This window comes from Mangrovibacter plantisponsor (assembly GCF_003182475.1).
Lineage (GTDB): Bacteria > Pseudomonadota > Gammaproteobacteria > Enterobacterales > Enterobacteriaceae > Mangrovibacter > Mangrovibacter plantisponsor.
The window spans coordinates 306,415-364,085 of record NZ_QGTS01000005.1; the positions used below are offsets into that span (position 1 = coordinate 306,415).

At 50.2% G+C, this 57,671-nt stretch carries 48 protein-coding genes, 1 tRNA gene and 1 pseudogene (1 of these 50 running past the window's edge); 19 read left to right on the forward strand and 31 right to left on the reverse strand.

All coding sequences use genetic code 11. The features are described from left to right. The first annotated feature begins 46 nt into the window (after window positions 1-46). From ompC to mgtE, 6 genes and pseudogenes are all read left to right on the forward strand, one after another. Entirely contained in the window at window positions 47-1,171 is a 1,125-nt protein-coding gene (gene ompC / locus DES37_RS10150) for a porin OmpC (RefSeq protein WP_110025710.1), read from the forward strand. Between the two features lie 236 nt (window positions 1,172-1,407). Continuing rightward, complete coding sequence (apbE, locus tag DES37_RS10155) at window positions 1,408-2,451, forward strand: FAD:protein FMN transferase ApbE (protein ID WP_036111479.1); 1,044 nt, start codon at window positions 1,408-1,410, stop codon at window positions 2,449-2,451. 67 nt (window positions 2,452-2,518) lie between these two features. Next, a pseudogene (gene ada, locus DES37_RS10160) lies at window positions 2,519-3,633 on the forward strand (bifunctional DNA-binding transcriptional regulator/O6-methylguanine-DNA methyltransferase Ada). Beyond that, window positions 3,611-4,252 (forward strand): DNA oxidative demethylase AlkB, encoded by a 642-nt coding sequence (gene alkB, locus DES37_RS10165; RefSeq protein WP_036111482.1) that lies wholly within the window; start codon window positions 3,611-3,613, stop codon window positions 4,250-4,252. The pseudogene ada and the gene alkB overlap by 23 nt, the downstream one beginning before the upstream one ends. Before the next feature lie 85 nt (window positions 4,253-4,337). Beyond that, window positions 4,338-5,984, forward strand: a complete 1,647-nt coding sequence (locus DES37_RS10170) for a multidrug ABC transporter permease/ATP-binding protein (RefSeq protein WP_110025711.1) — start codon at window positions 4,338-4,340, stop codon at window positions 5,982-5,984. 200 nt (window positions 5,985-6,184) lie between these two features. Continuing rightward, window positions 6,185-7,621: a magnesium transporter gene (mgtE, locus tag DES37_RS10175; protein WP_036111487.1), complete on the forward strand. Its 1,437-nt coding sequence runs from the start codon at window positions 6,185-6,187 to the stop codon at window positions 7,619-7,621. A gap of 38 nt (window positions 7,622-7,659) precedes the next feature. Here the strand turns inward: mgtE and DES37_RS10180 are convergent, their stop codons facing one another. The 3 genes from DES37_RS10180 to adhP form a co-directional block, all read right to left on the reverse strand. Beyond that, window positions 7,660-9,147 (reverse strand): SulP family inorganic anion transporter, encoded by a 1,488-nt coding sequence (locus tag DES37_RS10180; RefSeq protein ID WP_110025712.1) that lies wholly within the window; start codon window positions 9,145-9,147, stop codon window positions 7,660-7,662. A 165-nt stretch (window positions 9,148-9,312) separates the two neighbouring features. Next, window positions 9,313-11,124: a methyl-accepting chemotaxis protein gene (locus DES37_RS10185; protein ID WP_245930038.1), complete on the reverse strand. Its 1,812-nt coding sequence runs from the start codon at window positions 11,122-11,124 to the stop codon at window positions 9,313-9,315. A 471-nt stretch (window positions 11,125-11,595) separates the two neighbouring features. Next, window positions 11,596-12,609 carry an alcohol dehydrogenase AdhP gene (adhP, locus tag DES37_RS10190; RefSeq protein WP_036111495.1) on the reverse strand — a complete coding sequence of 338 codons (1,014 nt, stop codon included), beginning with the start codon at window positions 12,607-12,609 and terminating at the stop codon, window positions 11,596-11,598. A gap of 592 nt (window positions 12,610-13,201) precedes the next feature. Here adhP and aguB point away from each other — a divergent pair. Both aguB and aguA read left to right on the forward strand, forming a co-directional pair. Next, window positions 13,202-14,086 (forward strand): N-carbamoylputrescine amidase, encoded by an 885-nt coding sequence (gene aguB / locus DES37_RS10195; RefSeq protein ID WP_110025714.1) that lies wholly within the window; start codon window positions 13,202-13,204, stop codon window positions 14,084-14,086. Window positions 14,087-14,089: 3 nt separating this feature from the next. Next, window positions 14,090-15,172, forward strand: coding sequence for an agmatine deiminase (gene aguA / locus DES37_RS10200; protein WP_110025715.1), 1,083 nt, complete (start codon window positions 14,090-14,092; stop codon window positions 15,170-15,172). A gap of 77 nt (window positions 15,173-15,249) precedes the next feature. Here aguA and DES37_RS10205 read toward each other — a convergent pair whose 3' ends face one another. From DES37_RS10205 to DES37_RS10220, 4 genes are all read right to left on the reverse strand, one after another. After that, window positions 15,250-16,677 carry an efflux transporter outer membrane subunit gene (locus tag DES37_RS10205; RefSeq protein WP_110025716.1) on the reverse strand — a complete coding sequence of 476 codons (1,428 nt, stop codon included), beginning with the start codon at window positions 16,675-16,677 and terminating at the stop codon, window positions 15,250-15,252. 350 nt (window positions 16,678-17,027) lie between these two features. After that, window positions 17,028-17,104: transfer RNA gene (locus DES37_RS10210), tRNA-Pro, on the reverse strand. Window positions 17,105-17,177: 73 nt separating this feature from the next. Then, complete coding sequence (gene yejM, locus DES37_RS10215; protein ID WP_110025717.1) at window positions 17,178-18,920, reverse strand: LPS biosynthesis-modulating metalloenzyme YejM; 1,743 nt, start codon at window positions 18,918-18,920, stop codon at window positions 17,178-17,180. Window positions 18,921-18,946: 26 nt separating this feature from the next. Further along, entirely contained in the window at window positions 18,947-19,174 is a 228-nt protein-coding gene (locus DES37_RS10220) for a YejL family protein (RefSeq protein WP_036111504.1), read from the reverse strand. A gap of 131 nt (window positions 19,175-19,305) precedes the next feature. On the opposite strand from DES37_RS10220, the gene yejK reads away from it, so the two are divergent. Further along, window positions 19,306-20,313, forward strand: coding sequence for a nucleoid-associated protein YejK (gene yejK, locus DES37_RS10225; RefSeq protein WP_110025718.1), 1,008 nt, complete (start codon window positions 19,306-19,308; stop codon window positions 20,311-20,313). An 88-nt stretch (window positions 20,314-20,401) separates the two neighbouring features. Here yejK and rplY read toward each other — a convergent pair whose 3' ends face one another. Both rplY and radD read right to left on the reverse strand, forming a co-directional pair. Then, window positions 20,402-20,683 carry a 50S ribosomal protein L25 gene (gene rplY, locus DES37_RS10230; protein ID WP_110025719.1) on the reverse strand — a complete coding sequence of 94 codons (282 nt, stop codon included), beginning with the start codon at window positions 20,681-20,683 and terminating at the stop codon, window positions 20,402-20,404. A gap of 200 nt (window positions 20,684-20,883) precedes the next feature. After that, window positions 20,884-22,644 carry a DNA repair helicase RadD gene (radD, locus tag DES37_RS10235; RefSeq protein ID WP_110025720.1) on the reverse strand — a complete coding sequence of 587 codons (1,761 nt, stop codon included), beginning with the start codon at window positions 22,642-22,644 and terminating at the stop codon, window positions 20,884-20,886. Between the two features lie 201 nt (window positions 22,645-22,845). Between radD and rsuA the strand changes: the two genes are divergently transcribed. The 3 genes from rsuA (at window position 22,846) to DES37_RS10250 (ending at window position 25,488) form a co-directional block, all read left to right on the forward strand. After that, a complete protein-coding gene (rsuA, locus tag DES37_RS10240; RefSeq protein ID WP_036111651.1) occupies window positions 22,846-23,553 on the forward strand; it encodes a 16S rRNA pseudouridine(516) synthase RsuA in 708 nt (235 codons plus the stop codon). Between the two features lie 16 nt (window positions 23,554-23,569). Beyond that, window positions 23,570-24,766, forward strand: coding sequence for a Bcr/CflA family multidrug efflux MFS transporter (locus tag DES37_RS10245; protein ID WP_110025721.1), 1,197 nt, complete (start codon window positions 23,570-23,572; stop codon window positions 24,764-24,766). A 380-nt stretch (window positions 24,767-25,146) separates the two neighbouring features. Continuing rightward, window positions 25,147-25,488: a YejG family protein gene (locus DES37_RS10250; RefSeq protein ID WP_110025722.1), complete on the forward strand. Its 342-nt coding sequence runs from the start codon at window positions 25,147-25,149 to the stop codon at window positions 25,486-25,488. Here DES37_RS10250 and yejF read toward each other — a convergent pair. From yejF to DES37_RS10295, 9 genes are all read right to left on the reverse strand, one after another. Further along, window positions 25,477-27,087 (reverse strand): microcin C ABC transporter ATP-binding protein YejF, encoded by a 1,611-nt coding sequence (gene yejF, locus DES37_RS10255; RefSeq protein ID WP_110025723.1) that lies wholly within the window; start codon window positions 27,085-27,087, stop codon window positions 25,477-25,479. The genes DES37_RS10250 and yejF overlap by 12 nt on opposite strands. A 1-nt stretch (window position 27,088) precedes the next feature. After that, window positions 27,089-28,111 (reverse strand): microcin C ABC transporter permease, encoded by a 1,023-nt coding sequence (locus DES37_RS10260; protein ID WP_425451703.1) that lies wholly within the window; start codon window positions 28,109-28,111, stop codon window positions 27,089-27,091. Further along, window positions 28,111-29,208 carry a microcin C ABC transporter permease YejB gene (locus DES37_RS10265; RefSeq protein WP_036111531.1) on the reverse strand — a complete coding sequence of 366 codons (1,098 nt, stop codon included), beginning with the start codon at window positions 29,206-29,208 and terminating at the stop codon, window positions 28,111-28,113. Before DES37_RS10265 ends, DES37_RS10260 begins: the two co-directional genes overlap by 1 nt. Window positions 29,209-29,219: 11 nt before the next feature. Continuing rightward, window positions 29,220-31,028, reverse strand: coding sequence for an extracellular solute-binding protein (locus DES37_RS10270; protein ID WP_110025725.1), 1,809 nt, complete (start codon window positions 31,026-31,028; stop codon window positions 29,220-29,222). 118 nt (window positions 31,029-31,146) lie between these two features. Continuing rightward, entirely contained in the window at window positions 31,147-32,724 is a 1,578-nt protein-coding gene (locus DES37_RS10275) for a cyclic di-GMP phosphodiesterase (RefSeq protein WP_235234524.1), read from the reverse strand. A 152-nt stretch (window positions 32,725-32,876) separates the two neighbouring features. After that, window positions 32,877-33,446 (reverse strand): bifunctional murein DD-endopeptidase/murein LD-carboxypeptidase, encoded by a 570-nt coding sequence (gene mepS / locus DES37_RS10280; protein WP_036111536.1) that lies wholly within the window; start codon window positions 33,444-33,446, stop codon window positions 32,877-32,879. A gap of 420 nt (window positions 33,447-33,866) precedes the next feature. Then, window positions 33,867-34,583 carry a phosphatase PAP2 family protein gene (locus DES37_RS10285; protein ID WP_110025726.1) on the reverse strand — a complete coding sequence of 239 codons (717 nt, stop codon included), beginning with the start codon at window positions 34,581-34,583 and terminating at the stop codon, window positions 33,867-33,869. Window positions 34,584-34,625: 42 nt separating this feature from the next. Further along, entirely contained in the window at window positions 34,626-35,612 is a 987-nt protein-coding gene (locus DES37_RS10290) for a CobW family GTP-binding protein (RefSeq protein ID WP_110025727.1), read from the reverse strand. A gap of 211 nt (window positions 35,613-35,823) precedes the next feature. Next, entirely contained in the window at window positions 35,824-37,293 is a 1,470-nt protein-coding gene (locus DES37_RS10295; protein ID WP_110025728.1) for a mannitol dehydrogenase family protein, read from the reverse strand. 200 nt (window positions 37,294-37,493) lie between these two features. Here DES37_RS10295 and uxuA point away from each other — a divergent pair, with 200 nt between their 5' ends. Continuing rightward, window positions 37,494-38,684, forward strand: coding sequence for a mannonate dehydratase (gene uxuA, locus DES37_RS10300; protein WP_110025729.1), 1,191 nt, complete (start codon window positions 37,494-37,496; stop codon window positions 38,682-38,684). 202 nt (window positions 38,685-38,886) lie between these two features. On the opposite strand, the gene yeiP is transcribed toward uxuA, so the two are convergent. After that, window positions 38,887-39,459 carry an elongation factor P-like protein YeiP gene (gene yeiP, locus DES37_RS10310; RefSeq protein ID WP_110025731.1) on the reverse strand — a complete coding sequence of 191 codons (573 nt, stop codon included), beginning with the start codon at window positions 39,457-39,459 and terminating at the stop codon, window positions 38,887-38,889. Between the two features lie 183 nt (window positions 39,460-39,642). On the opposite strand from yeiP, the gene DES37_RS10315 reads away from it, so the two are divergent. Next, window positions 39,643-39,897: a YkgJ family cysteine cluster protein gene (locus DES37_RS10315; protein WP_110025732.1), complete on the forward strand. Its 255-nt coding sequence runs from the start codon at window positions 39,643-39,645 to the stop codon at window positions 39,895-39,897. Window positions 39,898-39,925: 28 nt separating this feature from the next. On the opposite strand, the gene lptG is transcribed toward DES37_RS10315, so the two are convergent. The 7 genes from lptG to DES37_RS10350 all read right to left on the reverse strand — a co-directional run bounded on the left by lptG (window position 39,926) and on the right by DES37_RS10350 (window position 46,858). Beyond that, window positions 39,926-41,005 (reverse strand): LPS export ABC transporter permease LptG, encoded by a 1,080-nt coding sequence (gene lptG, locus DES37_RS10320; protein WP_110025733.1) that lies wholly within the window; start codon window positions 41,003-41,005, stop codon window positions 39,926-39,928. Further along, entirely contained in the window at window positions 41,002-42,072 is a 1,071-nt protein-coding gene (lptF, locus tag DES37_RS10325) for an LPS export ABC transporter permease LptF (protein ID WP_110025734.1), read from the reverse strand. The genes lptG and lptF overlap by 4 nt, the downstream gene beginning before the upstream one ends. Window positions 42,073-42,138: 66 nt before the next feature. Next, the gene (locus DES37_RS10330) at window positions 42,139-42,708 is read right to left on the reverse strand and encodes a YtfJ family protein (RefSeq protein ID WP_110025762.1); all 570 of its coding nucleotides are present in this window, start codon (window positions 42,706-42,708) and stop codon (window positions 42,139-42,141) included. 180 nt (window positions 42,709-42,888) lie between these two features. Beyond that, entirely contained in the window at window positions 42,889-43,722 is an 834-nt protein-coding gene (locus tag DES37_RS10335; RefSeq protein WP_110025735.1) for a hypothetical protein, read from the reverse strand. Then, complete coding sequence (locus tag DES37_RS10340; protein ID WP_036111568.1) at window positions 43,719-45,056, reverse strand: lipopolysaccharide biosynthesis protein; 1,338 nt, start codon at window positions 45,054-45,056, stop codon at window positions 43,719-43,721. Before DES37_RS10340 ends, DES37_RS10335 begins: the two co-directional genes overlap by 4 nt. A 332-nt stretch (window positions 45,057-45,388) precedes the next feature. Further along, a complete protein-coding gene (locus DES37_RS10345; protein WP_110025736.1) occupies window positions 45,389-46,141 on the reverse strand; it encodes a nucleoside/nucleotide kinase family protein in 753 nt (250 codons plus the stop codon). Between the two features lie 30 nt (window positions 46,142-46,171). Continuing rightward, window positions 46,172-46,858 (reverse strand): nucleoside/nucleotide kinase family protein, encoded by a 687-nt coding sequence (locus DES37_RS10350; protein WP_110025737.1) that lies wholly within the window; start codon window positions 46,856-46,858, stop codon window positions 46,172-46,174. 304 nt (window positions 46,859-47,162) lie between these two features. Here DES37_RS10350 and DES37_RS10355 point away from each other — a divergent pair, with 304 nt between their 5' ends. After that, a complete protein-coding gene (locus DES37_RS10355) occupies window positions 47,163-47,894 on the forward strand; it encodes a dTMP kinase (protein ID WP_036111576.1) in 732 nt (243 codons plus the stop codon). Between the two features lie 277 nt (window positions 47,895-48,171). Here DES37_RS10355 and spt read toward each other — a convergent pair whose 3' ends face one another. The 4 genes from spt to DES37_RS10375 are packed head-to-tail and all read right to left on the reverse strand — an operon-like array spanning window position 48,172 to window position 52,273. Continuing rightward, entirely contained in the window at window positions 48,172-49,344 is a 1,173-nt protein-coding gene (gene spt, locus DES37_RS10360; RefSeq protein ID WP_110025738.1) for a serine palmitoyltransferase, read from the reverse strand. After that, the gene (locus DES37_RS10365) at window positions 49,331-49,591 is read right to left on the reverse strand and encodes an acyl carrier protein (protein ID WP_110025739.1); all 261 of its coding nucleotides are present in this window, start codon (window positions 49,589-49,591) and stop codon (window positions 49,331-49,333) included. The genes spt and DES37_RS10365 overlap by 14 nt, the downstream gene beginning before the upstream one ends. A 31-nt stretch (window positions 49,592-49,622) precedes the next feature. Beyond that, on the reverse strand, window positions 49,623-50,540 hold the full coding sequence (locus tag DES37_RS10370; protein WP_110025740.1) for an NAD-dependent epimerase/dehydratase family protein: 918 nt from the start codon (window positions 50,538-50,540) through the stop codon (window positions 49,623-49,625). Then, the gene (locus DES37_RS10375; protein ID WP_211320551.1) at window positions 50,537-52,273 is read right to left on the reverse strand and encodes a fatty acyl-AMP ligase; all 1,737 of its coding nucleotides are present in this window, start codon (window positions 52,271-52,273) and stop codon (window positions 50,537-50,539) included. The genes DES37_RS10370 and DES37_RS10375 overlap by 4 nt, the downstream gene beginning before the upstream one ends. 927 nt (window positions 52,274-53,200) lie before the next feature. Here DES37_RS10375 and DES37_RS10380 point away from each other — a divergent pair. The 3 genes from DES37_RS10380 (at window position 53,201) to DES37_RS10390 (ending at window position 55,762) form a co-directional block, all read left to right on the forward strand. Continuing rightward, a complete protein-coding gene (locus tag DES37_RS10380; protein ID WP_110025742.1) occupies window positions 53,201-54,334 on the forward strand; it encodes an N-acetyltransferase in 1,134 nt (377 codons plus the stop codon). A gap of 189 nt (window positions 54,335-54,523) precedes the next feature. After that, window positions 54,524-54,883 (forward strand): diacylglycerol kinase, encoded by a 360-nt coding sequence (locus tag DES37_RS10385; protein ID WP_036111590.1) that lies wholly within the window; start codon window positions 54,524-54,526, stop codon window positions 54,881-54,883. Window positions 54,884-55,003: 120 nt separating this feature from the next. Continuing rightward, entirely contained in the window at window positions 55,004-55,762 is a 759-nt protein-coding gene (locus DES37_RS10390; RefSeq protein ID WP_110025743.1) for an aspartyl/asparaginyl beta-hydroxylase domain-containing protein, read from the forward strand. A gap of 51 nt (window positions 55,763-55,813) precedes the next feature. Here DES37_RS10390 and setB read toward each other — a convergent pair whose 3' ends face one another. Further along, window positions 55,814-57,001 carry a sugar efflux transporter SetB gene (gene setB / locus DES37_RS10395; protein WP_110025744.1) on the reverse strand — a complete coding sequence of 396 codons (1,188 nt, stop codon included), beginning with the start codon at window positions 56,999-57,001 and terminating at the stop codon, window positions 55,814-55,816. Window positions 57,002-57,403: 402 nt separating this feature from the next. On the opposite strand from setB, the gene fruB reads away from it, so the two are divergent. Beyond that, window positions 57,404-57,671, forward strand: the beginning of a protein-coding gene (gene fruB / locus DES37_RS10400) for a fused PTS fructose transporter subunit IIA/HPr protein (RefSeq protein ID WP_110025745.1). 866 nt of this gene lie beyond the right edge of the window; only the first 268 of its 1,134 coding nucleotides appear in the window; it begins with the start codon at window positions 57,404-57,406; the stop codon falls past the right edge of the window.

Genomic DNA, 57,671 nt, shown 5'->3' on the forward strand with positions numbered 1-57,671 from the left:
ATGCAGTGGCAATAATAAATAAAGGCAAATAACAGAGGGTAATAACATGAAAGCTAAAGTACTGGCTCTGCTGGTTCCGGCTATGCTGGCAGCAGGCGCAGCTCACGCGGCTGAAATCTATAATAAAGATGGCAACAAATTAGATCTGTACGGTAAAGTTGACGGCCTGCATTACTTCTCCAAAGACAGCAGCAAAGATGGCGACCAGACCTATATCCGTCTGGGCTTCAAAGGTGAAACCCAAATTAATGACCAACTGACCGGTTACGGCCAGTGGGAATATCAGGTACAGGGTAACACTGATGAATCCACTAATAATGCATGGACTCGTGTAGCATTCGCGGGTTTAAAAGTGGGCGATGCGGGTTCTCTGGATTATGGTCGTAACTACGGCGCTATCTACGATGTCGCATCCTGGACCGACGTCCTGCCTGAATTCGGTGGCGATACCTACGGTTCTGATAACTTCATGATGCAGCGTGCTAATGGCCTGCTGACTTACCGTAACAGTGATTTCTTCGGCCTGGTTGACGGCCTGGATTTTGCCCTGCAGTACCAGGGTAAAAACGGTAGCGTAAGTGGTGAAGACGGTGTATCCGGTGGTCGTTCTGTACTGAACCAGAATGGTGACGGTTTCGCAATGTCTGCAACTTATGATCTCGGTGCTGGTTTCAGCCTGGGTGGCGCGATGGCAACCTCCAAACGTACTGCTGACCAGAACGATATGGCTGGTATCTACGGTAACGGTGACCGCGCAGAAGCTTATACTGGCGGCCTGAAATATGATGCTAACAACATCTACCTGGCAGCACAGTATACCCAGACTTATAACGCAACCCGTTTCGGCGGTGATTCAAGCTCTGATGCGTATGGTTTTGCTAACAAAGCACAGAACTTCGAAGTGGTTGCTCAGTACCAGTTCGACTTCGGCCTGCGTCCTTCCATTGCTTACCTGCAGTCTCGCGGTAAAGACATCACCAATGGTACTACCAACTACGGTGACCAGGACCTGCTGAAATACATTGATGTAGGTACTACCTACTTCTTCAACAAAAACTTCTCTACCTATGTTGATTACAAAATCAACCTGCTGGATGACAATGACTTCACCAGAGCATCTGGCACCAGCACTGATAACATCGTAGGCCTGGGTGCAGTTTACCAGTTCTAATACCCTGTTATGCTGAATGATAAAAGGAGCCTGATGGCTCCTTTTTTTACGCCATAAGTAAAATTCGTATCTGCTTCACTGCCTGCGCCAACTGGCACTTATGCCATTCATCTCAATACCTGTTTACCTTTTTTGCATTTAACTGCTGATGCTTTTTGCTCTGTATTGCCCTGATGTTTAACCCGCTGAAGCCTGTTTTGTTGTACTCTTGCGCGGGTTTAAAAGGAGATAATCAAATGCGGACGATTTTGAGTTGCGGTTTGCTTGCTGGGGCACTGCTACTGAGTGGTTGCGATGAAAGCAGCCGGATTGATTCTTCACAGGCCCTGGTGCTGGAAGGCAAAACCATGGGTACCTACTGGCGTGTAAGCCTTGCGGGTGTGGACCCGGAGCGGGGAACTGAGTTGCGCACCCGTATTCAGGCGCAACTGGATGGCGATGACCAGATGCTTTCTACCTGGAAGCCGGATTCAGCGCTGTCGAAATTCAACCAGTCCACCAGTACTGCACCCTGGCCGGTTAGTGAAGCAATGGCAGATATCATTACCGGTGCGTTGCGTATTGGCGCGAAAACAGACGGAGCGATGGACATTACTGTTGGTCCATTAGTAAATCTGTGGGGGTTTGGGCCAGATAAACAACCGGTCAAGTGGCCAACACAGGCGGAAATTGATGCCGCGAAGGCAAAAACAGGGCTACAACACCTGACAGTGATTAACCGTGCAGACAAACAGTGGATCCAGAAAGACATCCCTGATCTGTATGTCGATCTTTCAACAGTGGGGGAAGGGTATGCCGCTGATCACCTTGCACGGTTAATGGAGCAGGAAGGGATCGGGCGTTATTTGGTCTCTGTCGGCGGTGCGGTGATGACGCGTGGCACAAATGCGGAAGGCAAACCCTGGCGTGTTGCTATTCAAAAACCTACTGACCAGGAAAATGCCGTTCAGGCGGTGGTTGATTTGAACGGTCATGGTATCAGTACGTCTGGTAGTTACCGTAACTATTACGAGCTGGATGGCAAACGCATCTCCCATGTGATAGACCCGGCAACCGGGCGCCCCATTCAGCATAAACTGGTTTCTGCGACTGTGATTTCCCCAACGGCACTGGAGGCAGATGGCTGGGATACTGGCCTGATGGTACTCGGTACCGAAAAAGCGCAGGCAGTAGCAGAGAAAGAAGGTCTGGCGGTCTACCTTATTTATAAAGAGGGTAACGGTTTTAAAACCTGGATGTCTCCGCAGTTCAAAACGTTCTTGTTAAGTGAGAAAAATTAAACAGCAAGAAACAGCAGGTATCCTGTAGACCATCCGGCAAACTGTACTGAATACAGGAGGCGTGATTATGCAACTTAATGATGAACAACGCTGGCAGGCAGTACAGGTGCGGGATGCCCGGCAGGACGGGCAATTTGTTTTTGCAGTCATTACAACGGGCATTTTTTGCCGCCCGTCCTGCCCGGCAAGGCACCCGCTGCGGGAAAATGTGCGTTTCTTCGCGGATGCGGGTGCTGCGCAGGAACAAGGCTTTCGGCCATGCAAGCGCTGCCAGCCAACGAAGCATGATGCAACACAACACCGGTGGTTGAGCGTGTCACGCTGGCCTGCCGAATGATGTCTGAAAGTGACAAGGCCCTCTCTCTGGCGGCTGTTGCCCGAGCCGTCTCACTCAGCCCATATCATTTTCACCGCCAGTTTAAATCGGTTACCGGGTTAACGCCTGCTGCATGGCAACGAGCGCTGCGTGCCCAACGTTTGCGGGAAGGCCTGGTGGCAGGGAAAACGGTAACTCAGGCTGTGCTGGATGCCGGGTTCAATTCGTTCTCGCCTTATTACCAACAGGCACCAACTGCACTGGGGATGACCGGGCGGCAGTTTCGCCAGCAAAGTGCTCGCCAGGTCTTGTACTGGGCTGCCGGAGATTCACCATTTGGCCGTTGCCTGGTTGCCCGGAGCGAACAGGGAATTTGCGCGGTGTTATTGGGGGAACGGGCTACTGAATTAGCGATTCAACTGCATGGTATGTTCCCGGCAATGCAGTGCCTGCCTGCAGACCTGGCTCAGGACTCGCTACTTCGCAAGGCGCTGGCACTGCTTGCTGAATCACAATCTCAGGGCGATACGCTTTTGGCTCAGTTGCCACTGGATATTCGTGGCACGGTATTCCAGCAACAAGTCTGGCAGCAGCTACAGCGTATTCCTTATGGTGAAACCCGCACTTACCAGCAAGTGGCGGCGGAATTGGGGCGTCCTGCTGCTTTCCGGGCGGTTGCCAGTGCCTGTGCGGCGAATAAACTGGCACTGATTATTCCCTGCCACCGCGTAGTGCGCCATGACGGACTTCTGGCGGGTTACCGCTGGGGCGTTGCCCGCAAGGCGGCATTACTGGCTCAGGAACGTAACCAGAACCAGAATGCATTACTGGAAGAGGAATCTGTTGATGAGCTTATTCGCCGATGAACTCCCCTGGCGTTTTGACCTGCTACCAGGTGCGGTGGTGCTCCACCGCTTTGCCCTTCATGAGGCTTCAGCGTTATTAGAAACGATCGCGGCAGTGGCATCACAGGCGGCTTTTCGCCACCTGGTCACCCCCGGTGGCCTGGCGATGTCAGTCGCAATGACCAACTGTGGTGAAAAGGGCTGGCACAGTGATGCTCATGGCTACCGCTATACCACGCACGACCCATTATCTGGCAAGCCCTGGCCGGTTATGCCTGCTAATTTGTGTGTGCTGGCGCAACGGGCTGCACAAGAAGCGGGTTACCCGGATTTTCACCCGGATGCCTGCCTGGTTAACCGTTATGTGCCAGGCGCGCGGCTTTCACTTCACCAGGATAAAGACGAACAGGACAGAACAGCACCTATCGTGTCGGTATCTCTGGGGTTACCTGCCGTATTTCAATTTGGTGGCGCAACCCGGCAGTCTCCGCTTCAACGGGTGTTACTCGAACACGGGGATGTTGTGGTCTGGGGTGGACCATCACGGTTGTTTTACCATGGTGTCCAGCCATTAAAAGAAGGCATTCACCCGGATGCTGGTGCTGTACGCTACAATCTGACCTTTCGTAAAACCTGTTAAAGCGAATTAAAATAAGAATTATTCTTGCCCTGAAAGGTGATCCGTTTAAACTGCCCGCTGGTTAATGGGTTGCGCTTGAGGGGTTATGGAATTATTACGTGTTGTCTGGCGGCAATATCGCTGGCCATTTATTGGTGTTATGGCGCTCAGTTTTGCCAGTGCTGCTTTGGGAATCGGCTTAATCGCGTTTATTAATCAGCGCCTTATCGAAGTAGCAGACCGCTCTTTGAGTGTGCTGCCTGAGTTCCTGGGGTTACTGGTGTTACTGATGGCGGTGACGCTGGGGTCGCAACTGGCGTTAACCACACTGGGTCACCATTTCGTTTTCCGCCTGCGCGGTGAATTTATTAAACGTTTGCTGGATACCCCGATAGCACGTATTGAAAGCATGGGTAGTGCCTCGTTACTCGCCGGGCTGACCAGTGATGTGCGCAACATCACCATTGCTTTTGTGCGCCTGCCTGAACTGGTTCAGGGGATTATTTTAACCCTGGGTTCTGCCGTATGGCTTGCCTGGCTATCGCCGAAAATGTTGCTGATTACTGCTGTATGGCTGGTGGTGACTATTTTGGGTGGTTTTGTTCTGGTTGCACGGGTTTACCGCCATATGGCTGTGTTACGTGAAACCGAAGACCGGCTGTATCAGGATTACCAGACAGTGCTGGAAGGGCGTAAAGAACTGGCGCTTAACCGGGAACGTGCCGAGTATATTTACCAACAAATTTATCTGCCGGACGCCGTCCATTACCGCAAAAATATTATCTGTGCAGACACCTACCACCTCAGTGCTGTTAACTGGTCGAATATCATGATGCTGGGCGCTATTGGTCTGGTTTTCTGGATGGCGAACAGCCTGGGCTGGGCCAATACCAATGTGGCCGCCACATATTCACTGACACTGCTCTTTTTGCGCACTCCGCTGCTTTCTGCCGTAGGTGCATTACCCACGTTGCTGAGTGCTCAGGTTGCCTTCAATAAACTAAAACAGTTCTCCCTTGCTGATTACCAGCCAGAGTTCCCGCGCCCCGGAGCCAGCAAGCCCTGGCAAACCCTGGAATTACGGGATGTGGTGTTCCACTACCCGGATAACCAGTTTCATGTCGGGCCGATAAATCTCACCCTGAAGCGTGGGGAAAAGGTTTTTTTGATTGGCGGCAATGGGAGCGGAAAATCCACGCTGGCAATGTTGTTAACCGGGCTTTACCAGCCTGTATCTGGCTCAATTTTGCTGGATGGACAACCGGTTGATGACAGCAATATGGATGCTTACCGGCAACTTTTTTCAGCAGTGTTCACTGATGTGTGGTTGTTCGAGACACTTTTGGGACCCCGGGGGGAAACAGCTGACCCGGCATTAGTGGACGAGTGGTTACAGCGCCTGAAGATGGCAGGTAAACTGCAAATTGACGAGGGTAAAATCAACAACCTGAACCTTTCAAAAGGGCAAAAAAAGCGGGTGGCTTTATTGCTGGCACTGGCGGAACAGCGCGATATTATTTTGCTGGATGAGTGGGCGGCAGACCAGGACCCGCACTTTCGCCGTGAGTTTTACCAGGTTCTCCTGCCCTTAATTCAGGAAAAAGGGAAGACCATTTTTGCCATCAGCCACGATGACCACTACTTTATTCACGCTGATCGCTTGCTTGAAATGCGCCAGGGGCTGCTCAGTGAGCTGACCGGGAGCGAGCGGGAACAGGCATCACGCGATGCCGTTGCCCGCACCGCAAATTAATTTTTTTGCGAAAAACCAGTCTTCGGGCTGGTTTTTTTTACTGAAAAGGTTAAGGGTTTATAGGGGTGAGAGGGGCGGCCTGTTACACTATAGCCTGTCGTTGCAGTGCATAACGGGAAAACGTTAACCTGCAGCGGTATGCCTTAGCCACTTGCCCGGAGTGCACGTGGTGATAACTGTCTGCAGGGAAGGTTTTATTCATGTCATTACTTATCAATCAAAGCGCCCGGCATCGCGCTGAAGACCGCGCGCGCATCTTATCTATCTTTTCCACCAATAAAATGGTGGTGCCTGCCATTTTAGGCAAACTCCCCCAGGGTGAACCGCATACTCTGGGCCGGTTAAATGACGATATCAGTGAAATGAACCAGCTGGTGGCCCGCCTGCCTGCACCTGATCTGGCGGATACCCTGGAAGGTTTACCGGCGGAAGAGCGCCATGCTTTATGGCACCTGGTAGCGGTTCAAAAGCGCGGTAAAGTGCTGGTTGAAGCCTCTGCCAGTGTCTGGGATGACCTGATTGATGAAATGAGTGACCGGGCGTTAATGACCGCACTCAGCACACTGGATATCGACGAACAGATCTATCTGGTACAACACCTTCCCCGTGATCTTACTGGCCGTTTGCTGGCGTCGCTACCTGCCCAGGAACGGGATCGTGTCCGCCAGGTTATGGGGTACGAAAAACACAGCGTTGGGGCGATCATGGAGTTTGAAGTGATCACCATCCGTTCTGATATCACGCTGGAAACCGTACAACGCTATTTACGCCGCCGGGGAAAAATGCCGGAAAACACTGACAAACTGTTTGTGGTTGGCCGGGATCGTATTCTTACCGGGGAACTGGGCGTCACCAGTATTTTACTGCACTCGCCCAAGGCGCTGGTTAGTGATGTCATGGTGTCTGACCCAACCACCTTTTCTCCGCTGGATAACGACGAGGCGGCAGCCCGCACCTTCGAACGTGATAACCTCATCAGTGCCGCAGTTGTGGATGCCCAGGGAAAACTGATGGGGCGCCTGACCATTGATGAAATCGTTGACGTGGTTTACGAAGAAACAGATTCAGACCTGCGGCGTATGGGGGGCTTAAGTAGTGGCGAAGATGTCTTTGCCCCGGTAGGCAAAGCGGTAAAAAACCGTTGGGCCTGGCTTGCCATCAACCTGTGTACCGCGTTTATCGCTTCCCGGGTGATTGATGGCTTTGAACACACGATTGCCCAGCTTGTAGCTCTGGCCGCTCTGATGCCAATAGTGGCGGGCATTGGCGGCAATACCGGCAACCAGACTATCACGATGATTGTCCGGGCGCTGGCTTTGCAGCAGGTTCAACCGGCAAACTTCATGTTTTTGCTGTTTCGTGAAATGGGTGTGGCGCTGATCAATGGCCTGATTTGGGGTGGCCTGATGGGCGTGGTGACCTGGCTTTTGTATCAGGACCCGCAACTGGGTGGCGTGATGACGCTGGCTATGGTGCTTAACTTGTTAGTGGCGGCGATCATGGGTGTGTTGATCCCGTTGACTATGTATCGGCTGGGACGTGATCCTGCAGTCGGGTCCAGTGTAATGATCACCGCTATTACGGATACCGGCGGTTTTTTTATTTTCCTTGGCCTGGCGACCATTTTCCTGTTGTAACACCAGAACCGGGCAGGATCCCGCCCGGTTATTACCGCTTAAATCTTTCCTGACAGGCGAGCGTGGAATTCACTGCTGCGCATATCCAGACCTTCAAATGAAACCTGGCAGCCATGCTTCTGGTAACGGTGTTCAATGGCATCCAGTGCAGCGACTGTCGATGCATCCCAGATTTGTGCATGGGTTAAATCAATCACCACGTTTTGTGGGTCTTCCGCGTAGTTGAAGTGTTCAAACAAGTCGTTACTGCTGGCGAAAAACAGTGGGCCACGTACCTGGTAACGCACTGTCTGGTTTGCTTCATCCAGCAGGCGTTCTGCATGAATCACATGGGCCACTCGGCGGGCGAACAACAGGGTGGCAAAGATAACGCCGCCAACCACGCCGATTGCCAGGTTACCTGTCCAGACTGTAGTAATAACCGTCACTACCATCACCAGGGTTTCCGGCAGTGGCATGCGGCCTAAAGTTTTGGGCTGCAGGCTGTGCCAGTCAACAGTTTTGTAGGCCACAATCATCATGATGCCTGCCAGCACCACCATGGGTATTTTCGCCATTATTTCACTGAGCCCGGTTACCATTAGCAGCAGAAACAACCCGGCGGCAATAGTGGAAACCCGGGTACGGGCTTTGCCCAGTTCAACGTTAACAATGGTCTGGCCAATCATGGCGCAACCGGCTATACCACCATAAAATGCAGCAAAAATGTTGGCGACACCCAGTCCCCAGCTTTCCCGGCGTTTACTGGACGGTGTATCTGTCAGGTCATCCACCAGGCGCGTGGTGAGCAGTGATTCCATCAGGCCAACAAATGCAACACTCAGCGCACAGGGCCAGATAATTTTCAGTGTTTCAAGGTTCAGGGGAACCATCAGGCTGTTAATGGATGGCAGGCCTGCATGCATCGGGCCTTCATCGCCAACAACGGGTAAAGCCAGGCCCATAGAAATAGATATTGTGGTAACCAGTACCACCGCTACCAGCGGTGCAGGAATCGCGCTGAAGACCTTGGGTAACAAGATAACAATGGCAAGTGTGGCGGCAAACAGCGCCCAAACCAGCGTACTTTGCCCTAACACATGGGGAACCTGGGCGAAGAAAATCAGGATCCCTAACGCATTAACAAAACCGGTCATCACCGAGCGGGGAATGTAGCGCATCATTCGGGCCAGCCCCAGGGTACCGAACATTATCTGGATAATACCGGCAAGAATCACCGCTGGCATGATATAGCCCACACCATGGTCGCGCACCATTGGCCCAATCACCAGCGCGACGGAACCTGCAGCCGCTGTAACCATTGCCGGGCGCCCACCCAGTACCGACATGGACAGGCACAACACAATAGAAGCAACCAGGCTTACTTTAGGATCTACCCCGGCAATCACCGAAAAAGAGATAACTTCAGGGATCAGTGCCAGTGCGGTCAGCACACCGGCAAGAGATTCGCGAAACAGACGCCCTGGTGAGCGTAAGACATCGGCAACTGACACAGCCGTTGTCGGGTTATCAGGTAATGTTTTCATTGTTGTGCAGGTTTCGTTGTTTTTACGGGGGTGCCAGAAATGGCTGCGATGGCAGGCAAACACTGCCTGAGAAAGGTGGGCATACTACAGCGAATACCCGAAATTTACCAGTTTTTACGTTTTTTTAACGAGGATGGCAGCCTGTTGCTGCCATCCTCTGGCTGGTTAATTCAGGGTAAAACGGTCAACCAGTGACGTCATTGCTTCAGACTGTTGGTTCAGTGTCTGGCTGGCTGTGGCAGCCTCTGAAACCCGTGCGGCATTTTGCTGAGTCACCTGTTCAAGCTGGTGCAAAGCCAAATCAATTTGCTTAATGCCCAGAGACTGCTCACTGGCTGCGTGGGCAATATCGGTTACATATTGCCGCATTCTGCTGGTATTGGCGGCCGCAAGGTGCAGGGTTTCACCAGAAGCATTTACCTTTTCAACACCTTCGTTAATTTTCCCCATGGTCACAGTGACCAGATCACGTATGGATGCGGCTTCCCGGGCACAGCGTTGGGACAGGCTGCGAACTTCGGCAGCAACAACCGCGAAGCCTTTACCCAATTCACCTGCCCGTGCGGCTTCAACGGCTGCGTTCAGCGCCAGCAAATTTGTCTGGAAGGATATTTCATCAATAGAGCTGATGATATGGGCAATTTGCTCGCTGGACTCACGCACAGCCTCAATACTGCGGCTGGCTTCAATTGCAATGCTGTCTGCCTCCTGAACTTCATTTTCCATTTCAGTTGTCAGTAATTGTGCCTGGCGGGCGCTTTCAGCGGTTTGGTTAACAGTGGTGGATATCTGCTCCATGCTGGCCGCTGTTTCTACCAGTGAAGCTGCCTGCTCATCGGTCCGTTGTGCCAAATCCTGGTTGCCCCGGGCAATATCATCGCTGGCACTTAACAGTACATCCGCACCTTGCTTTATCTCCATGACGGTAGACCGGAGATTATCGGTCATCGCGTTCCAGGCCATGCTGATACGGGAAAGTTCATCAGTTCCAGGGACAGGTAACCGTTGGGTGAGGTCGTTACCCATGGTGTGAATTTTGTGCAGGATTGTTTTAAGTTGCTGGTCAATAGTGCGGCTAATAAGTAACGCAAATCCCAGCGAAACTAGCAGCGCGAATACCGTTGCGGCAAGGTAGCCCATCCAGTCAATACGGGCAATTTCAGCAATACGCTGTGCATCGCCAGATAACTGGCCGGCAAGGGTATTTTCCAGGTCTTTCAACAAATTAATACGTTCAGTCTGGGCTGCGAACCAGTCTGGCCCCTGAATACCAAACTGGTTATCTGCAGCGTGAGTAAACGCCTGCTGGCGCATCGCCAGTGCTTTTTGGGTTGTGGGCTGGTTTTCGGTTTGCTGCCAGAGTTTCAGGTCATCTGGCGTGGCGAAAGTTTGGTAGGCTGTTATCCACGCGGTTTGTTTCCCAACAACCTCACTGAAACGTTGAAACATGCCCGGCATAAATTTGCCTGCCGAAAAGGTATTGGCGAGGAGTGCGCGCTCAATGCCTGCCTGTTCTTTGATGTTTAATAGCGCGTAATAGGTCATCAGGTCGTTGAGAATTACCCCTGGCTGGGGCAGGTGGCTGATATTGCCGACAATATCCAACAGAATATTCACCATCCTGGTATAGCTGGCCAGCGCCTGTGGTGTGGCGATGGATAAGTTACTGACACCACTACGCAACGTATTTATTGTCTGCTGCTGTTGTGAAAACTGGTTAACAAGTTCAGTCAGTTTGCTTAAATGCTCAGCTTCAGCAAGCTGCGCCAGGCTGCTTTCGGCTTTTTTTAACACCTGGTCAGTGAGTTGCTGTTGTGTGGTTAACTCAGAACGAAATTGCTGGCCCTTGCTGCCCAGGTAGCCTGCACTCAGGCCGCGTTCTTTCTGGAGTTCATGTATTGTGTCACCCAATGTGGCGGCAATATGAGTGAGTTCAGCAACGGTTTTCATTTGCTTTTCGACAGCGTAATGGGCCATAAACCCATTTCCAGCTACGCCCAATAATGCCAAAACTAAAGGTAATAATACCAGTAACAGCTTATTTCTTATTGAGATTCGGTAAATCCATAACATACGTGGCAACCTCATTTTTTTACAAGCGTAAAGAGGTTATCGGTGTATACCGGGGGGAACTTTACTAAAATATTACCCCAAGGGGGTAGTTGCAAGATTATGATTTTTAATAGAAAAATAATTAAGTAATGCTAAATTTATTATTACTATCGCTTAACTTATTAATGACATTAATACATTGCTATTTGCACAAAAATAAAGGCGTCTGATGACAAACCTCATGTTCGCACAGCACGAGAGGATGTCACCCAATAACAAACCAGGAAAATCAATTTATTGATTTTCTGCTGCTAACTAAAAAGAAGGAAAAACCACGCTTTTTCCTTCTTTTTCATCAATCTGAAAGGCGCCGCAGCGCCTTTATTTATATCGGGGTTATTTCTGCCCGAAGTCAATCACCATACGGCCCTGAATTTTTCCCTGTTCCATTTCTTCAAAAATAGTATTGATATCTTCGATGGGACGGCGGGTTACTTTGGGAACCACTTTACCTTCAGCGGCAAACTGGAACGCCTCAGTAAGATCTTTACGTGTGCCAACCAGTGAACCGACCACCTGAATGCCATCCAGCACCAGGCGAGGAATATCCAGGCTCATTGATTCTGGCGGTAAACCTACTGCAACCACCCGGGCACCGGCACGGACGGCATCAACAGCGGAGTTAAAAGCAGCTTTAGCCACAGCTGTAACCACTGCGGCATGCGCGCCACCGGTTTTTTCCTGAATGAACTTCGCCGCGTCTTCGGTGCGGGAGTTAATCACCAGGTCAGCGCCCATTTCTTTAGCGAAAGCCAGCTGGTTATCGTTTACATCCACCGCAATGACTTTGGCGTTGAAAACATTTTTTGCATACTGCAGTGCAAGGTTGCCCAGGCCACCCAAACCATAAATGGCAATCCACTGGCCAGGTTTGATGTCTGATACTTTCACGGCTTTGTAAGTGGTCACACCGGCGCAGGTCACGCTGCTTGCTGCCGCAGAATCCAGACCATCGGGTACTTTCACCGCATAGTCTGCCACTACAATGCACTCTTCTGCCATGCCGCCATCAACGGTATAGCCTGCATTCTTCACGTTACGGCACAGCGTTTCGTTACCACTGGTGCAGTATTCACAGTGCCCGCAGCCTTCAAAAAACCACGCAACACTTGCACGGTCGCCCACTTTCAGTGAACTGACACCCGGCCCAATTTGTTTGACTACCCCAATCCCTTCATGACCAAGAATAACCCCGGTTTTGTCTCCGAAGTCGCCATTCTTTACATGCAAGTCGGTGTGGCAAACCCCACAACATTCCATCGACAGTAACGCTTCGCCATGTTCCAGTGGGCGAAGTTTTTTATCGACGACATCAACATGGTGATGACTGTTCACAACGGCTGCTTTCATTTGCACTCCTTGACTATAGATGGCCTTTCATTTTTAGCATCTGGATAACATTTGCCCAGATGTATTGATTCGGAATAATTCCAAATCAATTATTAATTCTACGGTATCATTTCGATAAAGTTTATTCGAATGGAAAAAATTTATTAAATCATAGTGATAAATTATCTATTCGTGCTATTGGAAAAATTTCTCACGCCTGATTGTAGATAAGGTAAGCAATCTGGCTTGTAACAAATAAACAACATTCTGTGTGAGGGTAGCGGTTATTGTTTAGCGGTTCTTGAGTATGTGTGCCATTGGAGTGCGTTGTGAAACGGCAATGCATCAGAATTTGCCACGGGACAGATTGAGTCTGAGAGCCGGGATCCGTATAGTGTCTCACCCCTTGCAGCCCGTGCTGAATACCGCTGGTTTGCGTTTAAAAGAGGCACATAACTTCTGCGCGCAATGGCAATGTTTTCGGCCTGCCCGGGGAGTCTGCTACTATTGAACAGAATTTTTATCGCCTGGTGGGCAAATGCTGCACCAGGTGCAGGCTGTGGGACAAAAGCAGCCTGGTAAGCACCACTCTCTAACATCAGGAGATTTTTTAATGAGAAATGTAACTGTCGCTGCCACTCAAATGGCCTGTAGCTGGGAACTGGACAACAACATTGCCAATGCTGAGCGACTGGTGCGTGAAGCCCATGCCCAGGGGGCGCAAATTATCCTGATTCAGGAACTCTTCGCAGCGCCTTACTTTTGCATTGATCAAAGCCCGGAACATTACGCGCTGGCGCAGGATGTTGCGAACAGCCCGCTAATTAGCCATTTTTCTGCACTGGCAAAAGAGCTGGAAGTGGTGCTGCCACTGAGCTTCTTCGAAAAAGCGAACAACGCCTATTACAACTCACTGGTCATGATTGATGCCGATGGCACGGTGATGGACATTTACCGTAAAACTCATATTCCTAATGGCCCGGCTTACCAGGAAAAACAATTTTTCATTCCTGGTGACACGGGTTTTAAAGTGTGGAATACGCGTTATGCCAAAGTGGGTGTGGGGATTTGCTGGGACCAGTGGTTCCCTGAAACCGCTCGTAGCCTTGCATTGCAGGGCGCAGAAGTTATTTTCTACCCAACTGCAATTGGTTCTGAACCTGCTTACCCGGAAATCGACAGCCAGCCGCACTGGACTCGTGTTCAACAAGGCCATGCTGCAGCAAACCTGGTTCCGGTTATTGCTTCCAACCGTATTGGTACAGAAGCCAGTAAATATATAGAAGGCCTGGAAATGACATTCTATGGTTCTTCTTTTATTGCTGACCAGACAGGTGAACTGGTTAAACAGGCAAATAAAACGGACGAGTCCATACTGGTGCATACCTTTGACCTCGACGCCATTGCTGCACAACGTGCATCCTGGGGGCTGTTCCGCGACCGCCGCCCGGAAATGTACAGCGCGATTGCCACTTCTGATGGCACAACCCGGAGATAAGCTATGTCTGAGATGACAACGCCCCGTGGTGATGGGTTTATGATGCCTGCCGAGTGGGCTCCACAACAGGCAGTGTGGATGATTTGGCCATACCGCACAGACAACTGGCGCAATGAAGGTAAGCCAGCGCAGCAGGCTTTTGCCGCAGTCGCTGGTGCTATTGCACAAACTACACCCGTGTTTATGGCTGTGCCTGCCAGTGAGCTTGGCAAAGCACAGGCCACTATGCCTGCTGGTGTTACGCTGGTAGAAATGGAAAGTGATGATGCCTGGATGCGTGATACCGGGCCAACTATTGTCGTCAACAACGCAGGTGAACGGCGCGGTGTGGACTGGGCTTTCAATGCTTGGGGCGGCGAGCAGGGCGGCCTGTATGCACCCTGGGATAAAGACCAGGCCGTTGCCAGCCAGGCGCTGCAATATCATGGTTTTGCCGGTTACCCAACTTCGTTGGTACTGGAAGGGGGATCTATTCATGTTGATGGCGAAGGCACATTGCTGACCACCGCCGAGTGCCTGCTCAACCCGAACCGTAACCCGCATTTGTCGCAAGCTGAAATTGAACAGCATTTACGTGACTACCTGGGTGTTGAGCGTTTCATTTGGCTGCCAGATGGCGTGTTTAATGATGAGACCGATGGCCATATCGATAACATGTGCTGTTTTGTGCGCCCGGGTGAAGTGGCACTGCACTGGACAGATGACGAACAGGACCCGCAGTATGCCCGCTCTCAGGCAGCACTGGCCGTGCTTGAACAGGCGACGGATGCCCGTGGCCGTAAACTGAAAGTCTGGAAATTGCCGGCTCCCGGCCCGTTATTTGCCAGCGAAGAAGAAACAGCCAGTGTTCATTGCGGAAGCGCCATTGAGCGCCAGCAGGGAAATCGCCTCGCTGGCTCTTATGTGAACTACCTGATAAGCAACCAGCAAATTATTTACCCATTGCTGGATGCCAGAACAGATGATGTAGCGCAGGCACTGTTCCATGAGATGTATCCGGGCTACCTGGTAACCGGTGTACCAGCACGGGAAATTTTATTGGGTGGCGGTAACATTCACTGCATCACTCAGCAAATACCCGCCTGATTTGCCTTATTCCTGAAATAAAAAACGCCGCCAGGTTTTGCCACTGGCGGCGTTTTATTTAGATATCGCTCAGCAAATCAGGCCTTAAACCCACCGCCCAGTTGTTCAATCAACAAGACTGCCTGGCTCAGTTGCTGTGCTTTTAACTCAGCAACCTGCTGGTCTGATTCAATTAACTGACTTTGCAGTGATAACACATCAAGGAAAGGTCTCAGACCTGCACTGTACTCTTTGGATACGTCATCCCACGCACTGTGAACCAGCTGGTTCGCCTGCTGTGCCTGGTCATTTTGCTCACCCAGGGATTTCATCGACACAATGCTGTCGCTGATGTTACCCAGTGCACTGATAACGGTACTGTTATAGTGAGCTACGGCCAGATCCCAGTCCGCATTGCTGGTGGCGAGGTCGGCGCGGCGTTTGCCGCCATCAAAGATAGGCAAAGACAATGTTGGCCCAATATTAAAGAACTGGCTGGGTGCGCCAAAGAACGCATCACCTAACAGGTTGCGGCTACCCGCTTCAGCGACCAGGTTAATGTTGGGATAAAATTCGGTTTTGACCGCCGCGATATTTTTCTCAGCGGATTCAACCCGCCAGCGCGCAGCCACAACATCTGGCCTGCGGCCAACCAGGTCTGCCGGGATATCGGAAGGCAATGTCATATTTTGCGGTACGCTTAACTGAACCTGCTTGAGGCTGCGCCATGCATCCGGACCTTTCCCAAGCAAAATAGAGAGCTTGATACCGGCATCAACAGTGGCTTGTTTGGCGGCTGTTAATGCCTGTTCAGCACTTTTCGCCGTGGCACGGGCCTGGTTGTACTGGTAACGGGTAGACAAACCATTCGCAAAGTATTTCTGCTGCAACTGGCTGATAGACTCAGTACGTTTAACGTTCTCTTCGGCCAGTTTCTCCAGTTCTTTATTCAGGTTCAGGTTGATATAGGCGCGTGTGACATTCGCGGCCAGAGTCAACCGGGCACCTTGTTTATCCACTTCACTGGCACGGGCAGCCCCTAAAGCAGATTCCCATGCAGCTTTCTGGCCGCCCCACAAATCCAGCGTATAGCTGGCGCTGAGGTAAGCAGAGCGCAGTGTGGCATAGCGGTGGCCTTCCAGCAGCGGGTCATCTACTTTGGCAAGGCGTGAACGGGTGACGCTACCATCAGCATCAAGGGTTGGCATCCGGGCGGCTTCTGCCGCAACGACTGCAGCATTGGCTTTCGCTGCCTGAGCGTTAACAATTTGCAGGTCTGGGCTGCTGGCAAGTGCCTGGTCAATTAGCTGGTTTAACTGTGGGTCATTAAAGTTTTTCCACCAGGCTTGCTGTGGCCATGCCGCCGGGCTGAAATGCACACCAGCGAGGCTTTTTTGTGCCTGAAGTGAGTCAGGCGACAGTACGCTGTTGTGTGTGGTAAGTCCTTCTGATGTTGCGCATCCGGTGAGTAAAAGGCTCAATAACAGTCCACAAGAAGAAAGATGTGGGGCATTTTTAGCATTCATTATGTTGAGTTACCTGAAATAAGAAATAAGTGATGCGCCGTGTGGATCAACACGTCAGGTTCCATTTTCCACGAATTGAGAACAAGAGTTCACACTTTTCGTGCCAGAACAGCGGTTAATGACCATTTGTGCTAAAAAGTCAGCATAGCCAGGAGACTTTGTTCTGGTCAATATTTGCGGGTATTTCAGTCAATAAGCGTGAGAAGGGATATGATTTGTGGCCGGTACAGCTTCAGTGTGTTTGCGGTCAGAACTGGCGTGGTTGGGTTAGCCAGTAATTCCCCACTCAAACTACAGGAACTGCAGGCATAAAAAAACCAGCCTTAACAGGCTGGTTTTCTTGGGGAATTTGGTCGGCACGAGAGGATTTGAACCTCCGACCCCCGACACCCCATGACGGTGCGCTACCAGGCTGCGCTACGTGCCGATGGGCGCTAATACTACCCGTTTTCCGCGGCATTGCAAGTGGGTAGCTAACTGAGTGAGGGTTAATTAATCAATCAGTTAGCAATGAAGCGTTTTTCGTCGGTCAGTGCACGTAACAGCAGGCGTAATTGTGGCGCTTTATCAGTAATAATTTCACCAGAGCGGTCCCAGGCCCGGTAATTACCGTTGTTATCCAGAACCAGTGTCATCTTCGGTGTTGTGATAGCCAGCGTATTGTTATCTGCGCTAATTACCCAGTCATTCCGGCGTGTGGCGGCAAACAGGTCTTCCCCCTGAGAGTACTCATTTACTGGGGTTTTTACGTCCAGCAAGCGGGTCATCAGGGTCGCCATGATATCCTGGTGGCTGGTCAGTTTTGATACCTGTTGGGCTGGCGTGCCCGGCCAGTGAATAATAAGCGGTACCTGGATACGGGTGCGGTCCCAGGCAAAGGTATTTTGGTGTTGCTTATCCGGAATACCCCGGTCTGCAGTGATAATCACCACGGTATTCTCAAGGCGATTCTGTGCCTGTAAGGCATCAAGGATACGGTTAATTTGCGCATCAACCTGGCCCTCTGCGGCGGGCAGGGCATTCTGGCTGGCGCCATCTGTACCATTCAGCGCCACCCACGAGAACCAGCGGTTATCTTCAGTGGCATACTGGTTCAGCCAGTTAATCCACTGCGTGGCGGTTTGTTTGTCGGTACGGGTACGCGCTTCCGGCAGAGAGAAATCAGATAACAATGCCTGGCGGTATAACGGACCTTTAAAGCCATCGGAGGCAAATAACCCCAACTGATAACCTTGTTGGTTGAATGCGGTGATCAGTGCCGCGGGGATTCGGGCAGACAGCACGCTATCGAAATAGGTGGGTGAAATACCATAAAACAGCCCAAATACGCCATTGTCTGCCTGGTTACCGGCACTCATGTGGTGAGTGAACTGAATGTTCTGGTTCGCGAAAGCGGCGAGTGAAGGCATGTTTTTCGCGTAACTGCCATAGTTCAGCCCACTGACGGTTATCAGCAGTACGTTTTGCCCGGTTCCCATGCCACCATAACGCAGCTCGCCCAGTGGATATTGCACGGACAGTGCTTCCGGGTTCCCTTGTTCAATCAGCCTGCGCTGGTATTGCTGGGCATCCAGCAGACCGTGTTTCTCCAGGAAACGGCGGGCAGTCATTGGGTAAGAGAAGGGCAGATTGGCCCGCTGCATGGTGATTGGGCGGTAGAAATTGGCATCTGCCCAAATGTACATCAGGTGGCTACTGAAGAAAGCAATAAAGAACGCTACCACCAAGGGTTTGGCGAAGTGGCTGCGGCGGTTGAGGCTGCGTAATTTTTGCCAACTCCAGGTGGCAAACAGCATTTCAATCAGCAGGATAACCGGGACGGCAATAAAGATCATTTGCCCTTCGCGGCCCATGTCAGACTGTTGTGGGTTAACCACAATTTCCCAGACGATGGGGTTAAGGTGCAAATGGAAGCGGGTGAATACTTCGCTGTCTACCAGCAACAGTGTCATTCCCGCAGTCGCAAGGGTGACGGACAACACACGCATCAGGCGTTGCGACATGACCACAAAAGTCAGCGGGAACAGAATCAGCAGGTAACCGGCAAACACCAAAAAACTAAAGTGCCCAACCAGACTGAACCAGGAGTATAACCGGCCCGGGAGTGTGGCAGGCCAGTCGGCGACAAACAGGTAACGGCTACCCAGCACAATGGCGAGTAAAATATTAAACAGCGCAAACCAGTGCCCCCAGTTGATCATCTGGGAGACTTTTTCACGATAACGCTGATGCCTGTTCACCATAGTGATGCGTTCAGTCCTTGTTATCTTTAATGTGCGCTTTCGTCCCGCACTGAAGATTGCAATGCTTCAGCAAACGAACGGGCAATGGTCCGGCGCTGGGCAGGTGCGACACTGGAGTTTATCAGGTTAGTCACCATGTTACCCAGCACCATCAGTGAAAGGTCAGTCGGGGCTTTGTGTTGTTCAAGAACATTCGCCAGCTCAGTAAGCAGGCTTTCAACACGTTCGTCACTATAACGGGATGTTTGTGGCATAAATCAGTATCATTCAGTTTTATCAAAGTGCGTCATATTACCGTAATGGCGTCAGGTTTTCCGCATTTTTATCTGAGGTTGCACCGGGGCGAGACTGGTGATTGAATACCGCCTTTAAAGGAGAGTGTACCATGAGTCTGGATATCGACCAGTTAGCTTTACATCAACTGATAAAGCGTGATGAACAAAATCTCGAGCTGGTGTTGCGCGACACGTTGCTCGAACCGGCAGGCGTCGTGGTCGACATGATGGCGGAGTTGCACCGGGTATATAGCGCAAAAAGTAAAGCCTATGGTTTGTTTTCACCTGAAAGTGAACTGGCTGTCGCTTTGCAAAATTGCCGTAAGGGCGAAGATGATTTTCTGGCATTCAGCCGTGCGGCAACCGGCCGCCTGCGTGATGAACTGGGCAAATACCCGTTTGCAGATGGCGGTATTGTCCTGTTTTGCCAGTATCGTTACCTGGCTGTGGAGTATCTGCTAGTCGCCGTGCTGAATAACCTCAGCAGTATGCGGGTGAATGAACAGCTGGATTTGAGCACCACGCATTATCTGGATATTAACCATGCCGATATCGTGGCGCGTATTGATCTCACGGAATGGGAAACCAACCCGGAATCTAAACGCTACCTGACGTTCCTGAAAGGGCGGGTAGGGCGTAAGGTCTCTGATTTCTTCATGGATTTTCTGGGCGCCAGTGAAGGCCTGGATACCAAAGCGCAAAACCGTGGCCTGCTTCAGGCAGTGGAAGATTATGCAGCGCAAGGTGAGCTCGATAAAGGCGAACGCCAGAATGTGCGCCAGCAGGTTTACACCTACTGTAACGAGCAACTGCAATCGGGTGAAGAAATTGCGCTTTCGGCGCTGGCGGGGGAAATCCCGGTGTTGGGCGAACAAAACTTTCAGTCTTTTGCTGAAACCCAGGGCTATGAGCTGGAAGAAACTTTCCCGGCAGACCGTAGCACGCTAAAACAGCTGACTAAGTTTGCTGGTAGCGGCGGTGGGTTGACGATTAGCTTCGATGCCATGTTATTAGGCGAACGCATTTTCTGGGACCCGGCAACGGATACGCTGACAATTAAAGGCACGCCTCCGAATTTGCGCGACCAGTTACAGCGCCGCACATCTGGCGGTAAATAAGCATGTGTGGCCTCTGGCGGGGCCGCATCATAAATTGCAGACAATAAAAAACGCCACATAAGCGGCGTTTTTTATTTGAAGCGAACGATTAAGCGCGAACGAAATCGATGTGCATCAGTTTCGGCTTGAACGGGTGACGTTGCATAGCCTGAGCTTTTACTTTCACTTCTTTGCCTTCGATAACCAGAGTCAGAACTTCATAGAACTCAGGTTTGGACTGCAGGTTCATAACCTGGTCGTGGTCCAGTTCGATAGCAACAGGCGCTTCAGTTCCGCCGTAAACGATGGCCGGGAACTTGTTCGCGGTGCGCAGGCGGCGGCTCGCACCCTTACCCTGCTCTTTACGTACTTCTGCATTGATAGTAAACATCACAATCTCTCTATAGTGAGACCTGCAACAGGCGACCCAGTAGCAGGCAAATATTCAGCTTTTACGGATGCAAAAGCGGGCGGCATTATAGCGGGTAATCTGCCATCGGGCAATAAAGCGTTAGCGCCACTTTCTTTACTATTACCAGGTGGGCTGCTATCTCTGCACTGTTGCATATGTAAATGCTTACCCTGCGGGAATCAACCACGCAATTCATTCGCACGGCGGAAACGGCCCGCATAATCGAAAACCTTTTCGCGAACTTGCCAGAACTGCCCTTGTTTCCTGGCAACCACAAAATCCGGGTGGCGCAGTAAACCTTGTTGCCCGATAACAGACTCCGGGGTGGACCATGAGAATGTCACGCCTGGCGCACGTTGATGCGGGCGCAGGAACAGGTGCTCGAAAGCGGTACGCTGAGCGGGTGTGTGCAGACGGAAGCGCTCACTTACATCTGCGCCGTCTTCATCGTAATAAGTGATTTTCAGCCATGGCCCTTTGGCGTCTGAGCCCCCAGCCAGAACCATTCCTGAACAGCGTAATACCAGTGCGTCTTTTAAACGCAATGCGGCTTTTAACATATCGTCTGGGTCAACCAGTACCGTATCGCAGGCATGGCAACGGCGCGCCGCAATATCATTTTCTGCGTGGCAATTTGGGCAGTTTTTAAAGCGGAAACGGAAATCGCACTGTTCTCTGTTGCCTTCGTCATCTTCCAGTAAGCCCTGGCAACGCCTGCCAAAATGCTCAATCAGTGTGCCATCCTGGGTGGTTTTCCCCCAAAAAGTATTGGCAAAGCCGCAGGACGGGCAAAACACCTGTACCGGGACATTGTCACTGGCTTTTTTCGCCTGGCCGACCTCGGGTGTATAGAGGTCATGGGGGTTCCCGGCATAATCCAGAATCAGGCAAGAAGTTTTTCCGGGAAACAGGCGCAAACCGCGGCCAACGATTTGTTGGTAAAGACTTACTGATTCTGTCGGCCGCAATATCGCGATGAGGTCAACATGCGGGGCATCAAACCCGGTGGTCAGTACCGAAACATTCACCAGAAAACGGAGTTTTTGTTGTTTGAAATCCTGAATTAACTGGTCGCGTTCATGGGCCGGGGTATCACCGGTGACCAGAGCTGCTTCACCTTTGGGCAACAGCGCAGTGATTTCTTTGGCGTGTTCGACAGTGGCAGCAAAAATCATGGCCGCACAGCGACTGGCGGCAAAATCGATAATCTGGCGGATGATTTGCGGGGTAACGCGCTTTTGCTTTTTCAGCTCAGCATTGATATCTGCTTCACTGAATAAACCGTTACTTTGCGCCTGCAACTGGCTGAAATCGTAACTGACAACCGGCATATCCATGCGCTCTGGTGGCGTCAGGTAGCCGTGTTTAATCATGTAACGTAATGGCAGTTCATAAATACAGTCGCGGAAAAATGCCTGGCCATCACCGCGCACCATACCATGGTAATGGTACTGGTAAATCCAACCCTTACCCAGGCGAAATGGCGTGGCTGTCAGCCCGAGCAGGCGCAGTGACGGGTTATGGCTGCGCAAATGCGCCAGCAGTTGTTGATACTGGCTGTCTTGTGCATCGCTAATACGGTGGCATTCATCAATAATGACCAGCGAGAAGGCGTCATTAAAGGCTTCCGGGTGCCGGGCAACAGACTGAATGCTGCCAAACACCACTTTGCCCTGGCTTTGTTTACGTAACAAACCGGCAGAAAAAATATCTGCACTGAGGCCCAGCGCCTCATACTTGGCGTGGTTTTGTTCCACCAGTTCTTTTACATGAGCTAACACCAAAACCCGGCCTTTCGCCAGGCGTGCCAGTGCGGCAATCACCAGACTTTTGCCCGCACCTGTAGGTAACACAATAACCGCCGGTGATGTATGGTGGCGGAAATATTGCACAGTGGCATCGACAGCTTCTTGTTGGTATGGGCGCAGTATAAAAGACATAACGTTGTGAGGGTAATAACCTGCCTGTAAGAGGAAACGTGTAAATTATGCCACGATTTTGGCACAAACCTATTTTTGCCTTGTGACCAGACCGCGTGTCGTTATACTTGCGCACTGGTTCTCTTATCGACACCGGCATCCACTACAGTAAAGACAATGCTACTGTAATCAGGGCCCGGTATGACAGGCAGTGAAATTCCCATGAGACTTGATAAATTTCTTTCCCACCAGCTTGGTATCAGCCGGGCGATTGCATGCCGTGAAATTCGTGGTGGCAATGTCACGGTAGATGGCGAGATTGTGAAAGACAGCGCCTATAAACTGAAGCCAGAGCATCAGGTGGCCTACGATGGCACCCCACTGGCGCAGCAACATGGCCCGCGTTATTTTATGCTGAATAAACCCCAGGGCTATGTGTGTTCTACTGATGACCCGGATCACCCAACCATCCTGTATTTCATTGATGAACCTGCGGCTCATAAGTTGCACGCAGCAGGCCGGCTGGATATCGACACCACGGGGCTGGTGTTGCTGACAGATGACGGGCAGTGGTCACACCGTATTACTTCGCCACGTCACCATTGTTCGAAAACTTACCGTGTCCAACTGGAGTCTCCGGTTGATGAAGCGCTGGTTAGTGTGTTTGCTGATGGCATTCAGCTACATAATGAAAAAGACCTGACAAAACCAGCTACCCTGGAAATTCTGGGGCCGACAGATGTGCGCCTGACTATCAGTGAAGGCCGGTATCACCAGGTCAAACGCATGTTTGCCGCCGTGGGAAACCATGTTGAAGCTCTGCACCGCGAACGGATTGGTAGCATTGAGCTGGACAGCCAGCTGGAAGAAGGCGAGTACCGCCCATTAACTGAAGATGAAGTGGCCAGTATCGGCCTGCCAGTGACCTGATTAAGGAACAGATTACGTGTCATCCCCGCAGCGCTCCTCAGTAAGTATTGTGTTTATTCTTGGTCTGCTGGCAATGTTAATGCCGCTTTCCATTGATATGTATCTGCCCGCATTGCCAGTGATAACCAGCCAGTTTGGTGTCTCTGCTGGCAGTACGCAAATGACACTCAGCACCTATATTTTAGGGTTTGCTGTGGGGCAGTTGCTGTATGGCCCTATGGCAGACAGCCTGGGGCGTAAGCCTGTGATTCTGGGGGGAACACTGGTTTTTGCCTGTGCAGCCGTAGCCTGTGCATTGTCTCAATCTGTTGAGCAACTGATTGTGATGCGCTTTTTGCACGGCCTTTCAGCCGCAGCAGCCAGTGTCGTTATCAATGCGCTGATGCGTGATATCTACCCGCGGGAAGAATTTTCCCGCATGATGTCTTTTGTCATGCTGGTTACCACTATTGCTCCACTGGTTGCTCCTATTGCCGGAGGTGTGGTTCTGGTTTGGTTTGGCTGGCAGAGCATTTTCTGGATACTGGCGGGCCTCGCTTTGCTTGCCAGTGTCATGATCTTCTTGTTGATTTCGGAAACTTTGCCGCCTGAGCGCCGCCAGCGTTTTCGTCTGGCTACCACACTGACAAACTTTGCAGCCCTGTTTCGCCACCGTCAGGTGCTGTGCTACATGCTTGCCAGTGGGTTCAGCTTTGCCGGGTTATTTGCCTTTTTAACCACCGGGCCGTTTGTTTACATTGAACTCAACCATGTGCGCCCGGAGCATTTCGGCTATTACTTCGCACTGAATGTGGTGTTCCTGTTTATGATGACGGCAATCAACAGCCGTTGTGTGCGCCGCTTCGGGGTAACTGCGCTATTTCGGTTTGGTTTGTGCATACAGTTCTTGATGGCGCTCTGGTTGGTGGGGAGCAGCCTGTTTGGGCTCGGGTTCTGGGCGCTGGTGCTGGGTGTGGCCGTCTATATTGGCTGCGTTTCAATGGTGTCTTCGAATGCCATGGCTTCTATTCTTGATGCTTTCCCTCATATGGCCGGAACGGCATCTTCTCTTGCCGGAACGTTTCGTTTTGGCATTGGTGCGCTGGTTGGCGCATTGTTATCACTCACTACAATGAATACGGCCTGGCCCATGGTAATAGCAATAAGTGCTTGCGCCACTGCGTCGTTATTCTTCTACCTCATTGCCCGGCGCAAACATCGCCTTACCGCCTGAACCGCCTTCTGCGCCCTTGCTGGTTTGAGCCGGCAAGGGGCGATTTAGCACGAAACATCCATTTCTTCGCTGTTTTTCTTAATCCATGTCAACGTCCTGGCAGTCTGAATTACATAGAATTGTTTCTATTATGTAAAAATTGGTTGTGTAAAAAGTCACAGCTTTGTAGTAAAAATAGTTGTAATGGCAGAGAGAAAGGGTTACATATAGCCCAAAAATGTGATCTGTCGCTAGAAATAACCACTGAATAATTAAGTGGTAGCCTGTAAAGCGGTTTTCGGGCGTCTTTTTTTTATTCTTATAAGAAGCAATTCAGCAACAATGTATTAACCTTTAAGTAAAAATCATGCGATTTTTATTGTGACTTCCGGGGACAAACAGTGAATACGTTACAACATTCTATCGTCAGTCGTTTACCGCAGGGCTATCAGTGGTCCGCAGGTTTCGCTGGCTCAAAAGTTGAACCGATTCCGCAAAATGGCCCTGCGGGAGAGGATAACCTTGTCGGCCTCAAACTGCTCAGCCATGATGGAGATAAAGCCTGGCCTGTTATGTACAAATTAAGCCAGGCACTGAACGACATTGCACTGGAGTGCTGTGTTCTGGAATGTGAAGGCGAACCCTGCCTGTTTGTGAACCAAGAGGATGAGTTCGCGGCAACCTGCCGCCTGAAAAATTTTGGTGTGGCGATTGCCGAACCCTTTTGTGAATTACCCCGCTGAAGAATCGGGGCTGCGCACCGCCATTAACTGGCGTGTGTAGTCCTGTTGTGGGTTGGTAAACACTTGCTGACTCTCGCCTTGTTCAACCACTTCTCCCGCCCGTAACACCACCACCTGATGGCAGAGTGAACGCACTACCTGCAAATCATGGCTGATAAAAATATATGCCAGCTTATGGCGTGCCTGCAGGTTTTTTAACAAGGCCAGAATTTGCGACTGCACAGAGCGGTCAAGAGAAGAGGTGGGTTCATCCAACACAATCAACGACGGTTGCAAAATAAGCGCCCGGGCAATGGCAATACGCTGGCGTTGGCCGCCGGAGAATTCAGCCGGGTAGCGATGCCGGGTTGCCGGGTCGAGCCCAACTTCTTCCATCGCTGTAATAACCCGTTGTTCACGTGTGGCGGCATCCAGGTGAGGATGGTGAACTTTTAACCCTTCGGCAATGATATCCAGCACATTAAGCCGTGGGTTAAGTGAAGAGTTAGGGTCCTGAAACACAACCTGAATACGGCGGCGTACAGGTAACAGTTGTTTACGGCTGAGGCCGCCTAATGCCTGGCCGCCAAACACAATGTCTCCCTGGGAATGGATCAGGCGCAAAATAGCCAGCCCGGAAGTGCTCTTCCCGGACCCGGATTCCCCTACCAGACCCAGGCTTTCCCCCGGGCGTAAAGCAAAAGAGAGCCCCGATATACCACGGTGGTAACCCACAGTCCGGCGCAGAACACCTTTGCGGACAGGAAACGATACGTCCAGATTATTGACCTGCAGCAGTGGTTCGGCAGTTTCATCGAGTGGAACCGGCTCACCTTGCGGCCCGGCATTTAATAATTCCTGGGTATAAGGGTGAAGAGGTGCCTGAAACAAAGCCTGGGCCGCATTATGTTCGACACAACGGCCGCGGCGCATCACCGCAACATTATCAGCCAACTGGCGCACAATGCTCAGATCATGGGTGATGAACAACATCCCCATATTGAGCTCCTGGCGCAGAGTATGCAGCAGTTGTAAAATTTGGGCCTGCACAGTGACATCCAGTGCGGTAGTTGGCTCATCAGCAATTAATAGCTCGGGGCGGGTCAGCAACGCCATAGCAATCATTACACGCTGGCGCTCACCACCGGAAAGCTGGTGCGGGTAGTCATTTAGCCGTTGGCGGCTCTGGCGAATACCTACACGGTCGAGGCAATCCAGTATTTCTCCCCGGGCAGCCTCTTTGCGCATGCCCCGGTGCAGTGATAACACTTCATATAATTGCTTTTCCACTGTGTGCAGTGGGTTGAGTGAAACCATCGGTTCCTGAAAGATCATGGCAATTTTATTGCCCCGAATCCCTCGCAGTGTGGATTCAGGTGCCCGCAGCAGGGACTGCCCGGCAAACTGAATATCGCCTTCGGGGTAACTGACCGGGGGTGATGGCAGCAGGCGTAACACCGATAATGCCGTCACACTTTTCCCGGAGCCTGATTCCCCCACCAGTGCCAGCGTTTGCCCGGCTTCCAGTTGTAGCGATAACTCTTCAACGACGCGCTGTTCTGTATCATCGCGGCGAAAGGCAATCGAGAGATTCTGTATATCAAGTAAAGGCGTGGACATATCAACCTGCCTTATTGGGGTCGAATGCGTCACGGACTGCCTCGCCCGTAAACACCAGAAGAGACAACAGCAACGCCAGTACGACAAATGCGGTGATCCCAAGCCAGGGAGCCTGCAGGTTGTTTTTGCCCTGCAGCAACAACTCGCCTAGTGAAGGCGAGCCAACGGGCAAACCAAAACCCAGAAAATCCAGTGAGGTCAGTGTGGTAATGGAGCCACACAGAATAAATGGCACGAAGGTCAGTGTGGCAACCATGGCATTCGGCAGCATATGGCGCCACATAATCGTGCCATCACTGACTCCCAAAGCCTGAGCTGCGCGAATGTAGTCAAAATTACGGGTACGCAAAAACTCCGCACGTACCACACCAACCAGTGCCATCCAGCCAAATAATACGGTAATGCCCAGTAACCACCAGAAATTTGGTTGCACCACACTGGAAAGCAGGATAATCAGAAACAGGGTGGGCATGCCAGACCACACCTCAATCAGTCGCTGGCCCCATAAATCTATACGGCCACCGTAATAGCCCTGCACTGCGCCAACTACCACGCCAATAATGCTGGAAAACAGCGTCAGCATAATGCCGAAAATGAGTGAGATACGTGTGCCGTAGATAACCCGCGCCAGCACATCACCGCCTGTTGCGTCAGTACCCAGCCAGTTTTGTGCCGAAGGTGGGGAAGGGAAGGGTTGAGTCGTGGCGAAGTTGATCGACTGGTTACCAAAACGAATCGGTGCCCACAATACCCAGCCTTGTTGCGCCAGGCGTGTTGCCAGCCAGGGATCCTGGTAATCGGCGGCTGTGGGAAATGCGCCCCCGAAATCCTGCTCGCTGTAGTTTTTTACCACCGGGAAATACCAGTGGTTATCGTAATGTACCGCCAGTGGTTTATCGTTAGCGATAAGCTCTGCACACAGGCTGATGGCAAACAGCACGATAAAAATCCAGAAAGACCAGTAACCACGGCGGTTATGTTTGAAACGGCGCCAGCGGGCCTGGTTTAAAGGGCTAAGAGCCATTATTTGCGCCCCTCAAAATCAATACGTGGGTCTACCAGGGTGTAGGTAATGTCACTGAGAATATTAAGCAGCAACCCGAGCAGGGTAAAAATATACAGCGTGCCAAACATCACCGGGTAATCCCGCGAGATGGTTGATTCGTAACCCAGCAACCCAAGGCCATTAAGTGAGAACATCACCTCTATCAGTAACGACCCTGTAAAGAACATACTGATAAAGGTGGCCGGGAAACCAGCAATAACCAGTAGCATGGCATTACGGAAAACATGGCGTGACAGGATCTGCTTTTCACCCAGACCTTTGGCGCGGGCTGTGACGACATATTGTTTACGGATCTCATCCAGAAAAGCGTTCTTGGTGAGCATTGTCAGCGCCGCGAACCCGCTAATCACTGTCGCCAATACCGGCAGAGTGATATGCCACAGGTAATCGGTAATTTTTTTATACCAGGGGAGTGCATCGAAATGTGCGGAAACCAGCCCGCGCAACGGGAACCAGTCCAGGTAGCTCCCACCGGCAAACACCACAATCAGCATAATGGCGAACAAAAAAGCCGGAACCGCATAACCAATAATAATCAGCGCACTGCTCCACACATCAAATGCACTGCCGTTATGCACTGCCTTGCGGATACCCAGCGGAATGGAAACCAGATAAATAATCAGAGTGCTCCACAGCCCTAAAGAAACCGAAACCGGCAGGCTGTCTTTAATCAGGCTGATAACGGAAGCACTACGGAACAGGCTGTTACCAAAATCGAAGCTCAGGTAGTCTTTGAGCATGTTGAAGTAACGCACATGCAAGGGTTTATCAAAGCCATAGCGGTGAGTGATTTCAGCAATAACCTCCGGATCCAGACCCCGCGCCCCTCGGTACTGCCCTTCAGCAGCATTACTGACTCCGGTTGCCCGGTGAGTACTCTCCATTGAATTGTTACTCAGCCCTGGCACACCCGTGTTGCCGCCAAACTGAATGGCGGCGATGGCCTGGTCTACTGGCCCACCTGGCGCTATCTGCACAATGAAAAAATTCAGCGTGATGATGGCCCACAACGTAGGAATAACCAGCAGTAACCGACGAACCAGGTACGCACCCACGAGCCTCCTCCTTAGCGCCGTTGAGCCGGCAATGACGCGGCTTTGTTAACGTCGTACCACCAGGAATCCAGCCCGACAGAGTAAACAGGCTGAATTTCCGGGTGAGAAAATTTATCCCACCAGGCTAACTGGCGTGTGGGCATATACCACATGGGAATCATGTAATAATTCCATGTCAGCACCCGGTCCAGTGCACGGCCAAGGGTTACCAGCGCGGCTTTATCCCCCTGGTGAGCAACAATATCTGCCGTCAGCTTATCTACCACCGGGTTTGCCACACCCGGGCGGTTCCAGGTTGAGTCGATATATTGTGATGCCCACAAAATCTGTAAGTCAGAAGAGGGCCACGGCATGGCCTGGTAGCGGGAAGGCAGCATATCAAAATCCCGTTTGCGCAGGCGATTAGTGAGTTGTGAGTTATCAACCTGGCGGATGGACATCGCTATGCCAAGGCGGCGCAGGTTATGCTGGAATGGCAAAACCCACTGGTCATTGCCACCATTGCCCAGTAGTAACTCAAACTGGAATGGCTTGCCTGTTTTGGTATTCACCAGTTGCTGGTTGCGAATCTCCCAGCCTGCGTCTTTCAGTAGCGCCATTGCTTTGAGCAAATTAGCGCGGTCGAAGCCATCGCCTTTAGATTGTGCCGGGTGCCAGATATGGGTGAATATATCTGGCGGTAGTTGTGCCTTCATCGGTGCCAGCAAAGTTAACTCACTGGCATCGGGGTAGTTGCGTGCCGCGTACTCGGTATTTTCAAAATAGCTGTCTGGCCGCTGGTAAGCACCGTAAAACAAGGCTTTATTAAACCAGTTGAAATCAAAGGCCAGGCCAATGGCTTCACGCACCCGTCGGTCGGTAAACATTGGCCTTTGTATATTAAATGCCAGCCATTGCGTATCTACAGCTCCCTGGTTTGGCCAGGACTCTTTGCGGATGTAATGTTTGTCGAAGTTGGTGCCGGTATAGCGCGTCGCCCAGTTTTTGGGGCTACTTTCACTGCGAAAATCATAGGCACCGGCTTTGAAGGCTTCAAAGGCGACATTGTCGTCCAGGTAATAATCATAACGCAGGGTGTCAAAGTTAAACCGCCCGCGGTTAACCGGTAAATTGGCAGCCCAGTAGTTTTTTACCCGCGAATACACAATGTACTGGCCCATTTTCCATGCGGTGATTTTATAAGGCCCGCCAGAGAGCGGTGGCACAGACAAAGGGTCGCTCAGCTTGTGATCTTTCCAGAATGATTCCGGCATAACGGGCAGAGTCAGTAGCCCTAACAGCATGTCTTTTGATGGGGCTGCCAGTTCAATGCGCACTGTGAGTGGCGAAATGGCCTTAACTTTTACGCCCTTATAATAAATGCGGAACTGAGGAACCCCTTCAGTCATAAACTTGTGGAAAGTGAAGGCGACATCGCTGGCGCGCACCGGGGAACCATCCTGAAACCGGGCTTCCGGGTTAATGGCAATTTCCGCCCAGGCGAAGTTATCCGGGTAACGGGCTTTTTCAGCAATCAGTGGGTAATAACTCCCGGGTTCGTCGTCAGAGGTGGTAAACAGGCTGTCATACAGGGCATCGGTGCGGATACCCGGGTTACCACGCAAAGCAAAACGGTTGAAGTTATCAAACGTACCAATCGTTGCCAGCGTCATGCTTCCCCCTTTGGGGGCCGCAGGGTTTGCATAATCAAAATGCGTGAAATCTACTGCGTATTTAGGTTCCCCTAATACGGCAAAAGAATAACTCTCTTCAATTTGGGGGGCGGCATAGCTCAGGTTGGCAATCACCAGTAAACAAGCAGCCAGACAACGCAGCAACATCGTCAGTGAGATCCTTATCAGGCCACCGTCACACAGTAACGGGGCAGTATGACACGCAATAAAAAAACAGTAACCAGAACCCCGCCTGGGTATTTGCGGGCAGGGAGTGCTGACTGTATCACCCACCAGAGTTTGTGGGTAGTTTACAGTACCATTCATTCAACTGTTGCGCAGACATCGGGCGGCCTAAATAGTAGCCCTGCATATAGGTTACACCGCGCCTGGCAAGCCATGCCGCCTGGTCTGCGGTTTCAACACCTTCAGCAACCGTTTCCATTTTCAGTCGCTGGGCTAAGTTGAGGACGGCGTCCAGTACAGGTGATGTCACGGTTTCCTGACCAATAGCGCTGATAAATCCTTTATCAATTTTCAGGTAATCAAAGGGAAAACGTTGCAGGTAGATAAGCGCGGAATGCCCGGTACCAAAATCATCAACAGCAATGTCAAAACCCTGCTCGTGCAGCCAGTTAAAACTTTCCAGAACATCATCGCCTTCCAGCATGGCGCGCTCTGTCATTTCTAACAATAACCTGAAGTAGTTGCCGGGAAGCTGGTTCACAAACTGGGTGATATCACTCTGAAAAGACGCGGCTTTAAGATGTGACGGCGCAAGGTTTATCCCCAGTTTGGATCCTGCAGGCAGGCATTGTTGTAATACCGGAAGATCTTTGACTATCAGGCTGAATAAATGGCGGGTCAGTGGAACGATAAGCCCCTGAGCCTCTGCATACTGAATGAAAACATCCGGGGGAATAGGGCCTGCGGCCGGGTGGTGCCAGCGCATCAGGGCTTCCACGCCTTTAATATCCTGATGTTGTGTATCCATTACTGGCTGGTACACAACAGAAAACTGGTGGCGCTTAATACCGGCCAGGATCTCGCGGCCCGAACTCATACGCACTGTTAAATAATAGAAGCACAATAGTGCGCTTACAATACCAGCGGCTAAGCCAACCAGCAGGGAAAACTGGATCAACTGAGGTTGCCAGCGGGGAGCAAAGATCAACAGTTTTATTGGGAAATCTGGCAAAGATCGCTCCAGGCGGGGCTTACCTAACTGCGCCACCGGGGTGACCTGGCCGGTGTAAATACCAATGGCTTCCTGACGCACTGCAAGGGCTATCCCGGAGACGCCTTCTTTCTGCGCACTGAACAACAAATAAGGGGGAATATTCAGGTTAATGGTCGTAATAATGCCATCGCCTGCGTGGTGCGGGTCTGCCAGCCAAAATGCCAGTGCAGGCTTGCCGGGCATTAGCGGGGTTTCCGCTAAAATCGCCAGATCCCGGCGTTTGCTGATATTGATATCAGGCACCAGTTTTGCCAGTGGATAGGACATTTTGCCAGTAGCAGAGGAGCATTCTGCTGTGCTGTTCTTTACCAACAGTGCGGCACGCACATGGAGTTTAAATGCGGCAGAGCTGGTTAGTTCTGGAATCACCCGCTCGCAGGGCTGTTGCGCCAGCGGCAGTAATTTATATGACGAATCCTGTAAATCAACAGCATAACTGTACATATACTGGCTGAAATTATCTGCCAGTGTTTCGAGCCGCTTCATGCGTTGAAGATGCGTTATTGCCAGCACCAGAGCACTGATACAAAGTGCTACCACAAGTCCCAGAAGTAAGCTGGTGGCCAGGTTTTTTCCTTGTTCCGGGAAAAAATGCAGTTTATTGGAGGGAGACACCACAGTCACAAAGCCCCATTGTTAACAGCAGGTGCAGTTATTTTTATTGTTCTAAGAATAAAACAGACTGGGGAGAATGGGGAGTAACTAAATGAAAAAACGCCGCTTTGGGCGGCGTTTTTAATAGTCTCAGCTTAGCATTATCAAGGGATTAAAAATGTTTAGCTGCGGCTCAGTACACGTCTCGCATCGTTATACCGCCTTTTCCAGTAAGGCTCGTCCAGATTGGAGATCATTACACCACTGGAAGTGGAGGCGTGAACAAACTGATTATTACCAATATAGATACCGACATGACGGCCCGTAGAACCTGCCCTGAACAGCACTAAATCACCGGTTCGCAGTGCAGTTTTCGCAACATGCTTACCCATGGTTTCTTGTTCGTAAGTTGAACGAGGCAGTTCAAGTCCGAATTGTTCCCGGAAAGTACGTTGAACAAATGCAGAGCAATCAATACCACGTTTGGTGTCACCACCAAGACGGTAACGAACCCCTTTCCAGTCTGCGTATTGATCCATCAGACGGGATTTGATGTCGAGGTTTTGCACCATCTTTTCAAATTCGTCCTGAGAAGCTTGCAGTAAATAACTGTCATTATCGCCAACTGCATGCGTCTCAGTACGCATATTTTTTGCGCTATTCGTTGCGCTACATGCTGAAAGCAAAACCGCCACAGCAACGGCGGGTAACACCCGCGAGATATATCTCAAGATCGGTTGAGACTTGACCATATTGTTTATTATCCCTTGATGTCCTTAGCGACAGAGCCGCTAGAAAAATGCCAAACGGTACGAGACTAATTAGCAATCTGCACAACAACAACGCTTTCTGGATAAAAATGTGGCAAAACGCACAATTTTATTCGTGTTAAGCGTTTGCCTGACACGTTGCACAGAATATTCCCGAGAGTACCCGATCAAAAAAAACATAGCGAGTCATTTTGCAGATAATTTTATAAGAAATTGTGATGTTTTGTCGTGCTGAACGGATATGGTGAAATAATGACCAGACAAGAAGGAAAAAACAGCAATATCATGAATCAAAAGAAAAAAAAAGCTCAGGAGAAATTTGCAGAACAGCCAGTTTGAATTAAGTCACGCTATCAGAAATAGCAATATAACTAATAGCGCAACTTTTTGGGCGTTTTTCAATCAATTGTTAGCCGGGTGTTTATTTTTACCGGGCAGGCGCAAATTAAACCAGTTAACCAGTTTGTCGCTCAGCGGCGTTAATAAACACCAGGGCAGGCCAACCAGTACCACAGTTAATGAGCCCACAAAAACATCTGTAAACCAGTGCGCGCCAATCATCATTCGTGGCAGCGAGAACACGGCGAAGATAACCAGGGAAATAGCGAACGCGCGTACGCTGAAATAACGCAACATAAAGCCACAGAAAATAAGCAGCATCATACCGTGGTCACCAGGGAAGCTGTCTTTTGAGGCATCTTTGGTTGGAAAGGGCAGTAATTCACTGACCCGGACGGTATCCGTAAAGAACAGCGAAGGGCTACGGCGTTCCAGATGGAGTATATTTTGTCCTAACTGGTTAAGCACAACCGCAGTCAGCAGCATAACCAGGCCAATAATTACAATGCGGCGGCGCCCACAGGCGGATTCAGCACGCCAGTAATGCAGCATTACCAGCCCCATGCACAGCAATGAGCAGGCATCAAATGCGCGATTATTGGTAATGGCAACCAGCCACAGGAATGTGTGGTTTTCAACAATCAACCGGTTGAAAAAGTGATATAACCCACTGTCGATGGGGAACCAGAACCCGTGTGAAGGTGGCAGGTACCAGGAGAAAAACAGCGCGAAACCCAGCAGGTTCATCACCAGGATGGGTAATAAATAAGTACGTTTCATAAGTATTCAGGTAACAATTTCTTTTAACAATAACCTTTCAGACTACGCCTGCGCGGTTAAACGTAACCTCAACAAACTTGTTTGCAAGGCATTCCAGTCAGTTTCCTGTGCCGTAATTAGCTCAACCCGGCTGTCCGGTGGGGCAACTGGCTGGGTTTCAATATGCAAATCCAGCCCCTGGCGGTTAATGCGCACCAGGCCTTCAGGAATGCGAAAAATCCCTTTTACCCGGTCCACCGGGGCAAGGCGGGCCCACTCCAGAATTCCGGTGGTATCAAAAACGGTATCGGCATCGAAAATCCACCCGCAGGCCGTATACCCCTGGCCCTGGTTAAGCACCCGGCGCCAGCGTTGATGCTCAGGCAAAGATAACGCGGCCAGCCCGCTTGCGGGGGCTGAATGGTGGTGGTGTGCTGCGCTGGCCGGGGGCAGTGTATCGCGGGTACGCGGGGTATCCAGCAGGGTTGGGTCTATCGCGCCCTGTGAGCAGTGCACCAGTAAACGGCCATTACCCTGCTCAGCCCACCATGTATCCAGAGCCGCTTGCGACAGGGCATCAGACCGGTCCTGCTTATTGGCGATAACAATATCGGCAGCTGCCAACTGGTCACGAAAGTTTTCGTTCACGCGCACTTTGTCATCTGCCAGCTGGCGCGGGTCCAGCAGGCAAAAACTGGCCTGAAGGGTAATCCAGGGCTCATACACCGGGGCTGTCAGCATCTCAAGAATTTGCCGGGGGTGGCCCAGGCCGGTTGGCTCAATCAGCAGTCTGTCTGGCTTGTACTGGCGTAATAATGTGTTCAGCCCCACCTGCATGGGCAGGCCATTCACACAACACATACACCCACCGGGGATCTCTTTTAAGAGTGCGCCACGGTCAGACAACAGCGCGCCATCAATACCAATTTCACCAAATTCATTCACCAGCACCGCCCATTTTTCATTTTCTGGTTTGTTTGCCAGCAAATGAAGAATGGTGGTGGTTTTACCGCTGCCAAGGAAACCGGTAATCAGATTGGTTTTTGTCACAACTCCTCCCTGCCCGGGCAACAGACATAACCAGAAGCAGGCTCTGGTTATGTCATTGACCAGAAAAATTGACCAGCAAACATACTGTCTGTAGCTGGGGGAATGCGTGTTGCAGGCTGGCAACACGTTTTTCCTGTTCCCACCCAGGAATAAAGAAAAACGTGCTGATCATGACGAAAAAAACGAGTGAAGAGAAGATCTGTTTGTGCGGTTAATCGCCCGCCACAAGTGCGGCAACCGCACCGTGCGCACCTTTACTTACCAGTAACTGCCAGGCATGTTCAATATGGCGAGTAAATTCAGCGTTATTTGCTAAATCTTCGCCAAAGATAGCAGTCAGTGACAGCAGGGCGGCTACCCGGTTTTCCGTTGTACTTTGTTGCACTTTTTGCTGAATGATATCGGCCAGAGGATCTTTTATTTCAACAGGCTGCCCGGCGTCATCGACACCACTGACGAAGCGCATCCAGCCAGCCACTCCCAAAGCAAGGCAAGGCCAGTCACTGCCCTGGTCAAGGTGCCAGCGAATACTGTCCAGCATACGTTGTGGCAATTTCTGGCTGCCATCCATAGCAATTTGCCAGGTTCGGTGTGCCAGGGCCGGGTTGCTGAACCGGGTAATTAACTGGTTGGCATAGTCGGCCAAATCAACCCCGGTAATGCGCAGTGTGGGGGCCTGTTCTTCCAGCATCAGTTTTAATGCAGCTGCGCGGAACGCCGCATCTTCCATACACACATTCACATAGTGGTATCCGGCAACATAGCCAAGCCAGGCCAGAAAAGAGTGGCTGCCATTGAGCATGCGCAATTTCATTTCTTCCCATGGCAGAACATCACTTACCATTTGCACACCAGCGCTTTCCCATTGCGGGCGGCCAGCCACGAAATTATCTTCAACCACCCACTGGATAAAGGGCTCACAGCTTATCGCGCAGGGGTCTGCCACACCCAACAGGTCGGCAATTTCTTTCAGGCTTTCCTCTGTGGCAGCGGGCACGATACGGTCAACCATAGTGGAAGGAAAGGTAACGTGCTGTTCAATCCAGCTTGCCAGCGCGCTGTCACGCTGTTTTGCCATACCCAGAACCGCATGTTTAACGATATGCCCATTTTCAGGGATGTTATCGCACGACAGTACGGTAAATGGCGAGAGGCCACGTTCACGGCGGCGGTACAGTGCTTCAACCAGTAACCCGGGGGCCGAGTGGGGTTCATGGGGGTGGGCTAAGTCGTGAACAATCCGGCTGTTCCCGGTATCCAGTTTTCCTGTTGCCGGGTCGATACAGTAGCCTTTTTCGGTAATTGTCAGTGAGGCAATGGCAACCTGAGGTTCGCAAAACTTCTCAATAATAGCTTCGATGCCATCCAGTTTTGCGTTCAGGCATTCATGGACTGCACCGATAACAATAGGCTGATTCCCGTCTGGCCCTTTTTCCAGCACAGTGAACAGGTGGTCCTGCTCACGTAATGCCTGCATCATAATGTCGCCACTGAACAGGCTGATTTCCGCAATCCCCCAGTCTCCACCACTTTGGTTAAGCACCCGGTCAGTCAGTAACGCCTGGTGCGCGCGGTGAAAGGCCCCAAAACCTAAATGCACAATGCGTGATGCCAGAGCTGCGCGGTCATACTGAGGAAGCTGAACAAAAGCGGGAAGGGAAACGGATGCGACAGTTGCCATAACAGAATCCTGTTTAACGATTAATTAACATCTCTAGTCTAAAGTTATATGACAACAAATTAAATTGGCATACCGCAAAATTCAGGGGGATTGTGAACTGGATCAATTCTTGGCAGGGCGCGTAATTGACTCTGCCTGTCAAACATGTATGGTAGTAGTCAAAATAAATTGGTATAACAGCTTAAACAGAGGTATCTGTCATGGAACAAACCTGGCGTTGGTATGGACCGAATGATCCTGTATCGCTGGATGATGTGCGTCAGGCAGGCGCAACAGGCGTTGTCACGGCACTGCATCACATTCCAAATGGCCAGGTCTGGCCGGTGGAAGAGATTAAGGCGCGCCAGGCGTTACTGGCGGAAAAAGGCCTGACATGGTCTGTTGTGGAAAGTATTCCGGTGCACGAAGACATTAAAACCCACACCGGCCAGTATGATACCTGGATTGCGAATTATCAGCAGAGTATTCGCAACCTGGGGGAATGTGGGATCGATACGGTGTGCTATAACTTCATGCCGATACTGGACTGGACCCGTACCGACCTGGCGTACACCCTGCCAGATGGCTCGAAAGCACTGCGTTTTGACCAAATCGCTTTCGCGGCTTTTGAATTGTGCATCCTTAAACGCCCGGGAGCAGCAGCCGATTACACGGCGGAAGAGCAAAGCCAGGCTCAGGATTATTTCGCAGCGATGTCGCAAGACGATATCGACCTGCTGACCCGCAATATTATTGCCGGTTTGCCTGGTGCGGAAGAAGGCTACACTCTGGACCAGTTCCGTGCCCGTCTGGCGGAATACGATGGCATCGATAAAGCAAGTTTGCGCGAACATATGGCGTATTTCCTGAAAGCGATTGTGCCGGTAGCAGAAGCCAGTGGCGTGCGCCTTGCTGTGCACCCGGATGACCCGCCGCGCCCAATCCTTGGCCTGCCGCGTATAGTGTCAACTATCGAAGATATGCAGTGGATGAAAGAAACCGTAGACAGCATTAACAACGGTTTCACCATGTGCACCGGTTCTTATGGTGTCCGTGCAGATAACGATTTGGTGACGATGGTTGAAACCTTTGCCGACCGCATTCACTTTACTCACCTGCGTGCTACCTGCCGTGAAGACAACCCGAAAACCTTCCACGAAGGGGCTCACTTGCAGGGCGATGTCGATATGGTTGGTGTGGTGCATGCCATTCTGAAAGAAGAGCAACGCCGTGTGGCTGCGGGTGATAAGCGGGCTATTCCAATGCGCCCGGATCACGGCCACCAGATGCTGGATGACCTGCGTAAGAAAACTAACCCGGGTTACTCTGCTATTGGCCGCTTAAAAGGCCTGGCTGAGGTGCGCGGTGTTGAGCTGGCACTGAAAAAAACCTTATTCCCTGATTTGCTCTGATAAACTCAGGCGGGTTGCGTTTCAAACTCGCCGTGCTGTTTTTGGGTGACAATGCGCGCCGGGCCTTTTTGGTCTGGCGCGTTTTTTTGTGCTGCGCTGAACGAAAATATAAAAAAGCACTACCCTGCGGCAGTGCTTTTCTTTTTCTGCTCGGGAGCCATAAGCTACCTGAGCAGGCAGAACCGGCAAATAACGCGTCGCGTTAGTCTGCCCGGCCCATATAACGGCGTTCAGCAATATGGATACGGATTTTATCGCCGTTACCCAAATACTCAGGCACCTGAATGGTCAGGCCGGTAACCATCGTTGCTGGCTTAGTGCGTGCACTGGCGGACGCGCCTTTGATCCCAGGCGTAGTTTCAACAATTTCCATATCGACAGTTTGCGGCAGTTCAAGCGCCAGTACCTGGCCATCCCATGTCAGAACCTGAATTCCCGGGATCCCGCCTTCCGGAATAAACAGCAGTTCATCTTCAATTTGTTCTTTATTGAAGATGTACGGCGTGTAGTCTTCGTCGTCCATAAACACATATTCGTTGCCATCAATATAGGAAAAGTTAACGGCACGGCGGCTAAGTGTAATGGTGTCCAGCAGATCATCGCCTTTGAAACGCTCTTCAACTTTCAGGCCAGTACGGACATCGGAAAAACGCATTTTATACAGTGTTGCAGCACCGCGCGCACTGGGTGCCTGAATATCAATATCTTTCACTAACAGCAGCTTGCCGTTGTAATTCACAGCCATACCGCGTTTGATTTCATTCGCTCTTGCCATGGGGCTATCCTGTCTGGTCGTCCTGGCGGGCCAGGGTTGATTAAAATATCGCGACACGTTACTCGCGCCCTGGGTTTCAGGCAAGTGGAATTCGCCATATATACGCAGTAATGGTAGCAGGAGGGATTTCTCTTATTGCCAGCGGCTGGTAGAGTAGCGGGCCGATATGAAAAGAGAATGACTATGCATTGCCGCCCAGACTGTGGTGCCTGTTGTACCGCGCCCTCAATTAGCAGCCCCATTCCTGGCATGCCTGATGGCAAACCGGCAAACGTGAGGTGTATTCAGTTATCTGAGGATAACCGGTGTAACATCTTTGGCTCCGATTTACGCCCGGCAGTTTGCGCGAGCCTGCAACCGTCCTTCGAGATGTGCTCCACCAACCGCGAAGCCGCAATGACCTGGCTGATAAACCTTGAGCAGGCAACCGCTCCCTGATCCCGGAACGGCCGAAGCGCTGAAAATGCTAATGGCGCTTATCAAACCGCCAGACTAAGGCCAGAGCCACAAGCAGCAGTAACAAAGGCAGAGAAAGGGTGGTGAACTGAACGTTGAGTGACAGCAATAACCCTAAATTGACGGCAATTTGGTAGGCAATGTAGGTCAGCAGGCCAACGACTACGCCCAAAGCCAGGCGGCTTCCTAACCCGGGTTCACGTGCATTACCAAAAGTGAAGGGCACGGCCAGCAGGATCATTGCCAGAATTAATATTGGGCGGCCCAGCTTTTGCCACAGCGCAATTCTGAACTCCATGCTCGGTTGCCCACTGCCCTGCAAATACTTAATGTACCGGTTTAGCTGAACAATGGAGAAACTGTCACTGGGCATGGTCAGTTCCGCGAGGCTCATGCCGGTAAAGACAGAATGCCATTGCAGTGAGTCTGCCGTCTGTACACTCTCTTTATCGCCATCCCAGTTTTTTTGGTAAACCTGGTGCAGTGTCCATGTGTGTTTGTCGTCAATCGTCGCGGTTTTGGCATAAATATAGGATTGCAAAGACAGGTCCGGCTGGTAATAGAAAATCTCAATGCCCTGCGGGTTATTGTGTTCATCCAGGGATTTTACTGTCACAAACTCATTGCCCTTTCTGGCCCACAGTTCGTTACCGGCATTGTCGGTTTTGCCCGAGTGCGCCAGTGCTGCATCTTTTAGCCTTAGTGCGTACTGTTGCAACGGGGATGCCACCCATTCATCAAGTACCGCAAATGTAACCGTCAGCATCAGCCCTGCGCACAGAATAACACTGGCGATTTTCATAATTGACACGCCCGCCACACGTATCGCGGTTAACTCCAGGCTTTTCGACAGTTGCCCAAGGCCGATTATCCCGCCAAAAAGGGCGACAAAAGGCCCCAGGTCGATAAGCGTGCGCGGCAGTGTCATCAATGTAACCCACAACGCCTGAGTCCACAGGTAGCCACCAGGAGTAACATCTTCCAGCTCGTTAATCAGGTTGAATGTGGTAAACAACGGAATTAACAACCCGGCGGCGGCGGCGAAGCCGATAAAGACATTGCGGATTAAAAAGCGGCTGAAAATGTTCATCGGGATTTTTTCTTCAGCAAAGAGAATTCAGAAGCAAGCAGCGCCAGCAGCCCGAATAACATAATTAACGGCACCGACCACATGCCGGGAACGCCTGGAATCGAACCATTCGCAATCAACGTGCGGCAAATATTGCTGCCATAGAAAATCGCAGCAAATAAAATAGTCAGCGGTAGCAGGGTGGCAAAACGCCCCTGGCGAGGGCGGGTTCTGCTTAATGGTATTGCCAGTAACACCATTAGCAGTGTGCTTAACCCACGGCTTTCGCGCCATTGCAGTTCTGCATAATCTGCGGGGTCAGATGAGCGTGCCAGTTGCGCCACAGAAGCCGCTTTTCGTCTTACATCCAGGCTTTGAACCACCGGTTTCAGGTCTACTCGCAGGTTGCGGTACACCATTTTCCGGTCATCCTGCCCGTTTCTTTCCAGAACATAACCAGTACCATTGTGGAGCATAACTGTGGGGCTTTTTGGCGATGGGTCAATGACATCCACAGACCCGGCTTTATAAATACTGGTTTTGTTCGGTGAAGAAGTATAAATCAGTGCATCAGCCAGGTGACTGTGTGCTGCGTCTATCTTCGTTGCCAGCACCATTCTGCCATCACTGTTGGTATTAAACTTATTGGCCTGTAAATGGCTGACATCCAGCTCAGACTGGGATTGCTGCTCAAGCTGGTAAATTTGCCCATAGGCCCAGGGGCGGCCATATAAAGAAATAAAGGTGACCACGATCCCCAGCGGAATAGCCAGAACCAGAATCGCCCGGTAGATTCGCACCGGGCTGGAGCCTGAGGCCAGAATAGCGGTGATTTCTGAATCGGTGTACATCTGGCCCAGCGCCACTGATACCGCGACATACAACCCAACAGGTAGCAGCATTTCCAGAGCTATCAGTACCTTATAACAGACAACATTGAAAACAACTTCCAGCGCCAGCGTGCCATTCGCCGCGTCTGTCAGGTAACGTTGTGCAGAAAAGCAGGCAAACATGAAGACCAAAAAACACACAATGATAATGGTTAACCGGCGAACTTCAGCCAGGATATAACGCTCAATTAAAAACATCGCTTCTGTACATCCTTTATTAACCAATGTGTTTACCGGTCTTCAGCAATGGGTATGGCCCGGGCATCATGGATTTTCTGCCGCAATAAGCTGGTGTATCAGCGTTATCACATGCGTTACTTCATCTGGCGTCAGCGCGCCATCTTTTGCCCAGCGAACCCGGCCAAGGTTATCCAGCACCACGATGGTGGAACTCTCTTCTTTCAGTTGCCAGGCCTTACGGGCCAGACCGTCACTGTCGACAATAAACTGCGCCCATGGATAGTTCTTTTTGTTTTTTTCTATTTTGCCACGGACGAAAAAACCGGAACCCGGGATAGCATCATCAGTATTTACGATAGTGGTGGGCTGGAAACGGTCTTCAGGAAAATCTGCATCTTTTACAGCATTAATCAGCAGCGAGTTTTTCTTTTTGGCAGATTTTCGGCCAGCAATATACTGTATTACCCGCACTTTTCCGGCAAACTCTGCGGTGTTCCATTTCTTCCAGGTAAAATCACCATCTTTGAGGATTAGTTCACCTTTTTCGCTAATCATCACCGGGGTAACGGGTTTGCCAATAACAAAGTTGTGTGCAAAGGCGATTACCGGAAGCAAAAGAAGGAATGGCACTGCCAAAAATTTACCTAAAGTCATATCCGCCTCCTTGTTACTGGTAAGTTGATAACTGGCAATGGTTTGATAATAAATACTTTTTCCGGTTTTTTTACCCAAGGGCTGTAAAGAACATTCTGAAGTTATTACATCCCGCTGCCTGGCCCGGATTGTGTTCTCAGGTGCATGGTGGGCCGTAAAAGGGAATGTACGGCCAGTGGATCACAGCGGGTAGTGGGCCAGAAGCTGTTCCAGGCGCAGGCGCAAATCCGGTTCCAGCGCTGTTGCTTCGTCATACATCGAACCGCCTGACAGTTTATCTGCCACCATCACATCGTGCTGGTCGCCCATAATGCCGTTAATTGCAGCCAGGAACCTGGACATCTCATATGCCTGTTGGTTGCCGGGATTAATTGAACGCAGGGTGTCATAAAAAGAAACCTGCTGGCTGACAATCTTGCGCACATCGTGGAATTCTTCCCCGGTAAGCTGAGAATGATTGATAAGCGTACCCAGAGTCCGAATTTGTGACTGCCGGTAGGCAATAAACCCACTCTCGGTTTCCAGCTCAAAGTGGCTCATTGCATAGCTGACCAGGGACCAGATGGGCTTACTGAGCAGGATGCGCAAAATAGCGCCGTAATATTTCAGGTTTTTTTGGTTACCGTTGCGAAATGCATCCTGAAAATGGCCCAACACTACTGTAGTGGTGTTAAACAACCCAAAAGACTGGTGTTTCTTGCTGTACAACCGCTGAGCAAAACGCAAATGCTTATAGCGTGCGCGGATATATTTGTAACGCATCCGTACCGCCTGAGGTAAGTCAGGGTTTTTTATGAATTTCTCTACCAAACCCAGCAGCTCTTCACGAGTAAAACCATCACGCCAAAACTGCAGGCACAGAGCGTAGTTTTGGTAGATATTCTCGTGGGGGCATCGCAAATCGATCACATCTGGCAGGCTGGTGTGTTCATCAACGTTGTCATCCTCTTCTACTGCTGTGAATAACAACTCGATGGTGTCTTCGGGGAATTTTTCCCACGTATTATTCGTCATTGATTACTCTCTCTGGGGACATTGAACCCCAGTAAATAACGATTACGGTAAGCACTTAATGTTGGAACAAGTGATAACAACACATCCAGACATTGCCCACCAAAATAAGCAAAAGCGGCACCCTGCACACCAAACAGATGCGACATGGCAACCAGCAGAACAATATATGAACCCGAAGCAATAGTTTGTGCGACCAGAAACGCCCGTTGTTTCCCTGCCATAAATAACAGCGATTCTTGGGGGAAACCGACCATTGAAACAATGATGGCGCCCAGCATTATTTGGATTAAATCATATGCTTCAAGGTATTTGTAACCGAAGACCAGCGAAATTAACGGTTTGCCAACCAGAATAACCAGCAGTGCTACCGCGATTCCAATGCCGCCAGCCAGTAATGCTGAACGCAGACCCAGTAACCATGGTTTGGTTGTTCTTGGGTCTAAGCGCATGATTTCAGGATAGAAACTTTTCTCCAGTAATTTTGCCGGGGTCCCCGTGGCATCAAAAAATGTCATAGCAATTTTGAACAAACCAGCAGGTGCCGGCCCTAAAACCAGTCCTACCAAAACGGTGCTGCATGAATTACGCGCGGCCCAAATAGTGTGCGCAAAATTGGTTGTCCACACGAAGTTCCAGGCGCCTTCTATATTGCGTGCAACTTTGAAAAGCCGTGGCTTTAATGCGTTATGGATATTTCTGGCGCGCAATTCTCTTGCAGCAAACCACCAAAATAATGTCCCGCCAAATAAATTAGCGGCATACCAGGTAATGACAAAACCAGTGAAGCCCAGGTTGTAATAATAGGAAATAACACTACCGGCGGCTTGTAAAAATGGTTTTGTTGCCTGCTGAACGGCAATCAGATCAAAGCGGTCAAAAACACGCAAAATCCCTGTAGGGGTTGCGGCTGTCATTGAAGGAATTAAGGTGCAGTATAAAATTGCCAGCCAAAAATTTTTCCCTTCAAGCCCAAGTGCATGGGAAAGGAAAGGCAATAAGGCCATGCCGCCGAGTACAGCAACAAGACCACTGGCGATATCCAGGCCAAATGAAAACGCAATAACGTCACGGAATCGTTGTGTGTCCTGCTTTTCCAGCGCAGGCGTACCAAACTGGACCACGAATTGCCAGGTCTGAAATTTAATAAAGTCACTGACTGCTTTTGCATAGGCCTGAATAACAACCAGCGCACCGAACAACTCTGGCGTCATGCCTTTACCCGCGCAGGAGAGGGCGAGTAAACCAAGTAATGCGCTGACTACACTTCCGGAGCCAAGATAAGCGGCGTTACGCAAAATGGCCCGAAATGCGCCATCAGAAAACCAATGCTTCATAATAAAAAACCAGCCATGCTCGGTAATTCCGGTTAGTAATCGCTAACAAACTATAAGCACGCCTTGCAGATTTTTCCGCTGGCGTGACAGACGTAATACCTTGATAAACGGGTATCTGGTCACAGCCTGTAACAGGTTTGGTTACATCGGTGGCTGGTAACAGCACTACCGGGTAAGATGCAGGGCATACAGACTTTTCGATAATACTCTGTTATACCCCGGGCAATTTTATTCATAGATGCTATTTGCCTGCACTCTGTTAATTGCGCTGCTAAATGGAAAAACAACCAGCTCAGGTGTTGCCTGGGCCTGGTGCCAGCGCTTGGCAAAATTTATGCATTAACTTCCCGGCGTTGGGATTTTTCTATAACCGGGTATATCGCATTGAGTGCATTTTCAAGCACTTCATCATAAGGAGCGCGCGCATCCAGCTCAACTATTCGGGAACCGTTGTAATTCAGTTTTACCATGTTGGCGATTTTATCTTTCAGTTCTTCGTAGCTGTGGTCTGGCTTGCGTGAAAAGGCAGTATCGGCATCAATATCAAGGCGGATAATTAATTCCGGGCGGAACAAAGCCATTTGTTGATACAGGCGGCGTTCGCGTTCTGCCAGGCGGGTTAATAACCAGCCTTTAGCACGCTCCGGCCCAATGCCCGGCCCGTCATAATAGAAACCGGATATTTCAGCCTGTGGGTAGCGGTCACTAATCACCAGCACTCCACTTTGTGCAAGCCGCTGTACTTTTCTGAGGTTAGAAGCGCGCCACAAAGAAAAACCATACATAATCAGTGCGGCCCACAGTGCCGGAGCTTTATTGCTCATGCGCTGTGTTTTGTCTGATTTTGCCGCCAGGCGACGCTCAAGCCAGGTGCCAATGACCGGCAGGCGTTTTATTTTATCGCCATCTTCCCCGGAAATAAGCCCCAAATAACGCCTTTCAGTAACAAATTGTTTTTTAAGATTTTTTACTAAATCATTAGTGAGCGTCGATTTCCCTGTTCCATCGCTACCGACTACGGCAACCAGCCCGGAGATACAGGTAATGGGTGATGTATTTTTGCTGTTTTCGTTATCTGTTTTCATGGGTTTCAACACAACATGTTGGCTAAAGGATTACCGCTTTGACGATGTGAGTGAAATCTGAATGGCCTGTAAGGATTCATCCAGTATTTTATTTGCCGGTTCGCGACCATTGAGATCCAGAATTTGGGCGCCATTAAATGTCAGGTTTGGAATGACGGCTATTTTTTCGCGCAGAGCGGAAAGCTTGTGGTCGGGTTTACGCGAGAAAGCTGTCTGTTCATCAATATCCAGGCGAATCAGCAGTAACGGTGGGTAAGATGCCATCCACTGGTACAATTTTTGTTCATTATTACGTAACCAGCACACCCACTGATTCCCCCCAACAGTTTTGGCTAACTGAGGGCCATCGAAACGAAAGCCTGCCACTTCTGCCTGCGGGTAACGGTCAGTGACCAGGAGTTTTCCCTGGCGGCTTTTTTTCAGCATGCGGCGAAATTTATATGCCCGCCAGCAGGAAAGCAGAAAAATAACCAGTGAAGTGGCATTTCCAGGTGGTGTGGAAGGTTTTTCGTGAACAGTATCTGATTTCTTAAGCAGATAACGCCCAAAGGAAGCACCAATAATCGGTAAACTACTTATCCACTCACCTATTCGCCCGGAAGACTGGCCCAGATAAAGCAACTCTGTGGGTTCTTGTTGTGAAAGATGGTTGACCAGGCTGGTAGCCAAAGTCGATTTTCCCGAGCCATCACAGCCAGTTATTGCTATTACGCGCACAGTGGAATGAGGAGCTGCAGGGATTATCTTGTGACTCACAATAATAGATCCAATAATAAAAGCGACATTATATTGGATTCTGTACAGAGTGAAAAGAGGATGTCAGGATAACCGCAACTAATGGATAGTAGTGGAAAGTTGATTAACATTTTATGCTATTTTTCTTATTCATTCGTGCTAATTACCATTTTTTTGTTGTATGACACACATTCTATTTATTAAATGTTGATGAAATAACAAGTCTCGGCGACTTTTTGCCTGAAAAATGGTACATTTCTCTGGTAACTAGAAAGAGTGAATTATTATGAATCAACCAAATTCTCCGCTCATTGCGATTATAGGCAGTGACGGTTCTGGGAAGTCTACGGTTAGCGAACACCTTATTGTCTATGTGAAAAAATATGGCCCGGCCGTGAAGGTTCACCTGGGAAAGCAGGCGGGTAATGTAGGGCGTGCCGTTTCACAGCTTCCATTTATCGGCAAGGCGTTTGGCAAGTCTATTGCCAGCAACACAAAGAAAATCAAATCAGCAAAATCAGAGGTGAATTTGTTGCCGGCACTGGTGATTTATTCCTTTGTTTTACGCAGGTTATGGCGTTTTCGGCGTATGCTGGCGTTCCGCCGCCAGGGGGTGATTATCCTTGCCGACCGTTATCCACAGGACCAGATCCCGGGAGCCTATGATGGCACATCATTTCCGGAGGAAACCAAAGGAAGCCGTTTTGTTAAATGGCTGGCGGGTAAAGAAAGTAACGCATTTCACTGGATGGCGAGTTATAAGCCTGATTTAGTGATAAAGCTTAATGTGGATTTGGATGTGGCCTGTGCCCGTAAACCAGATCACCGCAGAGAATCACTGGCGAAAAAAATTGCTATTACACCGCAACTTACTTTTTCCGGGGCAGATATCGTGGATATTGATGCCAATAAACCGATAGATGAAGTGATTGCTGCGGCTGAAGCTGCCATTGCACAATTTATGCAAAGCCACGGTTACTCGCACTCAGAGAATATTGAGCCGGTAGCCACCCGCTAATACTGCATTCATTTTCTTTGTATATGAAAATAACAGCTTCCGTGCCGATATATTTTCGGCATGGAGAGCTGGTGCTGTTCAGTGTCTTGCTCAGCGCAGTACGGAGTAGTGGAAAAATTAAATAAATGTGCAGGTGGTGGAACAAGGCATTAATACAGATTTTTATATTCAGCCTTACTTCACATTGATGAAATGTTGGCGAGTGTTTGGCTGCAACAAAATAAATGCTGCCCGGTTTTATCACCCCATGGCAGCATTTATTTTAACGTAATGAAAGTTATTTTTTCAGTTCAGCAAAGGCCTGAATAATTGTATCGATTTCTTCATCACTGTGAGCAGCATTAACACTACAACGCAACAGTGTAATACCTGCCGGAGCTGCCGGGGGCAGAACCAGGTTGACATAAACACCATGGGTAATCAGGTCACGCCAGAGTTGCAGGCCGGTTTCTTTTGAGCCGATCATAACCGGTACTACAGGGCTGATGCGCGGCCCCAACTCATAACCCAGTTTAGCCAGCCCGTTATACAGGCGGTGGGCATTGCTCCACAATTTTTCACGCAGTTCCGGGTGCTCTGCAATGCGTTTCAATGAAGCGCGAACCGAGGCGATGCTGGATGGCGAAGGCGATGCGGTAAAAATATAAGGGCGGCTGCTGTAGCGCAAAACGTCCATATCTTTATTACCAACGGCAAAACCACCAATGGAAGCCAGGCTTTTGCTGAACGTCCCCATGATGATATCCACGTCTTTTTCAACACCCAGTTCTTCAGCCAGGCCGCGGCCAGTTGCACCCATCACACCGAAAGAGTGCGCTTCGTCAACCAGCAGATAACCACCATAACGGCGTTTAATATCTGCGATTTCCGCCAGCGGTGCGACATCACCCAGCATGCTGTAAATGCCTTCAACAATAATCAATGCCTCTTTGGCTCTGTCACCCAGGCGAACCATGCGGCGTTCCAGGTCTTTGGCATCGTTGTGGCGAAAACGAATGATTTCGGCACCACCCAACGCACAGGCATCATAAATGCTGGCATGGCTGTCGGCATCGATTAATACAACAGAACCCGGGCCGGCAAGCGTACTGATAACACCCAGGTTGGCGGTATAACCGGTTGAAAACACGATAGCTGTAGGGCGGTCAAAAAATTCTGCCAGTTCATGTTCCAGGGTGAGATGCGGGCCATAGCTCCCGTTTGCCATCCGGGACCCGGTGGTACCCGTGCCTTGCGCAGCTAACGCAGCCTGGCCTTCGGCAATGGCTTGCTGGTCAAATGTCAGCCCAAGGTAATTATTAGTACCTGCCAGAACAATTTTTTGATTGCCAATACGGCCCTGAGTTGCCGAGTACACTTCATCGATACAGGTCCCGAACGGGTTCAGCCCTGAAGTCTGGAATTGCTCGCGGTCGTTAGCAAGGCGTGCAAACTTATCATAAAGTCCCATGAGCTTTCTCCAGATGAGGGATCAATGCATTCAGTAACTGTTCTGGTGTCCTGACGTCTAATAAGATGTTGATAGGAATAGAAATATCAAATTCATCTTCCAGTTTCATTAACAGATCCAGCACGCGAATGGATTCCAGACCAAGATCGTTGACCAGGTCGCTATCCGGTTTAACTTCAGGTCCGTTTTCCAGCGTTTCTCTTAAGCAGGAAAGGATGTACTCCATAACAGCTTCGCGATTCACCATAGAAATCTTGGCATACCTCTACTCGATAAAATTAAAATAACCCTTCACGCAGTGCGTATTCCAAACTGATCTCAGGAAACCAGTTAATATCGCCAGATAAGCGTTCATTGCTTGCTGACCAGTTTGGATGTGTTAGTTCGCGTAGTTTGCTGTGTGTCAGCATCGGCTCTTTCCGGGCAAGGCGGTTGGCGAAGATGCTGATATCTGCCAGGCGTTTCAGCAGGGGGAAAGGGATGGCAACCAGGCGCACACGGCCATGGCGCACCCGGGCTCCAATTTCTTGTAAGCTCTGCCAGGTGTAGCCCCCGGCAAACCCGTCACACAACTCATAACAATTCGACTGCGGTTTTTCCGCCAGTAACCACTGGCTCACAGCCTGCGCTAAATCACTAACATGAAGGAAAGACAGCGTTGAGTCTTCTCCCCCTAAGCGGGGAAGTAACCCACGTAATAACCAACTAAACAGTGGATTAAGTTCTTTATCACCCGGCCCGTAGACCGCAGTCGGGCGAAAAATGCCCAGCGACATATGTGCGGCGGCCATTGCGATTAAACGTTGCTCGGCAACGTATTTTGAATTCGCATACCAGGACAACTCAGGGTGACGGGCAGCAAGCGAGGATAAAAATAAAAAGCGCTTACATCTGCCTGTTTGCCGGGCCAACTGCATCAGACGCAGGCTGCCCGTCACATTGCAATGTGTAAACGTCTCTTCTTTATGCCCGCGAACCAGGCCCGCACAGTGAACAACGTAATCTGCACCATTGAGTAATTCCGCAAGTGAATCGCGGTTATCCAGGTCACCGTGCACCCAGCTTAAGTTGGCTGCTGGCGGTTTACCCGCGGTCCGGGTAAGGGCCCGCACGGTAAACCCTTGCGCCAGCAAATTTTGGGTGATGTGGCGACCAATAAAACCGGTCGCACCCGTCACCGCAACGGTGTGGCTCATTGAGCAAAACCCGCTAACTGCAGCGGTGCGCCAATAGCCTCTGTCAGATAGCGTTTCTTGGCTTCCGCACGGGCAGGCTTCCCGGAAGATGTTCTGGGAATACTGTGTGGCGGCAGCAGGACGATATCCACTGCGACACCGAATTCACTCTGAATGCGTGCTGTTAAAGAATGCACTATCTGTTCGCGGCGTTCTTCTGAGGTTACACGGCATTGCACCTGAAGAATAATTTTCGCGCCTTCATCATGCTCTTCATTAACGAAAGCAATAGAATCACCTGAACGGATCTCTGGTTCGGATTCTGCAACGTATTCAATATCCTGCGGCCAGATATTACGGCCACGAATGATAATCAGGTCTTTCTTACGCCCGGTGACATACAGGTAGCCATTAAGCAGGTAGCCCAAATCGCCAGTGTCCATCCAGCCGGTAGACTGAATCTCTTCTTGTGAAGCGGCATCACGGAAATAACCGTTCATCAGGCTTGGGCCGGAGATATAGATTTGCCCAACCTGGCGGTCTGGCAGCACCGCGCCCAGTTCATTGCGAATCTCAATATGGTGGCCGGGAAGTGCCTTGCCGCAATTGACAAAAGTGGATACCGCGCGGGTATTTTTCCCCGGTGCAACAGCTTTGCCTTCATATTCAAGGATATCACGGTCAACTTCGTTCACCTGTGAACCGCTATTTGCCTCAGAAAAGCTTACCGCAAGGGTGTTTTCAGCAAGGCCATAGCAAGGCATAAATGCGTTTTTATTAAAGTTAACCTGGCTGAAGTGTTCACCAAACTGGCTCAGCAGTTCGGCCGGGATGGGCTCGGCTCCCACACCGGCTACACGCCAGCTGGAGAGATCCAGTTCAGCCAGTTCTTTTTCACTGGCCCGGCGCAGCGATAAATCATAACCAAATGGCGGCGCAACAGAGACCGTACCGTGGTTTTTACTGATGAGTTTTAACCACTGTAGCGGGCGCATGGCGAAATCCTGGGTGCGCAAATAATCCACGGACAACTGGGTGGCGACCGGCGTCAGCATAAAACCAACCAGGCCCATATCGTGGTAGAAAGGCAGCCATGAGACACAGCGGTCACCGGCGCGTAATTTGATGCCATCGTGGCTGATAGCGTGCAGGTTAGACATCGCTGCACGGTGAGTAATAATCACCCCACGAGGAAAGCGCGTACTGCCCGAGGTATATTGCAGGTAGGCAATATCATCCGGGGCAGGGAGGTGCAGTTCCCTGTCTTGCGCCGGGAGCGCACGGAAATCGTCATCACTGAGAATATGCAGTTGCTGCGCATTGGCAGTGACTGAGCTAATCAGTGGAATCCACTCCTCACCGCTGATGATTGCGGCAGGGTTGCAGCTATGAATCAAACCCTGCAGTTTGGCAATGTATGAATCGCGCTGCCCTACGCCCATCGGAATAGCCAAAGGCACGGCGATTAAACCGGCATACTGGCAGGCGAAAAACGCCTCAACAAAGCCTGTGCTGGTTTCAGCAATCAGTGCGACACGGTCCCCTTTTTTCAGGTTGAGTGACAGCAGGCGGCGGGCCCCCAGCATTGCACGCTCTTTCAGAGTACGGTACTCCAGCACTGCCACAAGTTGGTTCCTGCGGTCGTAGAAGTTCATTCCGGTTTCTCCCTGAGCCGCGTAATCCAGCGCCTCGACGAGAGATGGAAAATCCGCATATCGCATTGGAAGAGAATGAATAGAGCTTGTTTCAGACATAGACAAATTGGCCATAGATTCAAAATCACCAATAACAGCAGCTGGTGAAGGAGTTGAAATTATTACTATGAAAACTTTTTGAAAATTTTTTATTCAACCATTTTCATTCCACAAATAGCATCTTCAGCCGTAAAATATCGCCATACCAGAATTAACTGAAGGTTGAATTTACAGCTGACTTGATTGAGTACGTATGTTGCGCACGTAATTTATAATCACCAGGCTCGAGTGATTGCGGCCCTGCAACCAGCGATAGAAGTTCATCGATGATGAAGCAGACATTTACCAGTCTGGAGAAAATGAAGGCTGATTCCGTGAGTCTGCCATCAGGCATATTGCCTTCGTACTTAACATACCGTAAACATTATGCCTCAAGTTTTATAAAAGTGAATGACTCATCTTATTTCTGAAGAATCCGAAAGCATTAACTGCTAAAAAAAGCAGTTTTTGGATAAATCTTGCCAAAATGGAAAAATATTTTTTCGCAATAAGTGCCATAAATTAAAATAATGGCATTATTTGTTTAGCGGGCAGGGCGGATTTTATGAAAACATGGTTCGGATTGCCTGGATATAGCAGATAATTACTGCCTGGGATTAATCGCACCCGATAATACCAGCGTGAATGGAAGTGGGTGAATCTGACATTAACAAGTTGTTTTTGTTAGTATTTTATCACTTCAGTAGTGAAGTGATTTTTGGTTAAGATATTGATTTATATCATAAATAATCTTATCTTCTGCAGTGGCATTTTCGCCAGGGTATTGCCTTTCTTTTGCTGCATAGCGCGTTCACGACCAAACTGCCGGTTTGTTATGGCTGCTGCTATTTGTTGACTGTAATGACTTCAGTTAATTGCCATAATTAGCTCACATACAGGCATTTTGAGAGTGATTTTTTGAGTAGATTCTGAAAGCTAAGGTTGTTTATGATTCAAGTTGAAAAGGTTCAGGACAAGCATGCTCTGAAAGCATTTATACAGTTTCCCTCCTCCCTCTTTAGCGATGATCCTCATTGGATCGATCCTTTAACTGTTGAGCGTGAAGAACATCTTTCAAAGAAAAATCCTGGCACAGACCATATAACGTGGCAGGCATGGATTGCTAAAAAAGGGGAAACCGTTGTAGGGCGCATTACAGCACAAACAGATACCCTGCACCGCGAGTTATATGGGCCCGATACCGGTCATTTCGGTATGATTGACGCTATCGATGACCCGGAAGTTTTTGATGCACTTTTTGCTGCTGCTGAAACATGGCTGAAGTCACAAGGCGCGCATAATATCACTGGCCCATTCAGCCTGAATATTAATCAGGAAAGTGGCTTACTGATTGACGGTTTTGATACCCCGCCATCGGCATTAATGCCTCACGGTAAACCTTATTATGCCAGCCACCTGGAGCGCCTTGGATATACTCAGGGCATTGACTTGCTGGCGTACTGGATGAAGCGCACTGATCTCTTCTTTTCTCCATCGTTAACCCGGTTAATGGACCAGGTGCGTAAGAAAGTTACTTTGCGCCCACTCAACCGTAAAAAATTTGCCGAAGAAATGCAGGTACTGCGCGAAATATTCAACTCTGGCTGGCAGAATAACTGGGGTTTTGTTCCCTTCACCGAGCGTGAATTTGACATCATGGGGGACCAGCTCAAATATCTGGTGCCGGATGACATGATTCATATTGCTGAAGTGGATTCAGTGCCTTGTGCCTTCATTGTGGGGTTACCCAATATCAATGAAGCGATTTCTGGTTTGCACGGGCGCTTATTACCCTTTGGTTGGGCAAAACTGTTATGGCGCCTGAAAGTCAGTGGTGTGCGCACTGCCCGTGTTCCATTAATGGGCGTTCGCCAGGAATACCAGTTTAGCCGCATTGGGCCCATTATTGCCCTGTTGCTTATTGAAGCGCTGCGTGACCCTTTTGCTAAGCGAAATATCGATTCATTAGAAATGTCCTGGATACTGGAGACCAATACGGGTATGCGCACGATTCTGGAGCGAATTGGTGCAGAGCCTTATAAACGTTACCGGTTATATGAGAAACAAATCCAGGCAGAATAACCAAAACAGACCAGTCTGGCAGGCTAATATAGTGCTGAACAAGAATGTTCAGCCTGTATTAGTGGGCCATCACGCCTTAGGTTGTTGTTATCCGGACCACTCCCGCAAACAGGATAGTGGCCGGGAGTAATCCCCAGAGGTAACTATATTTATACGCCTCTGTTTGCCGTGTTAGTTGAGTAAACACCCATGCCAATTCCCAAAAAAACCGGCCTCAGTCGCCTGACCAGCAGTATTAATAATTCGTGGGCCGGTATTGTTAATGCCGTTTTTACTGAGGATGCGTTCCGACAGCTTGTGGTTATTAATATTGTGTTACTTATAATTACACTCTGTCTTGATATTACAAAAACAGAACGATTGTTATTAATCATGTGCAGTTTCATTACGCTGGCTGTTGAATTAATAAACACCGCGATTGAAACGGTAGTGGACCGTATTTCTCTGGAAATTCATCCATTATCGAAACGAGCAAAAGATTTAGGTGGTGCGGCGCAGTTAGTTACCGTTGTAATGACGGCTATCGTCTGGCTGGTTGTTCTGTCTTAACCGGCGTGATTACCGCTTCACTCACCATGTTTGTGGTGGAAAACAAACCAGAACCTGCAAAGAAGCCGGGTAATAAACCGGCCTGGGCACCATCATTTTATGGAATAAATGGAGAGTTTTATGCCTGCGTCTTCATCATCGCATTATCCTTTCTGGCGCCGCATGTTGCTGAAAGCCGGTAAGCGCTTTCTACGCTGGAATGGGCGTTTTCAGTCACGCCACTCGCTGGTGCCCACCACACCGCAAATCCACAACAGTGAATTTGACTGGGTGGAAAAACTGGAAGCGGCCTGGCCTGACATCCGCTCCGAGCTGGAACAGTTGCTGAAGTCACCTGACGATATCCCGTCATTTCACCAAATATCACCCGACCAGAAGCGCATTTCTAAAGGCGATAACTGGAAGACATTTGGCCTGTATGTCTATGGCAAGCGCATTGACGACAATTGTGCGCTGTGCCCGCATACAGCCGAGGCTATCCGCGCCATTCCGCAAATGCGCACGGCAATGTTTTCAATTTTAAAACCGCACTACCACATTGTTCCTCATAAAGGCCCAACCCGGGCGGTAGTCCGTGTCCACCTGGGGCTGATTGTGCCAAAGGACAAAGATAATCTGTGGATCCGGGTAGATAACCAGAAACTTCATTGGGAAGAGGGGAAAGTCATCATCTTTGACGACTCATATGAGCATGAAGTGCGTAATGATACCGACGAGTTGCGGGCAGTGTTGTTCCTGGACGTAGACCGGCCCATGGATAAGACCGGTACACTGGTGAACAACCTGTTATTCAGGCTTATCGAAATGAGCCCGTATATTAAGCAACCCCTGAAAAATATTGCCAGCTGGAACCGCAGTAAAAAACACACTGGCGGTTAATCAATGTGCTACAGGCCGGTACTGTAAAGCGAACTCAGCTTTACAGACCGGCTAAACATCTTTGATTCGCGCGAGGCAAAAACAGGTGGCAATACACATTGCCAGTGCCAGCCAGAAACCCGCGTGATAGCTCCAAATCTCAGCAATTATCCCCGCAAAAGAGCCTGCAATTATCCAGCCGACGCGTGTCGTATTGGTGTACAACGTAGTGGCGGCTCCTGCCTGGCCGGGCATCAGATCCTGAAAGTAGATCATGCCTATACCCGCGAGGATCCCAATATAAATAGCATTGAGTAACTGAAGCGCCAGTAAGGCCCAGGGATGCGTGACTACCAGCGTACTGGCATAAAACGCCAGCCCGGCAACAGCGGCAATACGCATTAAAAACCGCTTGCCCAGGCGCCTGGCATAGTAACCGGCAATCAACATAGTCGGGATTTCCAGCGCTGCCGCAGTACCCATCATAAACCCGGCCAGCTTCTCCGGCAGATGTAACTCGTCTACAATAAACAGCGGCATATTGATGATATACAGGCTGTTTGTGCCCCACATTAACGTGCAGGCAATAAACAACAGCAGGGTGTCTCGCCGGTTACGCCGCGGTGCCTGCAGCGGAGCACTGGCAGCATGGTGAGGAGCCTGCTTTTGCATTGAGGGTAAAAAGCCCCATACCATCAGCCCACACACCACAAAGGCGACGGCTGCACACAGGTACATGACATCAAACCCGAGCCCAACAGACAAAGCGTAAGCGATAGGGGGGCCAATTACCCAGGCCAGTGAAACCTGAGCACGCAGTACTGAACTGAACATCACGGCTTCCCGGCCTGTTTTATCGGCATGCTCGCGGGCGAGGGCGAACATTTGCGGGTTGGCCGTTGAGCCGAAGCTGCTCAGAAATACCCCCACAAACAGCAGAATAAAATAATTCCGGTTCCAGGCAAATAACAGGCACGCCAGTACCCCCAGCGCACAACAGAAAATAATCAAATTCTTCCTGTCACCACGCCTGTCTGAACGGCCAGCCAGAAACTGGCTTACCAGAATACCAATGACCGCGCTGCCGGTGAAAAAGAACCCCACCATCGCCGGGCGGGCATGCACTTCGTTGGTTAAAAACAGGCTCAGGGTGGGCGTTTGCAGCGCACCAGCAATGCCCGTGAGGAACGCGACAATCAAAAACGCGCTGTTAGTGAAATCAAACGTGCGACGCGGTGTGGTTGCGGGTTGGTTGTACATGGGTATCACTGGTGGTAGAAGAGAAGAAACCCGCGGAGTTTACGCGCCTTTTGCAAAAATAGACAGCCACGGCACAGCCAATGCCACAAATAACATAAAACCAGCATGTTACGCCGGGAAAAAAACAGTAACTGGCGTTCCTGGGAAGCCATTGCTGAAGCCTGAGCTGAACGATTGAGGAAAAATTGTGATGTGTTCAGCAACTTCCTGATGTTAATTGCTGAAATGTGCGGAACCTCTAATTTTAATCATCAGATTTTGCCGAAAACTTGCTTAAGGCGTTCAGTAGTATCAGACTCCTTGAAACGTTTCAGCGCTGAACTTTGGACTTAATTCAAATCCTGCAGCGCGATTCTTTTAGCTATAGCTGAAACGATTCACTTTCGGCGGGAGAAATTATTCATGTTTCAACTATCTGTCCACGATATTCACCCCGGTGCGGCAGCCACAAATAAAGAAGAGGCAATTCGCCTTGTGGCTGGAGCACTGGTTCAGGCTGGTAATGTTGCTGATGGCTACCTCAACGGTATGCTGGCGCGTGAACAACAAACGTCCACGTTCTTAGGCAACGGTATCGCTATTCCTCACGGGACAACGGATACCCGTGATCAGGTACTGAAAACCGGTGTTCAGGTTTTTCAGTTTCCGGAAGGGATTCGTTGGGGAGAGG

Excerpts from the sequence above, each read along its gene's own strand:
- ompC (WP_110025710.1), top strand. The coding sequence starts at position 47 with ATGAAAGCTAAAGTACTGGCTCTGCTGGTTCCGGCTATGCTGGCAGCA.
- apbE (WP_036111479.1), top strand. The coding sequence starts at position 1,408 with ATGCGGACGATTTTGAGTTGCGGTTTGCTTGCTGGGGCACTGCTACTG.
- DES37_RS10170 (WP_110025711.1), top strand. The coding sequence starts at position 4,338 with ATGGAATTATTACGTGTTGTCTGGCGGCAATATCGCTGGCCATTTATT.
- mgtE (WP_036111487.1), top strand. The coding sequence starts at position 6,185 with ATGTCATTACTTATCAATCAAAGCGCCCGGCATCGCGCTGAAGACCGC.
- DES37_RS10180 (WP_110025712.1), bottom strand. The coding sequence starts at position 9,147 with ATGAAAACATTACCTGATAACCCGACAACGGCTGTGTCAGTTGCCGAT.
- DES37_RS10185 (WP_245930038.1), bottom strand. The coding sequence starts at position 11,124 with ATGGCCCATTACGCTGTCGAAAAGCAAATGAAAACCGTTGCTGAACTC.
- adhP (WP_036111495.1), bottom strand. The coding sequence starts at position 12,609 with ATGAAAGCAGCCGTTGTGAACAGTCATCACCATGTTGATGTCGTCGAT.
- aguB (WP_110025714.1), top strand. The coding sequence starts at position 13,202 with ATGAGAAATGTAACTGTCGCTGCCACTCAAATGGCCTGTAGCTGGGAA.
- aguA (WP_110025715.1), top strand. The coding sequence starts at position 14,090 with ATGTCTGAGATGACAACGCCCCGTGGTGATGGGTTTATGATGCCTGCC.
- DES37_RS10205 (WP_110025716.1), bottom strand. The coding sequence starts at position 16,677 with ATGAATGCTAAAAATGCCCCACATCTTTCTTCTTGTGGACTGTTATTG.
- yejM (WP_110025717.1), bottom strand. The coding sequence starts at position 18,920 with ATGGTGAACAGGCATCAGCGTTATCGTGAAAAAGTCTCCCAGATGATC.
- DES37_RS10220 (WP_036111504.1), bottom strand. The coding sequence starts at position 19,174 with ATGCCACAAACATCCCGTTATAGTGACGAACGTGTTGAAAGCCTGCTT.
- yejK (WP_110025718.1), top strand. The coding sequence starts at position 19,306 with ATGAGTCTGGATATCGACCAGTTAGCTTTACATCAACTGATAAAGCGT.
- rplY (WP_110025719.1), bottom strand. The coding sequence starts at position 20,683 with ATGTTTACTATCAATGCAGAAGTACGTAAAGAGCAGGGTAAGGGTGCG.
- radD (WP_110025720.1), bottom strand. The coding sequence starts at position 22,644 with ATGTCTTTTATACTGCGCCCATACCAACAAGAAGCTGTCGATGCCACT.
- rsuA (WP_036111651.1), top strand. The coding sequence starts at position 22,846 with ATGAGACTTGATAAATTTCTTTCCCACCAGCTTGGTATCAGCCGGGCG.
- yejF (WP_110025723.1), bottom strand. The coding sequence starts at position 27,087 with ATGTCCACGCCTTTACTTGATATACAGAATCTCTCGATTGCCTTTCGC.
- DES37_RS10260 (WP_425451703.1), bottom strand. The coding sequence starts at position 28,111 with ATGGCTCTTAGCCCTTTAAACCAGGCCCGCTGGCGCCGTTTCAAACAT.
- DES37_RS10270 (WP_110025725.1), bottom strand. The coding sequence starts at position 31,028 with ATGTTGCTGCGTTGTCTGGCTGCTTGTTTACTGGTGATTGCCAACCTG.
- mepS (WP_036111536.1), bottom strand. The coding sequence starts at position 33,446 with ATGGTCAAGTCTCAACCGATCTTGAGATATATCTCGCGGGTGTTACCC.
- DES37_RS10285 (WP_110025726.1), bottom strand. The coding sequence starts at position 34,583 with ATGAAACGTACTTATTTATTACCCATCCTGGTGATGAACCTGCTGGGT.
- DES37_RS10295 (WP_110025728.1), bottom strand. The coding sequence starts at position 37,293 with ATGGCAACTGTCGCATCCGTTTCCCTTCCCGCTTTTGTTCAGCTTCCT.
- uxuA (WP_110025729.1), top strand. The coding sequence starts at position 37,494 with ATGGAACAAACCTGGCGTTGGTATGGACCGAATGATCCTGTATCGCTG.
- yeiP (WP_110025731.1), bottom strand. The coding sequence starts at position 39,459 with ATGGCAAGAGCGAATGAAATCAAACGCGGTATGGCTGTGAATTACAAC.
- DES37_RS10315 (WP_110025732.1), top strand. The coding sequence starts at position 39,643 with ATGCATTGCCGCCCAGACTGTGGTGCCTGTTGTACCGCGCCCTCAATT.
- lptG (WP_110025733.1), bottom strand. The coding sequence starts at position 41,005 with ATGAACATTTTCAGCCGCTTTTTAATCCGCAATGTCTTTATCGGCTTC.
- lptF (WP_110025734.1), bottom strand. The coding sequence starts at position 42,072 with ATGTTTTTAATTGAGCGTTATATCCTGGCTGAAGTTCGCCGGTTAACC.
- DES37_RS10330 (WP_110025762.1), bottom strand. The coding sequence starts at position 42,708 with ATGACTTTAGGTAAATTTTTGGCAGTGCCATTCCTTCTTTTGCTTCCG.
- DES37_RS10335 (WP_110025735.1), bottom strand. The coding sequence starts at position 43,722 with ATGACGAATAATACGTGGGAAAAATTCCCCGAAGACACCATCGAGTTG.
- DES37_RS10340 (WP_036111568.1), bottom strand. The coding sequence starts at position 45,056 with ATGAAGCATTGGTTTTCTGATGGCGCATTTCGGGCCATTTTGCGTAAC.
- DES37_RS10345 (WP_110025736.1), bottom strand. The coding sequence starts at position 46,141 with ATGAAAACAGATAACGAAAACAGCAAAAATACATCACCCATTACCTGT.
- DES37_RS10355 (WP_036111576.1), top strand. The coding sequence starts at position 47,163 with ATGAATCAACCAAATTCTCCGCTCATTGCGATTATAGGCAGTGACGGT.
- spt (WP_110025738.1), bottom strand. The coding sequence starts at position 49,344 with ATGGGACTTTATGATAAGTTTGCACGCCTTGCTAACGACCGCGAGCAA.
- DES37_RS10365 (WP_110025739.1), bottom strand. The coding sequence starts at position 49,591 with ATGGTGAATCGCGAAGCTGTTATGGAGTACATCCTTTCCTGCTTAAGA.
- DES37_RS10370 (WP_110025740.1), bottom strand. The coding sequence starts at position 50,540 with ATGAGCCACACCGTTGCGGTGACGGGTGCGACCGGTTTTATTGGTCGC.
- DES37_RS10375 (WP_211320551.1), bottom strand. The coding sequence starts at position 52,273 with ATGTCTGAAACAAGCTCTATTCATTCTCTTCCAATGCGATATGCGGAT.
- DES37_RS10380 (WP_110025742.1), top strand. The coding sequence starts at position 53,201 with ATGATTCAAGTTGAAAAGGTTCAGGACAAGCATGCTCTGAAAGCATTT.
- DES37_RS10385 (WP_036111590.1), top strand. The coding sequence starts at position 54,524 with ATGCCAATTCCCAAAAAAACCGGCCTCAGTCGCCTGACCAGCAGTATT.
- DES37_RS10390 (WP_110025743.1), top strand. The coding sequence starts at position 55,004 with ATGCCTGCGTCTTCATCATCGCATTATCCTTTCTGGCGCCGCATGTTG.
- setB (WP_110025744.1), bottom strand. The coding sequence starts at position 57,001 with ATGTACAACCAACCCGCAACCACACCGCGTCGCACGTTTGATTTCACT.